Source organism: Arthrobacter sp. NPDC055138 (assembly GCF_053607305.1).
Window position 1 is genome coordinate 423,135 of record NZ_JBSGTH010000002.1, and the last position, 55,607, is coordinate 478,741.

Consider the following 55,607-nt stretch of genomic DNA (forward strand, 5'->3'; position numbering starts at 1 on the left):
TGTTGGTAACCGGGGTTCTGCCGCCGCAGCCCTTGGCCTTGGCGGCCGTGGTGGGCCAGCTGATCGGTGGCTCGATGACCGCCACGAATCTGGCCGGCCGGCGGCTGAGCCAGGAGCTGCAGGCGCGGTCGGGGGAAGTCGAAGCCGGGCTGGCCCTCGGGCTGCGGGGCCGCGCCGCCAGATCGCTGGTGGCCCGGCCGGTGGCAGCCGAAGCGCTGCTGCCGGCGTTGGATCAAACCCGCACGGTTGGCACGGTCACCTTGCCCGGAGCGTTCGTCGGCCTGGTGCTAGGGGGCGCATCGCCGCTCGACGCCGGCCTCATCCAACTGGTGGTTCTGGTATCGCTGCTCGCGGCCGAAGCAATTGCGGTTTCCGTCACGGCGTACCTGGCCGAGGGCGGCCTGCTCGGGCCGCCTCGCCACACCCGAATGAATCAGACCGGCTAGTGGCCGGCCTCCTGCCAGTTGGCGCCCACGCCCACCGAAACATCCAGCGGCACGGACAAGTCTGCGGCACCGCCCATCTGGGCCCGCACCAACTGCTCCACCTGCTCCCGCTCCCCCGGGGCCACTTCCAGCACCAGTTCATCGTGGACCTGCAGCAGCATCCGGGACTTCAGCCCTTGGCTTTCCAGCTCTTGGGCGACGCCGAGCATCGCCTTCTTGATGATGTCAGCGGCGGAACCTTGGATCGGCGCGTTAAGGGCCGCCCGCTCCGACATCTCGCGCAGCTGCCGGTTGTCGCTGGCCAGGTCCGGCAGGTACCGGCGCCGGCCTTCGATCGTCGAGGTGAACCCGTCAACTCTGGCCTGGTCCACCACGCCGCGCAGGTAGTCGCGGACGGCGCCGAACCGGGAGAAGTAGTCCTTCATCAGCGTCCGGGCCTCGTCCACCGAGATGTTCAGCTGCTTGGACAACCCAAACGAGCTCAGTCCGTACACCAGGCCGTAGGACATGGCCTTGACCTTGGCGCGCATCTCGCTGGTCACATCCTCGGGCGCGACGCCGAAAATGTGTGCGCCGACGAACCGGTGCAGGTCCTCGCCGGAGCGGAAGGCTTCGATCAGGCCCTCGTCGCCGGACAGGTGGGCCATGATCCGCATTTCGATCTGCGAGTAATCCGCGGTCAACAGCGTCTCGTAGCCCTCGCCGACGACGAACGCTTCCCGGATGCGCCGGCCTTCTTCCGAACGGACCGGAATGTTCTGCAGGTTGGGGTTGATCGAGGAGAGCCGTCCGGTGGCGGCCACGGTCTGGGCATAGGTGGTGTGGATCCTCCCATCGTCCGCCACCGTCTTGCGCAGGCCTTCCACCGTCTGCCGCAGCTTCGTGGCATCGCGGTAGGTCAGCAGCTGGACCAGGAACTCATTGCCGGTCTTCGCGAACAGATCATTAAGTGCGTCGGCGTCGGTCGAGTAACCGGTCTTGATCTTCTTGGTCTTGGGCAGGCCCAGGTCCTCGAACAGCACGGCCTGCAGCTGCTTGGGCGAGCCCAAGTTGATTTCCTTGCCGATGATGCCGAAGGCTGCCGAACTGGCGGCGTCGATGGTGACCGTGAAGTCGTCCACCAGCCGGTCCAGCGCGCCGGCGTCCATCGCAATGCCAGCCAGTTCCATCCGTGCCAGCACCAGCGACAGCGGCAGGTCCAGCCCACCCATCAGCTGGTTGGCGCCGCGCTCGACTAGCTGTCCGGCAAAGTGCTCGCTCAGCTGAAGCGCCGCGAACGCCTGCACCACCGCGGGACCGGCCTTGTCATCCTCGGTCAGGCCAAGCTCCAGCTGACCGCTGGCGGCTGCATCCGGGGCCGCCACGGACATCTTCAGGTGGTACTGGGCCAGGTCAGCCAGTTCGTAGCTGCGGCGGTCGGGCTGGATGAGATAGGCCGAAATGGCGGTGTCATCCACCACCCCCAGCAACTCGAGTCCTCTCCGCGAGAGCACCTTGTAGGCGTACTTGAAGTCGTGGACGACCTTCGGCGCGTCCAGGTCGGACAACCAGTGTGCCAGCAGCTGCTCGGCCTCGGCGTCCAGCGCGGCCAGCGGCACATAGGCCGCTCGTGCGTGGGCCACCAAAGCCAGCCCGACGGCGTCGTCCCCGCCTCCCGCGGTTTCCGCCACAAGCTGCAGGGCGACGTTCAGCTGGTTGGTCTCCGCCAGCCACTCCTTCAGCGCAGCTGCTTCCGAAATCACCTGATGAGCAGGTGCATTGACCTCGGTCTCACGCACGGCGTCTTCCTCGCCGAAGAGGTCGAAGAGCCGCTTGCGCAGCGTGTTGAACTGCAGGGCATCGAAGAGTTCCTCGATAGCGGCGCGGTCGGGGTGCTGCAGCACCATGTGTTCCAGCTCCACCGGCAGCTCCAGGTCCCGCAGCAGGTGGTTGAGCCGCCGGTTCCGCTTGACCGAGTCCACGTTGGCGCGCAGGGATTCGCCGACCTTGCCGCCAATGGAATCCAGGTTCTCCAGGATGCCGTCCACGCCGCCGTACAGGTTGATCCACTTGGCAGCGGTTTTGGGACCCACGCCCGGAACGCCGGGCAAGTTGTCGGCCGTTTCGCCGACCAGTGCGGCCAGATCGGAATAGCGCTCCGGCGGGACAAAGTATTTGGCCTCCACCGCAGCGCTGTCCATCGGCGGGATGTCGCTGATGCCCTTCTTCGGGTACAGCACGGTGACCTTTTCGGTGATCAGTTGGAAAGCATCGCGGTCGCCGGAGACCACCATGACTTCCCAACCAGCGTCTTCAGCCTGGGTGCTGAGCGTGGCGATGATGTCATCGGCTTCGTAACCGTCAAGGGTGACGGTGGGAATCTGCATCGCCTCCATCACTTTGACGATCAGGTCCACCTGGCCGTGGAATTCCTCCGGAGTCTTGTTCCGGCCGCCCTTGTACTCGGCGTACTCCTGCGTGCGGAACGTGGGGGTGTCAAGGTCGAAGGCCACCGCAACGTGGGTAGGTTCGCGCTGCTCGATCATCTTGATCAGCATGGAAGTGAAACCGTAGACCGCATTCGTATGCTGGCCGGTATCCGTGGAGAAGTTCTCCACCGGCAGCGCATAGAAGGCGCGGAACGCCATGGAATGGCCATCGATCAGCAACAGGCGGTGAGGGCCGGAAGATGCGCCCTCTACGCCGGTCAGCGGAGCCCCGCCGGTGTCCAAAGTGGCTGTCGCTGCGTCCGGTTTGTTAGATTCACTCACACCTGCCAGCCTAGTTCCCATGAGCGACAAATTCACACCCGACGGCGGTGTGCCCGAACACGTGCAGGCCTCCGCCGGGGCGACGATCGCAGAACTCGTCGATGCCGGTGTGCCGGAACACCTGCACCGCTGGCTCGTGCATACCGGCGTCGGCCCGCTGGTGGTCAAGATGGGCATCGTTTTCAGCGAAATGACCCCACAGCGCATCGTCGCCAGCATGCCGGTGGAGGGAAACACCCAGGTGGCGGGCATCCTGCACGGCGGCGCCCACGTTGTGCTGGCCGAAACGCTCGGTTCCTTCGCCGCGGCGCTGCACGCAGGACCGGGCCGCCACGCCGTCGGGATTGAAGTTGGCGCCAGCCATCACCGGTCTGTTTCATCCGGACTGGTCACTGGAACCGCGACGGCGATCCAGCTGGGCCGGTCCCTCACGGTCCATGAAGTGGTGATGACTGACGACGAGGGACGGCGCCTCTCCACGGCGCGGATCACCAATTTGATCCGCGACAACCGCTGAGGAAGCACACCGGGGAATACGCATGTGAAATTACGACATGCTTCCGCGTCAGGCCGCTTCGCCGACGATGCCACCCCACGGGCTTCGCACAACGGCCCATCCATTCTCAGCAGTGACGCCGGGACGGGAATCCTCCGAGTCATTCACTTGTCGCATGGCCGCATTCACCACAGACAGCGCCTGACGGACTGCCTGGATAGCTCGAGCAGGCGGCTCTTCCCCTTGCGGCGCTTGAAGTCCTGTAGCCGTGGTGCCGGGTAGGGATGGTGCGGTGGAGGCGTAGGTGTGGCCGGTCGAGGTGGTGGTCTCCACGGTGTGGCGGGGTCCATCGATGGGTTTGGCTGACCAGCCGTGGGCCTCTTTCGACTGGTTGCAGCGTTCGCACAGGCCCTGGCCGTTGGCCAGGGTGGTGGGACCGCCCTCGGACGAGGCGACGATGTGGTCGATGTGCCGGATCGGCGCGTCGCACCAGGGACCGGCGCAGGACGCGTCCCTGGCCATGACCATCCGCCGGATCCCGTCCGGGAACTTCCGCGCCCGCGAGTCCATGCCCAGCAACTGCCCGTCTCCCGGGGCGGTATAGAGCCGCCTAATCCAGACATCCTCCACGCCGCCGACCTTCAGGTTCCGCAGCCGTACCTGTTTGGCCTGCTCGCGGGCGGTCTTCCAGCCCGGCTCGGTCCCGGCCGGCGGAGCCTTCAGCCGGAAACCGCTGCGCGGCGGGTCGGTGCCGGGTGCGCTCTTGCCGGGCGGGCTGGTGTCTGGCGGGCCCGAGTCGGGCGGGCTGTCTCCGGTCCCCGGTTGGGATCCGGGTGGCGGGTCTTGGGGCAGGCGGATCAGGTCGCGGGCGTACTGGGCCGGGACGATGCCGTACCCGGTCAGCCGGGCCGGTTCGTTCTCGCCCTGCAGCAGCGCCCGGTCGGTCATCACCAACTGGACTTCGAGGGTGGCCGGGTCGGCAGTTGTGCGGCCGGTGACGCGTTCAAACACGGTATCGGCCATCACCTGCCCCCGCGACCGGGGGTCCCCGGCGTTGGCCTGCCGGTCCGCTTCCTGCTTGAGCGCGGCCATCACCGCGACCCCCTGCACCACCGGCAGCAGGGTCCTCACCGAGACCATCACATCCGGTTCGGGCCGGGAGGAGACATGCCGGTCCGCTTCGGCCTTCGCGGCCCGCTTCACCACCGCACGCGGGTCCAGCCGGTAGGCGGCGCGTTTGGCTTCGGCCTCCAGCCGCCGGTTCCCGAGCCCGTGCAGCCGGTCCGGGTTGCCGGCCAGCTCCTTATCCACGGCCGCCCGGTGCTCCGGGCTCAGGCAGTCGGTTTCGCTGATCAGGATCGCCGCCCGCCGCTCGTTCAGTTTCCCCGTTTCGAGGGCTTGGAGCGTGTGCGGCATCTGATGGACCAGGACTTTGGCCCGGCCCAGCAGCAACGCGCCCTGGTTCGGGGACTCCCGGCGCGCCAACCCGACCTGCTTGGCAATCCCCTCACCCTGCCGCGCGGCGGGCATGCCTTTGGCTGCCCGCTCGGCCCGGATCCGCTGATCCAGCGCGACCATCAGTCTGGCCTGCTCCGCGGCGATCGCGTCCTTGGCGTTCTCCCTGGCCGTGAGCTGGTCCACCAACTCCGCCGCCGGCGCCTCCAGATCCATCGGCGGCAACGAGACCGAGGCAGCCGGGACCGCGGCGGGTCGTTCGGGTGCTGCCGGATCAACCATCAGTGCATCTCAATCTTCAGCGCGCCCACGGGGCACGGCATCGACTACGAACGGTCGCGGAACAAGGCCCGCAGACGCCACCAGGAAACCCCCAACCTGATGGCCAACTTTTGGTACAGAACTGCTACTGAAATCAGCCTATAAGCCAGGTCGGACAGTTTCGGGTCCGAGCGGAACCGCGGTGGAAAGAGGTTGGAGAGCGGAGCCAGCCGGGGTACGCAAGCAGGTCACGCCGCTAAATCGCTACCTGTATCGAATCCCAGGAAAGGGGCGCACCCGTCATCGGCGGGTGCGCCCGTCCAACAGCCCCCGCCCGCAGGCCGCGGGATACTAAAGGTTTCACCCGAGCATCCCGCTCAGCTGAACTCCTGGCGGGCTCCGGCGTCTCTTTATCGCAGAGCTTGCTAGAGCGCGGGCGTGAGGTCGTAGTGCATCTCCACCAGATCGCCCAAGGCGCGGGTGGCACGAAGCCGCGCCGGCGCCGTCGTGCTTGGGACCGGGAGTAGTGGCTGGCCGCCGCCCAGCGCGACCGGGACCAGGGTAAGAATTAGTTCATCCAGCAGCCCGGCGGACGCGTACTGCGCGGCGAGCTGGCCGCCGCCCATCAGCCAGACGTCTTTCTCCGCGGCGTCGGCACAGATGCTCGGATGGAAGATAGCCACGTCGCCGCGCACAAACGTGATGTCCGCCCCCGCAACGCCCGGCAGTTCGTGGTGGGTGAAAACCCACGTGGGAGTCGAGCCGTAGGCCCAGGCATCCGGCCCCTCTGCCAGCAGGAATTTGTACGTCTCCGAGCCCATCACAATGGCGCCGACCCGCCGCATGAACGTCTCGATGCTGTCCTGGACGCCAGCGGCGTCGTTGAACTGCATCAGCCAGTCAAGCTTGTTCCTGCGGTCGGCAATATACCCGTCCATCGAGCTGCCGACATAGTAGATAGTCCGGGCCATGGGCCCATGCTAGCCAGCGGGAGGGACTAGTGAAAGGCGGGCACGATGAGGTAGATGCCGTAGGCCACAGCCACAGCAGCCACCGCAAAGCTCAGGTAGGCCAGTCCGCGGTAGGCCGGGCGGCGCGATTCGGTCGCATCGGAAGCTACGGCCAGCAGGCGGACGCCGAGGCCGTAGGAGCCGACCACGAGCAGTGCCGAAACGAGAGTCGCGACGGCGACAATCAGAAATGCGAACCAGTCGATGTTCATCGTGCCGCCCCTTCATCGGTGCCGTCTTGGTTGTTCGTGGTCCCGATCTTGGCGGCCCGAGCAGCTGCCGCCGTAGCTTTCGCCCGGCCCGCTTGCTTGGAGCCCGCTTGCTCGAGGCCAGTCACCTGATCGGGTCCGCCACCGACTTCGGAGCCAGCCATCGGTTCGAGGCCCGCAGCCACTGCGGCCTGTTGTTTGGCCCGCTTCTTAGCGGTGGCCTTGCGCTTCTTCTTGCGCTTGATCCTGACGATCTCGCCGGCCTGGTCAACGTCGCTGATGGCGTTGTCATGACCGATCTGGTTGCGCTTGGACATGACGTACATCACGCCGATCACCAGCGCGCCGGCAACGGCGTCGATCACCACGCCGACCACGCCCAGGTGTGCAATGAACGCGGCCAGGGCGCCGATGGCGCCGGCCGCGGGCAGGGTCAGCAGCCAGCCGATGCCGATGCGCCCGGCGGTGTCCCAGCGGACCTTCGCTCCCTTGCGGCCCAGCCCGGAGCCGATCACCGACCCGGAGGCAACCTGGGTGGTGGACAGTGCGAAGCCCAGATGGGAGGAGGCAAGGATGGCCGACGCCGTGGAGGACTCGGCAGCAAAGCCTTGGGCGGGCTTGACCTCGGTCAGGCCGGAACCCATGGTGCGGATGATGCGCCAGCCGCCGGAGTATGTACCCGCGGCGATGGCCAGGGCACAGGACAGGATGACCCAGAACTCCGGGCCGGTGCCCGCCGCCTGGAAACCGCCCGCGATCAGCACCAGGGTGATCACGCCCATGGTCTTCTGCGCGTCGTTGGTTCCGTGTGCCAGGGCCACCAGCGAAGAGGAGAAGATCTGACCGTAGCGGAAACCGCCGCGCTTGGGGCTGGAGGCGCTCTCGTCCCGTTTGGTGATCCAATAGGCCAGCTTGGTCGCTAGATACGCCACGGTTCCGGCGATCAGCGGGGCCAGGATGGCCGGCAGCAGCACCTTGGACACCACCACGCCGTAGTCCACCGCCTGGAAGCCGGCGCCCACGATGGCCGCACCGATCAGCCCGCCGAAGAGCGCATGCGAGGAACTTGACGGCAGGCCCAGCAGCCACGTGATGATGTTCCACACAATCGCACCGATCAGACCGGCAAAGATCATCAGCGGCGTGATTTGAATGCCGCCCTCGCCCTCGCGGATGAGCCCGCCCGAGACGGTCTTGGCCACTTCCGTGGAGAGGAACGCGCCCACCAGATTCAACACGGCTGCCAGTGCCACGGCGGTCTTGGGTTTGATGGCACCGGTGGCAATCGGGGTGGCCATCGCGTTCGCCGTGTCGTGGAAGCCGTTAGTGAAATCGAAGAACAGCGCCAGCACGACGACGAGCGCGACTATGAAGGTGAGGTCCACCTAGTTACCCAATCTTGTTGGAAGAATTCATCCTGAGTTCACCGGGCCGGGATTGTGAACGCAACCTCTCGGCAAACCGCCTTCCGATTGTAGAGCTCCGCCGGGTCCACGCAAACCGGGCCGGGGCCGTCGCGGCCGCCCCCGAGGGAAAGCCGGCTGGGGCGCCGCAGGAACGCTGCCTTGTTCGCCGCGCAAAGTCGCGGAGAATTCGGGCTTGCCCGCCACGAACCGCCGCAGTACAACGGTGGGATGGACGCGAAAACTGCGGCATGGATCACTGCCTACCGGCGGGCGTGGGAGACCAACGATCCGGACCAGATCGGCGCCTTGTTCGCCACCGACGCCGAATATCGGCCCGACCCGTGGACGGCGCCGTGGCGCGGCCGGGACGCCATTGTCCGGGAGTGGCTGGCTCGCAAGGACGAACCCGGAGCAGCGACGTTTGAGTGGCGCGAAGTCGCGGTGGCAGACGGCGTTTCCGTGGTGGAGGGAACAACGGTGTATCGGGAGGGACCCACGTACAGCAATCTGTGGGTGATCCGCCTCGACGGCCAAGGCCAAGCGACGCACTTCACGGAGTGGTGGATGGACCAGTCGACTCCTTCCTGACGTTATGAGGCCCAGCCCGCGCCGGTCGGGGAATCAGCCAGGACCGGCCGCCCGTGGATTAACCCGTGGATCAACCGGCGCCCCGGGCCGTAAGCTCAGGGAATGGCGAGATACTTCGACGTCCACCCAGAGAATCCGCAGGCTCGGTCGATCGGGCAGATTGTGGACCTTGTCCGGTCCGACGCCTTGATCGTGTATCCGACCGACTCCTGTTATGCGTTCGGCGCACAGTTGGGCAACCGGGACGCCCTGGACCGGATCCGGACCATCCGCCAACTCGACGGCAAGCACCACTTCACCCTTGTCTGCAAGGACTTTGCCCAGCTGGGTCAGTTCGTGCTCATCGACAACAAGGTCTTCCGCAGCATCAAGGCGGCCACGCCCGGCAGCTACACCTTCATCCTGCCGGCCACCAAGGAAGTTCCCCGCCGGTTGCTGCACCCGAAGAAAAAGACCGTCGGCGTCCGTATTCCGGCCAACAACGTGGTCCAGGCCATCCTGACGGAACTGGGCGAGCCGCTGTTGTCCAGCACGCTGCTGCTGCCGGGCGAAGACGAGCCGATGACGCAAGGCTGGGAGATCAAGGAGCGGCTGGACCATGTGGTGGACGCGGTGGTAGACGCCGGCGACTGCGGCTCCGAGCCGTCCACCGTCGTCGACTTCTCCAGCGGCACCGCCGAGGTAGTCCGGCACGGCGCCGGCGACCCGTCCCGGTTCGAGTAGGCCGCCGGTCAGTCCTTCTTGCGCGCCCGGCTGGGCTGGACCCGCGGCGGCTCGCCCGGCATCTTCGGGTAGTCCGGCGGGAACGGCATCTCCCCCAAGCCCGCGGCGAGGTCGCGTTCCCACCACTGCAACAGGACGTCGATTTTGCCCGGGTTGTCGTGCATTTTCGCCCAGGGGTCACCAGTTGACTTCAGGCGGTCCGGCACGGTGGCAATGGTGAAGTTCTTTGGGTCAGCGGTCTCCAGTTCGTCCCATTCGATCGGGCAGGAGACTGAGGCCTGCGGCAGCGCCCGCGGGCTGTAGGCACCGGCCATGGTCCGGTCGCGGTTGGCCTGGTTGAAGTCCACGAAGATCCGCTCGCCGCGCTCCTCCTTCCACCAGGAGGTGGTCACCTGCTTGGGCATCCGGCGCTCAATCTCGCGCGCGGCCGCAATGACGGCGTGGCGCACATCCAGGAATTCGTGCGTCGGTTCAATCGGGGCGAACATATGCAGCCCGCGGTTGCCGGACGTCTTGATAAACGCCTCAAGCCCGGCCTCGGCCAGCACCGACCTCAGTTCGAAGGCCACCGGGATGGCATCATCGAAGGACGTCCCCGGCTGCGGATCGAGGTCGATGCGCAGCTGGTCGGGGTTGTCGGAGTCCTCGGCCCGGGAAGGCCACGGGTGGAACACCACGGTGTTCATCTGGACCGCCCAGACGGCCGCGGCGGGCTCATCGAGCACCAGTTGCGGATGAGAGCGCGCGCTCGGATAGACCACCATCACCGAACGGACAAAGTCGGGGGCGCCCTTGGGCGGATTCTTGGAGAAGAACTGCTCGCCGTCGATCCCGTCGGAGAACCGCTGCAGGGACACCGGCCGGTCGCCGTTGGCGCTGATGAACGCCTCCCCCACTTCGGCGATGTAGCGCGCCAGATCCAGTTTGGTGATGCCCAGCTCGGGCCACATCACCCGGCTCGGACTGGAGATACGTACCTCACGCTCACCGTGCGGTCCATCGACCGTCAGCGTTGTTTGTTCGCTGGCCATGGAAACACCTAAACATACACACGTGGCTTCTGGCGAGGGCATGATGGGAGCATGCAAGTCAGCGAGTCACATGTGTCCATCGACGTCGGCCAGACCACCGTCTCCGGCGTCTATGCCCGGCCGGATGACCCGGTGGCCACGTTGGTGGTGGCCCACGGCGCCGGCGCGGCATGGAACACCCGTTCCTGTCCGGCTTCACCCGCGCACTGAACGACGATGGCGTTGCCACTTTGCGCTTCAACTTCCCCTACCGGGAGGCCGGCAAGCGGTTCCCCGACCGCCCGCCGGCCGCCATCGAGGCCTGGCGCGCGGCCATGCAGGTAGCTGCCGCGCGTTCTGAAGGCGAGCCGCTGTGGGCGGCAGGGAAATCCTTCGGCGGCCGGATGGCGTCAATGGCCGTAGCCGAGGGGATGCCCGCCGCCGGTCTGGTCTACCTGGGCTATCCGCTGCACCCGCCGGGGAAACCGGAGAAGCTCCGCGATGAGCACCTGTACGGTATGACGCTGCCGATGCTCTTCCTGCAGGGCACCCGGGACACCTTCGCGACCCGCGAACTGCTCGAATCCGTCGTCGAGCGGATTGGGTCAAACGCCGTCCTGGACTGGCAGGAAGGCTGCGACCATTCCTTCAGTGTGAAGGGCCTCAAACGTTCAGCGGACGACGTCGGTGCCTCCCTGGCCGCGCCCGTGGCGGAATTCCTCAGCTCACACAGCTGACACTCACGGCACCGCCGTCGTCAACGCACGGTCCACCGCCGTTACCGCACGGTCAGTGCTAAGGCTGGTCGACGTCGACGATGGTGTCGATGGTCCGCGGGGAGGTGATTGGATCCGCCTGACGATGGGCAACCTTCCATTCGCCGTCCTCCATCCGGAAGACCGTGGTGACCCGCAGCGATACCGGGAGCATCTCATCGGAGCCGCCGACCTTCGCGTTGGTCCTCTCGATTTCCACCATGTAGGCCACGTCTGTCCCGGCGTAGGCGGTCACCCGCTCAAACCGGTTGGGCTCGCCCTCCCTGAGCATGGAAGCCGCCCGCTCCATGACCTGCTCAATCTGGTGACGGCCCAGGGCAGGCGGGCCGAGCGGATTTGCGAGCGTCACGTCGTCCTGCCTTGAGAACAGTTCCTTCTGCAGTGCCGGGTCTCCCCGGACGAAGGCATCCAAGGCGTGATGGTAGCGATCTACGATCGGCTCCAGATCGGACCAAGACATGATTCCTCCTGAGCACCGCTTCCGGCCCACGGCAGTCGCCGCTGGTGGGGCCGTTGATACAGCCATGCTCCCACCGGCCACGCGGAGACGTCCATCAGGCCGGCACGGATGCACTCTCCGGGGATGAGGCGCCTCGTGGCCAGCGGCCGGACGCGAATCCGGGTGGTTTCCCTGGACGCACTGCGAGCGCGGCCGGTACCAGCCGCCTAGTCGCGGGCAGGTCCCGGGACTACGCTGGGCAGGCAGAGGGCGCGTTGCCGTGGTCCCGTCGCGCAGCGTATCCCTTGAGGGAGGGATCCAATGACCGAGCGCAGCAGCGGTCACACGCTGGAGTTGGAATCCGCGCTGGAAGCGCCATACGAGCGGGTCTTCCGCATGCTGACGGAACCGGCCGAACTGGTGAAATGGTGGGGCCCCGCGGGCTTCACCACGCCCGAGGCCACGCTCGACCCACGTCCAGGCGGAAGCTACCGTCTGACCATGCAGCCGCCCGACGGCGAGCCGTTCCACCTCGCCGGTGAGTTCCTCGAGGTCGATCCGCCGCGCCGCCTCGTCTACACCTTCCGGTGGGAGGAACCCACGCCCGACGACCGGGAAACCACCGTCATACTTTCCCTCGCCGCCCGGGCCGGCCAGACGTGGATCGCCCTCACCCAGGGCGAATTCGCAACCGAAGAACGGCTCGCCCTGCATCGGGCCGGCTGGACCGACGCCCTCGGGAAGCTCGCCCAGCTGGTCCGCGCCGGCGCGTAGACCATTCCGGCTCCGGCCTACCGTTGCGACTTCTCGCCCGCGGCACTTGCCGGAACCGGGTCGTGGCGCAGATAGGCGCGCCGGAAACGTCCGGTGCCGCCGGTCAGCGCCCGAAGCTCGACGGCGTAGCGGAGCAGCTCCTGTTCGGGAACTTCGGCGCTGATTTCGGTTCCCTCCCCGTCCGCTGCGTCCGATCCGGTCAGCTTGCCGCGCCGCGCGGACAGATCACTCATCACCGTTCCCACATAGTCGTCGGGGACCGTAATGGTCACGGCGGAGACCGGCTCAAGCAACTGGATGCGGGCAGCGGCGGCGGCTTCGCGCAAGGCCAGGGCGCCGGCGGATTGGAAGGCAGCGTCGGAGGAATCGACGCTGTGGGTCTTGCCGCCCACCAGCGTCACCCGGATGTCGACGACAGGGAACCCGGCGGAGACGCCCTTTTCCATTTGCGAGCGCACACCTTTTTCGACGGCGGCGACGTACTGGCCGGGGATCACTCCCCCGACGATCTTGTCCACGAATTCGAACCCGGCCCCCTGCCGGAGCGGTTCCACCTCAATGTCGCAGATGGCGAACTGGCCGTGCCCGCCGGATTGTTTGACGTAGCGTCCGTGCCCGGGAGCCGCCGCCGCGAACGTCTCCCGCAGCGGCGTGACCACGCCCACCGTCTGCACGTTGACGCCCTGCCCGCGCAGCCGGTCGAGCACCACCTCGGCGTGCGATTCGCCCATGCACCACAGGATGAGCTGGTGCGTCTCCGGATTGCGCTCCACCCGCAGCGTCGGATCCCCCGCGGTCACCTTGGCCAGGCTCTTGGCCAGCGCGGCTTCATCGTTCCGGGTGGCAGCCTCGATTGCCACTGGCAACAGCGGCTCCGGCATCTCCCACGGTTGGATCAGCATCGGGTGATCCCTCCCCGACACGGTGTCCCCGGTCTCGGCGGCGCCGATCTTTGTCAGCGCGCAGATGTCGCCGGCGATGCAATAGGACACCGACCGCAAGGTAGCGGCGACCGGAGCGTGCAGGTGCGTGACCCTCTCGTCACTGTCGTGGTCGGCATGGCCGCGGTCGGCGAGCCCATGTCCGGAGACGTGGATGGCCGAATCGTCCCGCAGTGTTCCGGAGAACACGCGCACCAGGGATACCCGACCCAGGAATGGGTCTGTGCTGGTCCGGACGATTTCGCCGGCGAGCGGTCCGTCCGGGTCACAGCGCAGCGGGGTGCTTGGCGAACCGTACAGGCCCGTCACTTGCGGCGCGGGACGTTTCAGCGGCGAGGGGAAGGCCCGCCGGAGCATGTCCAGCAACTCCGCTACGCCCAGCCCCGTTTCCGCCGAGGTGGCCAGGACCGGGTAGAACGAACCGCGGGCGACGGCAGTCTCCACGTCGGACAAGAGGACATCAAGCCCAATCTCCTCGCCGCCCAGATAGCGGTCCATCAGTGACTCGTCTTCGCTCTCCGCGATGATGCCTTCGATCAGCGCGCTGCGGGCCTCCTCGGCAGCGGCCAACTCCCCCGCGTCTGCGGGCCGGATGACCGGTTGGCGTTCCCCTTCTGCGTACTCCGACACGCTGCCGGAAAGCAGCCCGTGCAGCCCGGATACCGCAGCCCCGCTCCGGACCGGCAGGTACAGCGGTTGCACCGACTCGCCGAAGGCACGGCGGCAGTCGGCCAGCGCCGCATCGAAGTTGGCCCGCGGGTGGTCCAGTCGGCTGATTGTGACCGCCCTCGGCATTCCGACGGCGGAGCATTCCTCCCACAGCGCCATGGTCGCCGCATCGATGCGGTCGACGGCGGACACCACGAACAGCGCCGCGTCGGCGGCGCGGAGACCGGCCCGCAGTTCGCCCGTGAAGTCCGAGTAGCCCGGGGTATCGAGGAGGTTGATCTTGACGTCGTCGGACATAAAAGGGAGAACGGACAGCAGCACAGAACGCTGCTGGTGGATCTCCGACGGGTCCGAATCACTGACTGTGGTGCCCTCCAGGATCGAGCCCATCCGGTTGGTGGCGCCCGTCGCCACGAGCATGGCCTCGGCGAGCATTGTCTTGCCGGCCCCGGAATGGCCTACCAGCACCACGTTGCGGATGTGCTCGGGCCGGGAGACCGTGGCCGCGGCAGAACCCTCCGCCCGCCGCAGATCGGTGCTCCGCCCAGATCCCTTTGCCAAGCCGTTGGCGGATTTCCCCGACATGAGCGCCTCCTGGCGTCGTAGGCATCCTCGTCCCTGCACACTCGCGTGCTGTTAACAGATTCGACACCACGAAGGGGTTCAGCGGCAAGGGTTGGACCGCATCATTGTGCAAACATGCTGTGCAAACAAGGGGGTGCTTGGCGCCAAACGCGGAGGCTTTCGCGGGCGCCGGCTAGTGCAGGCCGCCGGCGCCGCCAGGCATGCCGGCCTTGATCAGCTCCATGACGGACGAGTCCGCCAGGGTGGTGACGTCCCCGATCGGCCTGTCCTGCGCCACGTCTTTGAGGAGCCGGCGCATGATCTTGCCGGAACGGGTTTTAGGCAGCTCGGCCACCACCATGATCTGCCGCGGCCGGGCGATCTTGCCGATTTCCTTGGCCACATGTTCCCGCAGCTCCTGCACCACCTCGGGTCCGCCGTCGCCCGCCTCGCTGCGCAGGATGACGAAGGCGACGATGGCCTGCCCGGTGGTCTCGTCCAGGGCGCCGACAACCGCGGCTTCGGCGACTTTCGGATGGGCGACGAGCGCCGATTCGATTTCAGTGGTCGACAGCCGGTGCCCTGCCACATTCATCACGTCGTCCACGCGGCCCAGAAGCCAGATATCGCCGTCCTCGTCCTTCTTCGCGCCGTCGCCGGCAAAGTAGAGCCCCGGGAACCGCGACCAGTACGTCTCCACGTACCTGTCGTTGTCGCCCCAGATGGTGCGCAGCATGGACGGCCATGGTTCCTTCAAGACCAGGTAGCCGCCGGAGCCGTTGCCAACCGGGGTGCCCTCGTCATTGACCACGTCGGCCACCACCCCGGGCAGGGCCTTCATGGCGGCGCCGGGTTTACCGGCGGTAACCCCCGGGAGCGGGCTGATCATGATGGCCCCGGTCTCGGTCTGCCACCACGTGTCCACCACGGGCGTCCGGTTGTGCCCGATGTTCTCCCGGTACCAAATATAGGCGGCGGGGTTGATCGGTTCGCCCACGGTCCCGATCACGCGCAGGCTGGTGAGGCTGTACTGGGCCGGTATCTCGGCGCCCCACTTCATGAACGTCCGGATGGCGGTCGGAGCGCAGTAGAGGATCGTGACCTTGTACTTGTCGATGATTTCCCACCAGCGGCCCTGGTGCGGGGTGTCCGGCGTGCCCTCATACAGCACGGACGTGGCGCCGTTGGCCAGCGGCCCGTACACGATGTAGCTGTGCCCGGTAACCCAGCCGATGTCCGCGGCCGTCCAGAAGATGTCCGACTCCGCCTTGAGGTCGAACACTGCCCAGTGGGTGTAGGCGCAGGCCGTGAGGTAGCCACCGGTGGTGTGCAGGATGCCCTTGGGCTTGCCGGTGGTGCCCGAGGTGTACATGACGTACAGCGGGTGTTCGGCGTCGAAGGCCTCGGTCACGTGATCGGTGGAAGCCAGCTCCACCGATTCGTGCCACCAGATGTCGCGGCCGGATGTCCAGTCGACCTCTTGGCCGGTGCGCCGGACCACCAGGACGTTGCGCACGTCCGGGCAATCCAGCAGGGCCTCGTCGACGGCGGACTTCAAACTGTTGGCCTTTCCGCGGCGGTAGGCGCCGTCGCAGGTGATGACAAGGCGCGCGTCACAGTCGTGGATCCGGGTCCGGAGGGCGTCCGCGGAGAACCCGCCGAACACCACGGTGTGCGGTGCTCCGATCCGCGCGCAGGCCAGCATCGCCACCACGGTCTCCGGGATCATGGGCATGTAGATGGCCACCCGGTCTCCGGACCTGACACCCAAATCGCTCAGCGTGTTCGCGGCCTGGCACACCATCTGGGTGAGCTGGGCGTAGGTGATGGTGCGTGAGTCCCCCGCTTCGCCTTCAAAGTAATAGGCGACCTTGTCTCCGCGGCCGGCAGCTACATGCCGGTCCAGACAGTTGTAGGCGGCGTTGAGTTTGCCGCCGACAAACCATTTGGCGAACGGCGGATTTGTCCAATCCAGTACCTCGCTCCAGGGGTCGGCCCAGTCAAGCCGGCCTGCCTGCCGCGCCCAAAACGCCAACCTGTCGCCGTCGGCTTCGTCATAGTCCGACGGCGTGGCGTTGGCTTGGGCGGAAAAGCCGGCGTCCGGAGGAAAGCGGCGCTGTTCGTGCAGCAGGTTTGCGAGGGTCTCATCCGATTCTGTTGGATCTGCGGCCATGGCCCCTCACCGTCGTCCCACCGGAAGCACGGTCCGTTTGAAGGTGGAGTTCGCGACCACCGCGCAGGAGCAGTACCAAGCGATGAGCGCCGTCAGGATGCCCAGCCAGCCGCCCAGCGCCGTCAGCCCGGCCGCCCCGGAGAAGGCGCCAAGGAACAGTGCGATGAAAGTCAGGGTCAGGAAGACAAAAACGGCGAAGACGCCCATACTGACCCGCCACGCGGACATGGTCATGTAGGCGGTAAAGATGGCCCACGCCAGGAGGTACAGGCCGACGGCTTTGCCGGCCTCCGCCGGCGGAAGGCTGCCTGCGCTGAACTGGCTCAAGTACCAGAAGGACAGCCAGAAGGCTCCGTAGGAGCAAAAGGCTGTTGCGCCGAAGACGTTGCGGTTGGCGAACTCCCAGATTCCCGCGGCAAACTGCGCCATACCGCCGTAAAACAGTGCCAGTCCCAGCACTACCGGTTCGTCGGCCTTGGGGATCATGCCGGCGTTGATAACACTCAGGACGAACGTGGTCATTGCGAAAGCGCCCAGGCCGAGAGCGGCCGGATCGGCAAAAAGTGGGCCGGCGCTCGCCGGTGGTGCCCCAACATTGCCTTGCGCTGGTACGGGATTTTCAGCCCTGCGACCACTTCCAGTCGGGACGGTTCCCGCCGCGGAGCTTGATTCGATACTCATGGTCCGACTCCTTGGTCAGCACCAGCACTGGTGCTTATATCAGGCTACACCTAAACATGCAAGCCCAGTGTGCGACATGTTTGTGGTGCGCCTCACATCCAAATGTGATGATCATCACCATTAGCTGATCAGTATTCGCCCTTGATCACGAAGAAGGAGCCGCGGATGACGCCTGCCAGTTTGGATTTCTGCCGCGCAAACTTGAAGCGCGATGCCAGCTCCTCTGTAACCTCCATGCCTTCGGCTAGCTTGAATCCGACGGCTCGCTTCCCGCCTGCCTCGATGCTGTACATGACGTTGATGGACAGCCCCGACTCGTAGAACACGTAGTCCATCCGCAGACCGTCGACTTCGAAGCCGGTAGCTTCGAGGGCGCGGGAGCCGATGACAATGTCGCGCTCCTCCTTGAGGATCCGACTGACCCGGTCGATCACCTCCGGAGCCTCGCTTGCAGGGATGACGGTGAAGACGTGGTCGTACTTATTGCTGTAGTAGCGTGCCTCGTTGGCGCGTAGTCCTGCCAGGGCCTCGGCGACCGGCGACGACTCCAGGCCCGCAGTAGAAACGTTCTTGAAGTCGACTACGTACGGCATGGCTCCCCCTGATGAGATGTTTGTGGACCACCGAGCGTCCTGCGGTTGATCCACGGTACAACGGCCCAGACCGTGGACCAGCAAGACATGGCGTCCATGCACGCTTACGGTGGTGTTCCCCGGCGCTCGGGTACCGAGTCGTCGGTAGATGCTGGAACCAGCATCATCATCGCGCCGATGAGGAAGCACAGGGCGCCCGCGAGAGTGCCGAGATTGGACAGCTGGGCGTTCCAAACATCGCCGCTCGACGGTATGACGAAGGCCGCGACGGCCGAGATGCCGAACGCAATTGAGCCGATCAGGTTCATCACGCCGATCTTCCACTCCCGAGGCTTGGGCCGGTTTGCGATGGCGCCTCGACCGGCATCCCGCAACGCCACAGCGCTGGAAATCAGGAAGGCAATTGAACCCAGCGCGTCGGGTCGCCAGACCCGCTGATCGATCAGCGCGGCACTGAGGTTGTCGTTGACCGCGTTGGCCGTACTCCAGTTGAACCACAGCGTACCGGCAAGCTGGACAGCGGCAGCGAGCCAGACGAGATTCCGCGGCGCCCACACCCACAACGAATGGCTCTGTGCGGCCCCTACTCCTGGGAGCGCGTCAACGGCTTCGCGGTACTGCAGGAACGCCGCCGAGGTGAAGAACAGCGATCCGAGGAAGAAGGTGACGGCGCCCGCGCGCAATCCCACGGCGTCGGCGTAGAACGGCACCGCTCCCAAGGCGAACAGGCTCGAACCAATGATGAACAACCAGGCTGTCCACCGCTCCCGTCCGGCCGCATGGTCCGCGCTCGGGACCCCAGATCTCCGCCCGCCCCTGGAGGTAGCCCGGCCGTGGACGGTGCCGGCATCGTCAGCCGCCGCGGGCGTCCCCGCGGCTGGAATCGGGAGCACATGGGTGATCACGAAAGCCACCGCCACAGCCACCACCACTTGGGGTGTCACGGCCACACCGTCCGGGCCCAGCAAGAGCGTGGCCAGCAGGGTCGATGTCAAGGGCAACCGCAGCATGGCTGCGCACATGGCTCCCATGCCCATGCCTATCCCTGCCGCGGGATCCATTCCGGGCAAGCCGGCGGCAGCAAGGCCTAGCGCCGCGCCGATGAACATTGAGGGGAACACCGGCCCGCCACGAAATGCGCTCAGCGAGAGTCCGTAGGCCAAACTTTTACAAACGATCAGCAGGACCAGCACCCCAAGCGAGTAGTCCGTGGCATGTTCAACCAGCTCAGGAAGTGCATCCTGGCCCGAGAACAGCACCTGCGTGAAGCTGTGTCCGGAGATCAGCTGGTACGCCATCGCGGTGAGCCCGATCAGCAAACCAAGCAAAGACGTCACCAACACCCGGTTCAGATGCACCACACGACGAAGGTTCAGCGCGACCCAGCGGACCAACCAGCCCAACAGTGCGCCGACCGCGCCCATGACCACCGCCCAGCCCAATGACGCCACCGTCGGCGGCACCGCGGGCGGCACCACGGGCAGCGCCAGCGAGAAGCTACCCAACCCGGTCCAGCTGTCCAGACCTACGAACACCAGCGCACCGACGCCTGAAGCGAGCAGCCCGGGCAGCGCCATCAGGCTCAGCGTCAATCCCCCGATCCCGGCTGCCTCCATGATCAGGACTGCCCCGAGTACGGGAGAGCCGAGCAGGGTACTGATCGCGGCGAAGCTGCCGGCAGACGCCATGACGGTCTGTGCCATCGGCGGGGCGTCCTTTTTCACAAGGTGCACGGCCAGCGCCCCGAGGCCGCCACCGATCGCGATCAGCGGAGCCTCCGGCCCCAGCACCGCACCGAGACTGAGGGTGGTCAGCGCCGCGAGAATGATGCCCACCAGCTCCCGGCCGCTGGGCGGACCGCCTCCCGTCGCGAATCCAAAAGCGGGCGAATGGCCGCCGGTTCCCGGCAGGTAGCGGATGGTCAAGGCCGTCATCAGCCCACACAGCACCAGCCATGGCACCGGCCACCACGCGGGCGCGGGACCCCCAATGACTTGACTCGGCAGTTCGACGAAGACGTACTGCTGGAGCGCCGTGACCAAAGCGAGAAATCCGTAGGCAATGGCCGAGATGGGAACGCCCAAGATCGCTGCCAGCACAAGCGCAGCGATATACCTCCGGGACCGGATCACTTGCAGCGGATCCAGATTGGTCGGCGGCGACGCGGCAGGCTCGCTCATGTCCGACCTGCCGGGGCACCTTGAAGCCAGGAAACGGTTTCGGGGTGCCTAGGGAAACAGTTAAGCATCGCTTCTCCTTCGGCTTGCCGTCCGTTGGACGAGGAGCCGCTGGTCAGGTCTCACACGCGATAGAGGCTGTTCAGTTGCCTGTGCGCCACGCTAGCGCCGCCAAATGGGTGGTGCCTTCACCCGATACGGGTGAAATCGAACCAAGAGGCTCCGGCGGAACTCTGGAAGGGCGGGCGGACACTGGTCACGAAGGTGCGCACCGACCAGATAGCCAAGGAGGCCGGGCGGCTACAGCAGTGGCCGTCAACAAAAATGGGCCCCCATGGGGACCCAGAAACTACTCAATGAAACCCAGAGGCCCACAAGCCTTAAGGGGAAGATACGTGCCCGAGGTGGGATTCGAACCCACACGAGTTTCCCCGCCGCATTTTGAGTGCGGTGCGTCTGCCGTTCCGCCACTCGGGCATGCACCAGTCGCAAAAGTCGATCGTCCACACTGTGAAAACCGTCATGCTGCTTGGTGCGCGAATCTACTCTACATGCAGATAGGCTATTTCACGGAACCGACGCCATGGTGAATGGCAACGAAACAGTCTAGGAGCGCCAGTGCCTGAACAAACCGAGTCTGCCCCCGCTCGCCGCGTCGTCGTTGCGGAGGACGAAACCCTGATCCGCTTGGATATCGTCGAGATCCTCCGCGGTGAGGGCTACGACGTCGTGGCTGAAGCCGACAATGGCGAGAAGGCTGTCGAACTGGCCCAGGAGCTGAAGCCGGACCTGGTCCTGATGGATGTGAAGATGCCGGTGATGGACGGGATTACGGCCGCGGAGCAGATCGTGAAGGCGCGTATTGCCCCGGTGGTGCTGCTGACCGCCTTCAGCCAGAAGGAACTGGTGGAGCGTGCCCGCGATGCGGGTGCCATGGCGTACGTGGTGAAGCCCTTTTCACCGGCGGACCTGATTCCCGCCATCGAGATCGCGCTGTCCCGCCACGACGAAATCACGGCGCTGGAATCCGAGGTGTCCGACCTGCAGGAGCAGTTCGAGACGCGCAAACTGGTGGAGCGCGCCAAGAGCCTGCTGATCACCAAGATGGGCCTGACCGAACCGGAGGCGTTCCGGTGGATCCAGAAGACGTCGATGGACCGCCGCCTAAGCATGCGGGAAGTGGCCGAGACGATCATCAACCAGGTGAACTAGCCGGGTAATCTGGGCGGCCGGGTCTCCACGCAGCCGCGAGCGGCTTTGGTCGACCACCGGGGGCCGGGTCTCCACGCGGCCGCGAGCGGCTTTGGTCGACCACCGACAAGAACGGGCTCCGGAAATTTTCCGGAGCCCGTTCTTCTATGTTGTGGCTAGGAGACCGGCCAGGGTCCGACCTTTTCGGGGCGCGGGTGCGAGTGACCGTTGAGAACTTCGCCGGCGTCGGCCAGGTCTCCCACCCGATGGACCTTGAGCGAGTTGGTGGAACCGGCCTTGCCGGGGGGCGAACCGGCGGCGATGACCACCAGGTCGTCGATCTCCACCAAACCCCGTTCGTAGAGGATCCGATCCACTTGGGCGGTCATCTGGTCGGTGTGCTCCACGAATTCGACCACGAGCGGCTGGATCCCCCACGTCAGCGAGAGCACGTTCAGCGTGGACTGCAGCGGTGTGAAGGCATACACCGGCCGGCCCGGACGCAACCGGCTCAGCCGCCGCGCGGAGTCGCCTGACTGGGTGAAGGTACAGATGTACTTGGCATCCAACTGGTCGGCAATCTGCACGGCCGCCCGGGTGATGGCACCGCCGCGGGTCTTGGGCTGGCTGCCCAACGGCGGCACGCGGTCCAGACCGTGCTGCTCGGTGGACTCGATAATCCGCGCCATCGTCTGGACCGTTTCCAGCGGGTACTTGCCCACGCTGGTTTCGCCGGAGAGCATGACAGCGTCGGCCCCGTCGAGGACGGCGTTGGCGCAGTCCGAGGCCTCGGCCCGCGTGGGCCGGGGGTTGTCGATCATCGATTCGAGCACCTGGGTGGCAACAATCACCGGCTTGGCCCAGCGGCGGGCAAGTTCAATCGCACGCTTCTGCACCAGCGGGACGTCCTCCAGCGGCAGTTCCACACCCAGGTCACCGCGGGCCACCATGATGGCATCGAACGCGTCGATGATCTCCTCGATCGCATCCACCGCTTGCGGCTTCTCGATCTTGGCGATCACCGGTACCCGCCGGCCCTCTTCGTCCATGATCTCGTGGACCCGCTGGACGTCGGCGGCGTTGCGCACGAAGGACAGCGCCACCATGTCCACGCCGGTCTTGAGGGACCAGCGCAGATCGTCCTCGTCCTTCTCGCTCAGGGCCGGGACGTTGACTGCCACGCCGGGCAGGTTGATGCCCTTGTTGTTGGACACCACGCCCGCCACCGTCACCTCGGTGACCACCTTGACGTCGTCCACTTCAATCGCCTTCAGCGCCACTTTGCCGTCGTCGATCAGCAGGGAGTCCCCCACCTTGACGTCGCCGGGCAAGCCCTTGTGCGTCGTCGAGCAGATTTCGGCGGTTCCTTCGACGTCCTCGGTGGTGATGGTGAACCGGTCCCCCACCGCCAGGTGGTGGGGGCCGTCCACGAACCTGCCCAGCCGGATCTTAGGACCCTGCAGGTCCGCGAAGATCCCCACCGGCCTGCCCAGCTCGGCGGAGGCCTTGCGGACGTTGTCGTAAGTCTGCTGATGCACGCCGTAGTCGCCGTGGCTCATGTTCATCCGGGCCACGTCCACCCCGGCCTTCAGTACGGCAAGGGTGGACTCATAGCTGGCGATGGCAGGGCCGAATGTTGCAACGATTTTTGCGCGTCTCATATCCCTACCCTAATCAGAATGCTGCGGGCGCGCAGGCAACGCCATGCTACGGCAGCACCGCGATCGCCCGGTCCTGGGGGGCAACCGGGGCGTGCAGCCGGGTGGTGCCGGTCAGCCACTCGTCGACGGCAGCGGCACAGGCGCGGCCTTCGGCGATGGCCCACACGATCAGGGACTGTCCGCGGCCAGCGTCGCCGGCCACAAAGATGCCCTCCGCATTGGTCATGTACCTGCCGTCCCGGCCCACGTTTCCGCGCTGGTCGAAGGCCGCGTCCACCTGCTCGCCCAGCTCGGATTGCTCCGGCCCGGTGAAGCCCAGCGACAACAGCACCAGGTCTGCCGGGATTTCGCGCTCGGTGCCGGGCTTGGGTACCCGCCCGCCGTCCACGTACTCGGTCTCGGCCACCTTCAAGGCAGTGACTACGCCGTTCTCGCCCACGTACTCAACGGTGGAGGCAAGATAGGTCCGTTCGCCGCCCTCCTCATGCGCGCTGGCCACTTCGAACAGCGTGGGGAACGTCGGCCACGGCTGGTGCGCAGCGCGCTCGGCCGGCGGCTGCTTGCCAATGGCCAGCGTGGTCACCGAGGCGGCCTGCTGCCGGTGCGCGGTGCCCAGGCAGTCGGCGCCGGTGTCGCCGCCGCCGAGGATCACCACGTGCTTGCCCCGGGCGTCGATCTGATCGGGAACCGATTCCCCGGCCACCACCCGGTTGGCCTGCACCAGGTAATCCATGGCGAAGTGCACGCCCGACAACTCCCGGCCGGGCAGCGGGAGGTCCCGCGGTACGGTGGCGCCGGTGGCGATCACCACGGCGTCGTACCGGCGGCGCAGCTGATCCCAGCTGATGTCCTTGCCCGCTTCGATCCCGGTCCGGAAACGTGTGCCCTCGGCGCGCATCTGGTCCAGCCGGCGGTCCAGATATTGCTTCTCCATCTTGAAGTCGGGGATGCCGTAACGCAGCAAGCCGCCGATCTTGTCGTCGCGCTCGTAGACCGCCACGGTGTGGCCGGCCCGCGTCAGCTGCTGCGCCACTGCGAGCCCTGCGGGGCCGGATCCGACGACGGCGATGGTGTGGCCGGTCAACCGCTCCGGAGCATGCGGGGTCACCCAGCCTTGCTCGAAGGCTTCCTCGATCACCGAGACTTCCACCTGCTTGATCGTCACTGCCGGCTGGTTGATGCCCAGCACGCAGGACGCCTCGCAGGGGGCCGGGCACAGCCGGCCGGTGAATTCCGGGAAGTTGTTGGTGGCGTGAAGCCGTTCAATCGCTTCCTGGCCCATGTCGCGCCAGGTCAGATCGTTCCACTCCGGGATCAGGTTGCCCAGCGGGCAGCCCTGATGACAGAACGGAATGCCACAGTCCATGCAGCGGCCCGCCTGGCTGCGGAGCACGCCCTTCTCCTGCGCCTCGTAGACTTCTTTCCAGTCCATGATGCGCACGGGGACGGGACGGCGCGGCTGGGTCTCCCGGTCACGTACTTTCAAAAATCCGCGTGGATCAGCCACCGGTTACCTCCAGGATTCGGGTCCAGACAACGTCGCCGTCGGGGTCCAGCCCCTCAGTTTCGGCGTTCGCCCGGGCTTGCAGCACCGCCGCGTAATCGCGCGGCAGCACCTTGGTGATGCGGGTCAGGGTGTCTTTGAGATCCTCAAGCAGCTGGGCAGCCAGCCGGGAACCGGTCTCCTCTGCCTGCTTCTTGAGCAGCGCGGCGATGGATTCTTCGTCCACGGCGTCCGGCCGCAGCAGTTGCAGCTCCCCGCTGTCCACGCCCTGGGTGTTCAAACGGGCGGGATCCAAATCCAGCACGTAGGCCACGCCGCCGGACATGCCCGCACCGAAGTTGCGGCCGGTCGGGCCCAGGACCAGGGCCACGCCGCCGGTCATGTACTCGCAGCCGTGGTCGCCGATTCCCTCGACGACGGCGGTGGCACCCGAGTTCCGCACAAGGAACCGCTCGCCCACCTGGCCGCGCAGGAACATTTCCCCGCTGGTGGCGCCGTATCCGATGACGTTGCCAGCGATCACGTTCTGCTCGGAGGCGAACGCGTTGGCCCGATCCGGCCGCACGATGATCCGTCCGCCGGAGAGCCCCTTGCCCACGTAGTCGTTCGAGTCGCCCAGCAGCCGCAGGGTGATCCCGGCCGGCAAGAAGGCGCCCAGCGACTGACCGGCCTGGCCGGTCAGCGTGACGTCGATGGTGTCGTCCGCCAGCGACTGAACGCCGAACCGCTTGGTCACTTCGTGGCCCAGCATGGTGCCCACAGACCGGTCCGTGTTGATGATTTCCAGGCTGATTCGGACCGGCTCGCGCCGGGTCAGCGCGTCGGTGCTCATCGCGATCAGCTGGTTGTCGAAATGCTTGTCCAGTTCATGGTTCTGCGTCGTCAGGTTGCGCAGCGGAACGTCAGCGTCGGAGCCGTAGCCGCGCAGGATCGGCGCCAGGTCAAGGCCGTCGGCCTTCCAATGGTCGACCGCTTCGCGGGTGTCCAGCAGCTCGGCATGGCCAATGGCTTCTTCCAGGCTGCGGAAGCCCAGTTCCGCCAGCAGCTCGCGCACTTCCTCCGCGATGAACTCGAAGAAGTTCACCACAAACTCGGGCTTGCCGGTGAAACGCCGGCGCAGTTCAGGGTTCTGCGTGGCAACGCCCACCGGGCAGGTATCCAGGTGGCAGACGCGCATCATGATGCAGCCGGAAACCACCAGCGGCGCGGTGGCGAAGCCGAACTCCTCGCCGCCCAGCAGGGCTGCGATCATCACGTCGCGGCCGGTCTTCAGCTGGCCGTCCACCTGCACCACCACGCGGTCGCGCAGTCCGTTGAGGATCAGCGTCTGCTGGGTCTCGGCCAGCCCCACTTCCCAGGGGGCGCCGGCATGCTTGAGCGAGTTCAGCGGACTGGCGCCGGTTCCGCCGTCGTGCCCCGAAACAAGCACGACGTCGGCCTTCGCCTTGGTCACGCCCGCAGCCACGGTGCCGATTCCGACTTCGGAGACCAGCTTCACGTGCACGCGCGCCGAAGGGTTCGAGCGCTTCAGGTCGTAGATCAGCTGCGCCAGGTCCTCGATCGAGTAGATGTCATGGTGCGGCGGCGGCGAGATCAGGCCCACCCCGGGCGTTGAGTGCCGGGTCCGGGCCACCCAGGGGTAGACCTTCTGGCTCATCAGCTGGCCGCCCTCGCCGGGCTTGGCGCCCTGGGCCATCTTGATCTGGATGTCCTTGGCGTTGGTCAGATACAGGCTGGTGACGCCGAACCGGCCGGAGGCCACCTGCTTGATCGCCGACCGGCGCTCCGGGTCGAGCAGCCGGTCCACGTCTTCGCCGCCTTCGCCGGTGTTCGACTTGGCGCCGAGCCGGTTCATGGCAATGGCCAGCGTCTCGTGTGCCTCTTGCGAGATGGAGCCGTAGCTCATCGCGCCGGTGGAGAAGCGCTTGACGATGCTGGAAACCGGCTCGACCTCGTCCAGCGGTACCGCCGGGCGGTCGCCGGACTTGAACTTCAGCAGGCCGCGCAGCGTCATCAGTTCCTTGGACTGGTCGTCCACGCCGCGGGTGTAGGCCTTGAAGACGTCGTAGCGCCGTTCCCTGGTCGAATGCTGGAGCCGGAACACGGTCTCCGGGTTGAACAGGTGCGGAGGTCCTTCCCGGCGCCACTGGTACTCGCCGCCGGTCTCCAGCGTCCGGTGCGGGTCCTCGATCCCGTCCGAGGGGTATGCCTGGGCGTGGCGTGCCGCGGCTTCGGCGGCGATCACATCGAGGCCGACGCCGCCCAGCTGGGACTGCGTTCCGGCGAAGTACTGGTCCACCAGCGACTGGGACAAGCCGATCGCTTCGAACGTCTGGGCGCCGCAGTAGGAGGAGACTGTGGAGATGCCCATCTTGGACATGATCTTCAGCACGCCCTTGCCCAGGCCCTTGATCAGGTTCTGCACGGCCTGGGCTTCGGTCACGCCCTGGAGGTGGCCGTTGCGCACCAGTTCCTCGCAGCTTTCCATCGCCAGATACGGGTTCACCGCCGAGGCGCCGAACCCGATGAGCACGGCAACGTGGTGGACCTCGCGGACGTCGCCGGCTTCCACCAGCAGCGAGATCTTGGTCCGGTTGGCGCTCTTGAGCAGGTGGTGGTGCACGGCGCTGGTCAGCAGCAGCGTCGGGATCGGTGCCCACTGGGCGTTCGAGTCCCGGTCCGAGAGCACAATGAATTTCACGCCGCGGTTGACGGCGCCGGAGACCTTTTCGCAGATTTCCTGCAGCCTGGCCGCCAGCTCGGTAGCGCCGCCGTCGGGCCGGTAGAGGCCGCGCACCTTCAGCGTGACGCGGTTGCCCTCGTCGTCTTCCATGGCGGTGATCTTGGCCAGTTCGTCGTTATTGACCACCGGGAACTTCAAGGCCACCTGGGTGGTGCGCACTTGTCCGGTGGCCAGCAGGTTGCCGTCCGGACCGATCGAGGAACGCAGCGACGTCACCAGTTCCTCGCGGATTGCGTCCAGCGGCGGGTTGGTCACCTGCGCGAACGACTGCACGAAGTAGTCGAACAGCAGCCGGGGCCGCTTGGAGAGCACCGCGATGGGGGTGTCGGTGCCCATGGCGCCGAGCGGTTCGGCTCCGGTGCGGGCCATCGGGCCCAGCAGGATCCGCAGCTCTTCGTGCGTGTAGCCGAACGTCTGCTGGCGCCGGTTCACCGATGCCGTGGTGTGCACCACGTGTTCGCGCTCGGGCAGGTCCTCCAGCCCGATCATGTTCTCTTTGAGCCATTCGCCCCACGGGTTGGCCGTCGCGACCTCGGCCTTGACCTCCTGGTCTTCGACCAGCCGTCCGGCCTCGGTGTCCACCAGGAACATCTTGCCCGGCGAGACGCGGCCTTTCTGGACCACCTTGGCCGGGTCAATGTTGACGACGCCGACCTCGGAGGCCAGCACCACCAGCCCGTCGTCGGTCACCCAGTAACGGGCAGGGCGCAGGCCGTTGCGGTCCAGCACCGCCCCGACCACCTTGCCATCGGTGAAGGACACGGCGGCGGGGCCGTCCCACGGCTCCATCAACATGGAGTGGTACTGGTAGAAAGCGCGCCGCTCCGGATCCATTGTGGCGTGGTTTTCCCACGCCTCCGGGATCATCATCATGATGGCGTGCGTGATCGGCCGGCCGGAGAGCATCAACAGTTCGGCGACTTCGTCGAAAGACGCGGAGTCGGAAGCACCCGGGGTGCAGATGGGGAAAAGCTCTTCCGGTGTATCGCCCAGCAGCGGACTCTTCAGCTGCGACTGCCGGGCGCGCATCCAGTTGCGGTTGCCCTTGACCGTGTTGATCTCGCCGTTGTGCGCGATGGTGCGGAACGGCTGGGCCAGCGGCCAGGAGGGGAAAGTATTGGTGGAGAAGCGGGAATGGACAATGCCGAGCTTGGTCTTGAACCGGGGGTCGGAGAGGTCCGGGTAGAAGGGTTCCAACTGCGCGGTGGTCAGCATGCCCTTGTAGACAATGGTCTTCGATGACAGCGACGGGAAGTACACCCCGTACTTGTTTTGGGCGCGCTTGCGCACCCGGAAAACGCGGGCGTCCAGATCGTTGCCGCCGGCATTGCCGGCGTCGAGGCCCAGGAACACCTGGACAAAATGGGGCATGCAGGACCGGGCCATAGCGCCGACCAGCTCGGAGACCACTGGCACTTCGCGCCAGCCAAGAACGGTGAGGCCTTCGGAGGCGGCCAGGGACTCCACGCCTTCCCGCGCTACCGCGGCTTCGGCGTCATCGCTGGGCAGGAAGGCGGTTCCGGCCGCGTACTGGCCCGGCTCGGGCAGTTCGAAGCCCACCACCGCCCGGAAGAATTCGTCGGGGATCTGGGTGAGCAGCCCGGCTCCATCACCGGTTCCTTCATCGGCGCCGACCGCGCCGCGGTGTTCCAGGTTGCGCAGCGCCGTCAGCGCCGCATCGACAATGTCATGCCCGGGTTCGCCCCTGAGGGTGGCGATCACGGCCAGGCCGCAGGCATCCTTTTCGTTTGCGGGATCGTACAGCCCGGTCTGCTCCGGGTAGGCGGCGAAACGACTGAACGGCGATTGCACTGTGCTGTGCTGGTGCCCGTGTCCGCCGCCGAGGATGCGTGGGGTACTCGACCCCTTGAATGGAGGAGTCATCTGAACTTCCTTCTCCTAGATGTACGTGAGAAGGGGACGGCACTGGCCCCGCCCGGTTCAGCTTGCGGACAAGCCGGCCCGTGATGCACTGGGAATAGAAGTGGCATGCTCCCCCGGAACAGCGCATTCGATGTTCAGGGATCGGAAGGGGCCGCAATGGATAAACGGTGCGGTCGATCAGCCACGACCGCCGGGGACCGCACTAGTGGTGCGCCTTGACCGGCGGATCATCCACGTCAGTGTGGTCGGCACGCTGCATTTCTGCCTCCGGGCGGTAGCCCGGGATGATGCGTGCCAGTTCGTTCCGGACTGCCGATGAGGGCCGACCGAACCGCAGAACCTGTCAGTTCTACGGTAGAGAGACGATAGCACGGCGGGCGCCATGTAACCCAGATTTTTCCGGATTTTTAACGAGGGTTTTCCAGATTGTTAACAGCGGATTTTTAGCCCAGATGTTGAGGCGACAGCACAAAGCCGCCGGAACGAAACGCGGTGCGTTTCGATCCGGCGGCTTCACGGGCCCGCTAGTCCCTTGTCCGCTTGTTCTCCGCCCCTTCGGCGCTCGACGGATTGGAGCTGTTCTGAGCGTCAGTGGCGGCGGGCTGCTGGCCCTCCGGGCCGGGCTCCGCCGCGGGCACTTCAGCGGCGTTCTCCCCCGCTCCCGGTGAGGACCCGGCGTCGCCGTCGGAGGCCGTGCCAGCGTCCCCGCGGGAGGCGGCGGCGTCGCCGCGGGAGGCGGGGACGCCGTCGTCCTCCGTGGAAGCGCCTTGGCGCACTTCGGCAGTTTCCGCAGCCGCTTCCACGCTGTCCGCCTCACCGGTCGGGGCGCGGCCGGGCAGGTACACCGAATCCGTTTCCGCGGTGCGTGGCTGCCGCGCGAGCACTATGAAGATCACCACGGCAACTACCAGCAGCAGCAGCGATGTCCACACGTTAAGGCGCTGGGTGATGCCCAGGATCGTGATCATCTCTGCATCGTCGATGCGCAGCATTTCGATCCAGATTCGGCCGAGGGTGTAGAACGCGACGTACAACCAGAACAGCATGCCGCGGCGGAACTTGAAGCGCTTGTCCAGCAGCAGCAGCAGGGCGACGCCGGCCAGGTTCCACAGCGACTCGTACAGGAAGGTGGGGTGGAACAGGGTGCCAGGGGCCGCGTCGGCCGGGAAGTTGGGGCTGTCCGCGTCGATCTGCAGACCCCAGGGCAGCGTGGTGGGGGCGCCGAAGAGCTCCTGGTTGAACCAGTTGCCCCAGCGCCCGATGGCCTGGGCCAGCAGCACGCCGGGGGCAGCGGCATCCATGAAGGCCGGCAGCTTGATGCCGGCCCTGCGGCACGCGATCCAAGCACCCAGCAGGCCGAAGGCCACGGCCCCCCAAATGCCCAGCCCGCCGCGCCAGATCTGCGGAATGAGGGCCAGATCGCCGTTCGGCCCGAAGTACGCATCGGGCGAAGAGAAGACGTGGTAGAGGCGGCCGCCGATGATGCCGAACGGGATGGCCCAGATGGCCGCGTCCCAGATGAATTCATCGGGTCCGCCGCGGGCCTTCCAGCGGCGGCTGGTGAGCCACAGCGCCGCCACAATGCCCAGCAGGATGCACAGCGCGTAGGCGTGGATCGTGAGCGGGCCGATGCTGAATCCGGACCAGCCGGGGCTGGGGATGGATGCCGGGACGGCCATTGCAATAGTCGTGCTGTACACCAGATTCGTCCTCTAGGCCGAAGTTTGAAGGTCGGAGCGTGGCCGCGGGAGAGCCGCTGACCCACCGGTCATTCTGTCAGGCGCGGGCTGTGCCTTCGCTCAGCCTCGCCGCCAGTGCGCCCAGTGCATCCACACCGGAGCGGCCGAGTTCGGCCACCAGCGCCGTGCCCACGATGGCGCCTTCGGCGTAGGCACCGATTTCCCGCACGTGTTCCGCGCTGGAGACACCCAGGCCGACGCACACCCGTTCGGCGCCGGCCTCGTGGGCGGCCTGGACCACTCGCTCCGCTGCGCTGGAGACATTCTCGCGGGCGCCCGTGACTCCCATGATTGACACCGCGTAAACGAAGCCGCGGCTGGCTTTGACCGTCATGGCCATCCGTTCCGGCGAGGACGAGGGAGCGACCAGGAACACCCGGTCCAGTCCGTACTTGTCCGAAGCCTCGGACCATTCGGCGGCCTCGTCCGGAATCAGGTCCGGGGTGATGAGCCCAGCGCCGCCGGCCTCTGCCAAGCGGCGGGAGAATTCGTCAACACCCATCCGCATGACCGGGTTCCAGTAGGTCATCACCAGCACCGCGGCGTCGCAGCGGGCGGTGATGCCGGCGACGATCTCGAACACCTGGCTGACCCGGAAGCCGTCCTTCAGCGCCTGGACCGTGGCGGCCTGGATGACCGCACCGTCCATCACCGGGTCGGAGTACGGAATGCCGATCTCAATGACATCGGTGCCGTTCTCCGCCAGCGCGACGGCGGCGTCGATGGTGGTCTGGACGTCCGGGTACCCTGCGGGCAGGTAGCCCACCAGGGCGGTCCGGCCCGCGGCCAGGGCGCGGTCGATGGCGGCCGCCGATTTGCTGGCGGTAGCGGTATTGTTCACAGCTGCTCTCCTTCGGAGCCGATTCCAGCCTCGGGTGATTCCTGCGGGAGCAGGCCGAACCACTCGGCGGCGGTGGCAACGTCCTTGTCTCCCCGGCCCGAAAGGTTCACCACAATGATGACGTCCTGCGGATTGTCCTTGCCCTCGGTCAGGCGCTGGCCCACGCGCAGCGCACCCGCCAGGGCGTGCGACGATTCGATCGCCGGGATGATGCCTTCGGTCCGGCATAGCAGCCGGAAGGCATCCATGGCTTCGGTGTCCGTGACCGGTTCGTAAGTGGCCCTGCCGATGTCCGCCAGGTAGGAGTGCTCGGGTCCGACGCCGGGGTAGTCCAGTCCGGCGGAGATCGAATGCGACTCGATCGTCTGGCCGTCCTCGTCCTGCATCAGGTAGGAGCGTGCGCCGTGCAGCACACCGGGCCGGCCCAGCGTGATGGTTGCGGCATGGCGGCCTGTTTCCACGCCGTCGCCGCCGGCCTCGAAGCCGTAGAGCGCTACCTGGCGGTCGTCCAGGAAGCCGTGGAAGATGCCGATGGCGTTGGATCCGCCGCCGATGCAGGCGCAGACGGCGTCCGGCAGGCGGCCGGTCTGATCCAGGATCTGGGCGCGGGCCTCCTCGCCGATGACCTCATGGAAGTGGCGCACCAGCGCGGGGAAGGGATGGGCCCCGGCCGCGGTGCCCAGCAGGTAGTGGGTGTTCTGCACGTTGGCTACCCAGTCGCGAAGGGCTTCGTTGATGGCGTCCTTCAGTGTCTGCGACCCGGCGGTGACCGGTACCACGGTGGCCCCAAGCAGTTCCATCCGGGCTACGTTCAGGGCCTGCCGGCGGGTGTCTTCGGCACCCATGTAGACCACACACTCCATCCCGAGCAGGGCGGCCGCGGTGGCGCTGGCCACGCCGTGCTGGCCCGCGCCGGTCTCCGCGATGATCCGGGTCTTGCCCATGCGCTGCGCCAGCAGGGCCTGGCCCAACACGTTGTTGATCTTGTGCGAGCCGGTATGGTTCAGGTCCTCGCGCTTGAGGAAGATCCGGGCGCCCCCGGCATGCTGGGAGAAGCGCTTGGCTTCGGTCAGCAGGGAGGGCCGTCCCGAGTAGTTCTTGTTCAGCTCGGCCACCTGGGCGACGAACTCGGGATCGGCTTTGGCCTTTTCGAAGGTGTCTTCCAGCTCGTCCAGTGCCGCTATCAGGGACTCGGGCATCCAGCGCCCACCGAAGGCGCCGAAGTACGGCCCGGGGGCATGGCGCAGGCTGTTTCCGGCGAGGAAAGCGTCGACTGCTTCCTGTGGGTTTCCGGACTCGGCCGGGGTGTCGGGGCTCTGCGTCATGACGGTCCTCATCTTGTGCTGGGGGCAGGCCGCGGAACCACGGATGGCCGCTGCCCGCCCCTGAAGGATTCTTACGTTGTACGGGCCGTTGCCTCAGCGGCGGGCGGCGACGGCTTCGGAGCCGGCGGCGCCGAATTCGGCGACGGTTGCTTCCGGATCGCCCATCGTGACCAGCGCCTCGCCCACCAGCACGGCGTTGGCACCCTGGCTTGCGTAGTCGCGGACATCGGCCACCGAGCGGACGCCCGATTCCGCCACGACCACGGCGTCGGCCGGGATCCTGCCCACAAGCTCCGCGAACAACGAGCGGTCAACGTCCAGCGTCTTGAGGTTGCGGACGTTCACTCCGATGATGCGCGCGCCGACGGCCACGGCCCGGTCAATCTCCTCGGCGGTGTGCGTCTCCACCAAGGCGTTCATGCCCAGCTCGTGCGTGAGGGCCAGCAAGGCCCTCAGCTCGGCATCGTCCAAGGCAGCGACGATCAGCAACACCAGATCCGCACCATGGGCGCGGGCCTCGAAGATCTGGTATTCCTCAACGTTGAAGTCCTTGCGCAGCAGCGGCAGGTCCACCACGGCGCGCACGGCGTCGAAGTCGGCCAGTGAACCGTTGAACCTTCGCTGCTCCGTCAAGACGCTGATGACGGCGGCGCCGCCGCGTTCGTAAGCAGCGCCCAATTCGGCGGGGTCGGCGATCGAGGCAAGCTCTCCCTTGGACGGGCTCTTGCGCTTGACCTCGGCGATCACCTTCAATGCGGCACGGGGGGAATCGTTGCCGCCCAAGGCAGCGTAGGCATCGCGCGCTGCGGGCGCTTCGGCGGCCAGCCGCTTGATCTCCGCGAGCGGTACCTGGGCGCGCCGGGATTCGAGGTCTTCCCGGACCCCAACGATGATGTCGTCGAGAACGGTCACGCTTAGTGTCCGCTGCCCTGGATCTTGCTGCCGTCCACGCCGTAGCCGGCCTTCTTCATGATCCAGCCGGCGATCAGGCCAAGGATCATCACGACCACGCCGGCCCAGAAAATCACGTTCGAGGCCATGGCGAAACCGATGCCGGCCACGATGGAGCCGGCGATCATGATGAACACGCAGGTCCAGGCGGCGGGGCTGTTGCCGTGGCCGATGACTTCGTCGTGGATGCTGCCTGCCGGATCCGTCTTCATTGCGGTCTCGGTGGTGGTGGCGTGGTTGGCCATGATGTTTCTCCCTCTAAACGGTTCTGCTTCTTCATTCTGCCATTGTTTAGCGGCATGGCAGGCCAGTGTGACACGCTCGCCGGCGGCCCCGCCTCCCGCCCGGAGCCGGCGCCGGCGGTTCAGTCGGTCGGATCCTCGCCGCGGCTGAGCTGGTCCCAGCTGTCGATTTCATCGACGCTGCCGGCCCGGTCGGAGGGCATGCCGTCGGCCTGGCGTTCGGCGGCCGGCACGTACTTCTTCGACGCGGCCCAGGACCGGCCGGCCAGCACCAGCCAGACAGCCGTCGCCACCAGCAGGATCCCGGACACGGCCGCGAGGTACGGAAAGACCGTGACGACGACGTCGGCCTCTCCCCCGATCTGGCCGGTTGCCTCGCCGATGGCGGCCGAGGCGGCTGCCGCGGGATTGGCGACCACGGCCAAGCTCGCCGCGGCAATGCCGATGCCTGCTGCTGCGAGCAGCACGGCGATCACGATGCGCGCAATCCGGCCGGCAATGGACGCCGCCAGGCCTGCGGCCAGCGCCACCAGGGCCAGGGCTGTCACGGCGGTGGCGGCGTCACTGCCGGCCACGCTGACGTCCGGGGTCTGTACCCTGGTTCCCGGGAGATGGGCGGTGAGCCAGGTCTGCGTCGTGGTCCCGAAGGCGGCCAGGGCGACCGCCACAGCGGCGAGCACCACCATGCCCTTGCGCTGCCACCGTGAGCCGCCGGTCTTCCGTTCCGGTTCCTGGCCCTTGGCCGGTGTGGTCTTGTCCCCGCTCATTGCTGCCCCTTCACCGGCACATGCGCCGGATTGGCCTGATGCAGCCGCGCCGCCAGCGTCACCGCCCGCAGCGGAGCCGCCGCCTTGTTAACGGTCTCGAGCGCCTCGGCCTCCGGCTGGGAATCGGCCACGATCCCGCCGCCGGACTGAACGTAGGCGGTGCCCCCGCGCAACAGCGCGGACCGGATGGCTATGGCCATGTCCATGTCCCCGGCGAAGTCCAGGTAGCCCACCACTCCCCCGTAGATGCCGCGGCGGTGTGGTTCCAGTTCATCCAGCAGCCGCAGTGCCCGCGGCTTGGGGGCGCCGGAGAGCGTCCCGGCCGGGAATGTCGCGGCCAGCACGTCGTAGGCGGTCTTGTCCGGGGACAGCCGGCCCACCACGGTGGAGACCAGGTGCATGATGTGGCTGAACTTTTCCACTTCCATGAACTGCGTGACGTCAACGCTGCCGGGTTCGCAGACCTTGGAGATGTCGTTGCGGGCCAGGTCGACCAGCATCAGGTGCTCTGCGCGTTCCTTCTTATCCGCCAACAGTTCCTCGGCCAGTTCCTTGTCATGTTCCACGCCGTGTCCGCGCGGCCGCGAGCCGGCGATCGGGTGCGTGATGACTTCGTCGCCGGTTACGGTGACCAGCGCTTCCGGGGAAGACCCCACAATCGAGTAGCCCACGCCGTCGGAGTCTTCCAGGCTGAACAGGTACATGTAGGGGCTGGGGTTGAGGTTCCTCAGCACCCGGTAGACGTCCAGCGCAGAGGCCGAGCATTCGGCCTCGAACCGGCGGGAGATCACCACCTGGAACACTTCGCCGTCGACAATTGCTTCCTTGCCGCGGTCCACGGCTGCCAAATACTTATCGCGGGCCCAGCGATGGGTCACGCTGTTCATCAGCTCATCAGTTGCCAGCGCGGAATCTTCCAGCACGGACACCTGCTGCGCCAGCGGCTCGGCCAGCTGGGCCAGCATGTGCTTGGCCCGCTTGACCGCGTCCAGCCACGCCTCGTCGACCCGCTCGTCGCGGTTGTCGAAGTTGATCGCATTCGCAATCAGCGTGACTGTGCCTTCGGCGTTGTCGTGCACGGCCAGATCGGTGACCAGGTTCATGGCGAGTTCGGGCAGGTTCAGGTCGTCCTCCGGTGGAGAAGTCAGCTTCTCCCAGTGGCGCACGGCTTCCCAACCGACAAAACCGACCAGCCCGGAGGTCAGCGGCGGCAGCGCTTCGAAGCGTTCGGTGCGCAGCGCCTCCACGGTTGCGCGCAGGGCCTCCACCGGGTTGCCCTCCCGCGGCACCCCCACCGGCGGTTCGCCCAGCCAGTGCGCCTGCCCGTCCTTGGTGGTCAGCGTGGCCCGGGAATGGGCCCCGATGAACGAATAGCGCGACCAGACGCCGCCCACCGCAGCGGATTCAAGCAGGAAGGTGCCCGGCCGCTCGCCCGCGAGTTTGCGGTAGATCGAAATCGGGGTCTGTTCATCGGCGAGCACCTTGACGGACACCGGGATCACCCGTCGATCCCGCGCCAAGGTGCGGAATTCCTCCAGGCTGGGGCTGATGACTCCGAGGTCCTGCATGCGTTATCCGTCTTTCACTTCAGTCGCTGATCAAGCTGGGGTTGGGGAAAGGTGCGGGCGGCTTCTTCAGCTGCCCAGCGCTGGTCCGTCGTCCGACGCCTGACGGTGGCCGGCAACGGCGCCGAGGTCGCGGCCGTCAAAGCAGGTGCGCGTGCCCGTGTGGCAGGCCGCCCCCACTTGATCCACCCGGACCAACAGGGCATCGCCGTCGCAGTCGAGGGCCACCGACTTGACGAACTGAACGTGCCCGGAGGTATCGCCCTTGCGCCAGTATTCCTGCCGCGAACGTGAATAAAACGTCACACGGCCGCTGGTCAACGTGCGGTGCAGCGCCTCATCGTCCATCCAGCCAAGCATCAGCACCTCGCCGGAATCGAACTGCTGGACCACCGCGGCCACCAGACCGGAGGCGTCGCGCTTAAGCCGCTGGGCGACGGCAGGATCAAGGGCCGCCGGACCGGCGGCGGGCGGCAGGGTATTCGGGGATTCAGGCTGGGAAGACATCCCTACAAGTCTAGTGCCAAGTCCCGGTGCCCCCTGCCCGCGCCAGGACGGCTTGGAGGGACAGGATTTGCCGCCCGAAACCGGCGGCTTCGTGCTAGGTTCAGGAGTGATGCATTACGTAAATCCGTCCCGTGAAGTCCTGGCCGAGACCTTGCTGGCTGCCGGGCCGGATGCGCCTACCCTGTGCGAGGGATGGAAGACTGCCGAGCTCGCCGCGCACCTCTATATCCGTGAACATCGGGTGGGTGCCGCACTCGGGCTGGCCCTTAAGCCGCTCGCCAAAGTTTCCGACGACGCCACACGGAAGACGGCTGACAAGGCGCGGGCAACGGCAGGCTACGCCAAACTGGTGGAAGCCTTCCGCGCCGGGCCACCGGCCATATCGCCGCTCAAGGTCCCGGCCGTGGACAATGTGGCCAACCTGGTCGAGTTCTTCGTCCATACCGAAGACGTGCGCCGCGCCACCGACCGCTGGGCGCCGCGCGCGCTCGACGAGGACTATTCAACCGCTCTGTGGGACGATCTGGTCAAGCGTGCCGCGCTGTTGTACCGGGGCGTGGATCTGGGCATCGTGCTGGTGCGTCCGGATGGACCGCGGCACGTGGCCAAGCGCGCGCCGGTATCGGTGGCCATCGTCGGAGAACCCAGCGAACTGCTGATGCATGCCCACGGCCGCACCAAGCACGCCCTGGTCACCTTTGAGGGCCAGCCCGATGCGCTGGCCCTGCTGGAGAGTGCCGAAATCGGCCTCTGAGACTCAGCGGACCGGATAGCCCGCGTCCCGGATGGCTCGCTTCACCTGGGCGATCGCGTCATCGGGGCCAAAGTGGAACACCGAGGCGGCCAGCACTGCGTCGGCTCCGGCGGCCACGGCCGGCGGGAAATGCTCCGGCTTGCCGGCCCCGCCGGAAGCGATCAGCGGAACTTTCACCGCGGCGCGGACGGCGCGGATCATTTCCAGGTCGAACCCGTCCTTGGTACCGTCGGCGTCGATCGAATTGAGCAGCAACTCCCCCACGCCGCGCTCGGCTGCTTCCTTCGCCCACTGCACCGCGTCGATCCCGGTACCCTTGCGGCCCCCGTGCGTGGTGACTTCGAATCCGGAAGCTACCGAGGGATTGTCGGTGCGGCGGGCGTCCAGCGAGAGCACCAGCACCTGGGAACCAAAGTGGCGGGTGATTTCGTCAATCACGTCAGGCCGGGCCACCGCGGCGGTATTGATCGCGGCTTTGTCCGCCCCGTACCGCAGCAGCTTGTCCACGTCGGCGACTTCCCGCACGCCGCCGCCCACCGTCAGCGGGATGAAGACTTCCTCCGCGGTGCGGGCCACCACGTCGAACGTCGTTTCGCGGTTCCCGGAGGAAGCGGTGACGTCCAGGAACGTGAGCTCATCGGCGCCGGCACGGTCGTACCGGTGCGCCAGCTCCACCGGGTCGCCGGCGTCGCGGAGGCCTTCGAAATTAACTCCCTTGACCACACGCCCGGCGTCGACGTCGAGGCAGGGGATAACGCGGATGGCAACAGTCATGGCTTACTCCGGAGCAATCAGATGCGGCAGGCGTGGATGGTGCTGACCAGAATGGCCCGGGCGCCGAGATCGTAGAGCTCATCCATGATCCGGTTGGTCTGGGTCCGGCGGACCATTGAACGCACGGCCACCCAGCCGGTGTCGCGCAGCGGCGAGACCGTGGGTGACTCCAGACCGGGGGTCAGCGTCGCGGCGGCATCCACTAGGTCCTTGCGGATGTCGTAGTCCATCATCACGTATTCCCGGGCCACAATGACGCCGCGGAGGCGGCGCATCAGCACGTCCAGCCCGGGCGGAGGGTTCTCGCCGGAGCGGCCGATCAGCACGGCCTCGGATTTCAGGATGGGGTCGCCGAAGATCTCCATGCCCGCGGCACGCAGGGTGTTGCCGGTTTCCACCACATCGGCGATGGCATCGGCAACACCCAGCCGGACGGAGGATTCAACCGCGCCGTCCAACCGGACCACTGAGGCTTCGATGCCGCGCTCGGACAGGTAGCCGCGCAGCAGACCGTCGTAGCTGGTGGCCAGGCGCTTACCGTTCAGCTGCTCGGCGCGGGAGAACTCCCCCACCGGGCCGGCGAAGCGGAACGTGGAGGTCCCGAAACCGAGGTTCATCAGCTCCACGGCTTCCACCTGGGCATCCAGGAATAGGTCGCGGCCGGTGATGCCGACGTCCAGGGTGCCGGACCCCACATAGACGGCGATGTCGCGGGGGCGCAGGAAAAAGAACTCAATATCGTTGTCCGGGTCGGTCATGACCAGTTCACGGGAGTCGCGGCGCTGGCGGTAACCGGCTTCCCCCAGCATGGCGGAGGCGGCCTCGGACAGGGATCCCTTGTTGGGAACAGCTACACGGAGCATGTGAAAGTCTTTCTGGAATCGGCTCGGCCGCAGCGCGGCCTTCAAGGATGGATTCGGCCTGGGTCCGGGCGGGGCGCCGACGAGGGCGGCGTCCCGCTACAGATGCTTGTAGACGTCCTCCAGCTGCAGTCCCTTGGCGATCATCAGGACCTGCAGGTGGTACAGCAGCTGGGAGATTTCCTCGGCGGCGGCTTCGTCGGATTCGTATTCGGCTGCCATCCAGACTTCGGCGGCCTCTTCGACGACCTTTTTCCCGATCCCGTGGATGCCGGAATCCAGCTCGGCTACCGTACGGGAGCCTTCCGGACGCTGCTGCGCCTTGTCGCTCAGTTCCGCAAACAGGGATTCGAAGGATTTCACGCCCTTTAGCCTACGTCAGGAGCGCGGGACGGCGACAAACCGCCGTCCCCATTGTGACGAACCCCTCCGGCGCGACGGGGATGCCACCCGGGGCGCCGGGGCTTCGCTCAAACGCCCAGGCCCCGGAGCGTAGCCGCTGTCGTTAGGGCAGCGGTGACGGCTTCGTGCCCTTTGTCCTCGCTGGAGTCCGCCAGCCCGGCACGGTCCAACCCCTGCTGCTCCGTATCGCAGGTGAGCACGCCGAAGCCCACCGGCTTGCCGGTCCGGACGCTGACATCGGTCAGGCCCTCCGTGGCGGCCTGGCACACGTACTCAAAGTGCGGCGTGCCGCCGCGGATCACGACGCCGAGCGCCACCACTGCGTCATAGTGCGGGGCCAGCCGGGCGGCCGCCACGGGCAGTTCGAAGGCGCCCGGCACACGGATCAACGCAGGGTCCTCAATTCCCGCCTCAGCGGCCGCGCGCAGCGCGCCGTCGACCAGACCGTCCATGATCTGGGTGTGCCAGCTGGCGGCGACAATGGCGAGCTTCAGCCCGCCGGTAGCCTCCTGCAGGCCGGTGATGTCGATGACTGGGGCTCCGTGTCCGCTCATGTTCTTCCTTCGTGAATGTCTAGTCGGTAGTGGATGGTGTGGCCGGGGCGCAGGCGTCAGCTCTGCTGCACCGGTGTGGTCTGCAGGACGGCCAGTCGGTGGTCCATCCGGTCCCGCTTGGTCTCCAGGTAGCGGCGGTTCTGCTCGCGGAAGGGAACTTCGGCGGTCACCATCTCCACCACCTCGATGCCCAGGGCCGCCAGCGTCACGCTCTTGGCCGGATTGTTGCTCAGCAGCCGGATGGCGCCGATGCCCATCGAGCGCAGGATGGCGGCCGCGGCCGAATAGTCGCGCGCGTCCACGGGCAGCCCCAACTGCTCATTGGCCTCCACAGTGTCGGCGCCGGCTTCCTGCAGTGCGTAGGCCCGCATTTTGTTGGCCAGTCCGATGCCGCGCCCCTCTTGGCCGCGCAGGTACAGGACGGTTCCGCCTTGCTCTCCGATCATTGCCAGGGCCTGTTCCAATTGTTCACCGCAGTCGCAGCGGTAGGACGCGAACACGTCACCGGTCAGGCACTCGGAGTGCAATCGGACCAGCGGCTCGGCCGCCGGCCGGACCGGGGAGGTGATACTCAGGTGCTCCACGCCGGTGGCTGCGTCCGTCCAGGCCTGCGCCGTGAAGTTGCCGAAGCCGGTGGGCAGCTGAACGGACGGGCCGGCCTCCACCGTTGCGGCCGGCGCCTTTTCGCGGATCTCGTCAGTGGCCACGGTGCTCCGCCTTCGAGAGTGATGTCGGCGCGGGTGCCCCGGACAGGTAGTTCGCGAGGTCCTCGATCGAGACCAGCGGGCAGTTGTGCTCGTCGGCGAAGGCCCGCAGGGCCGGCAGCCGCATCATGTCCCCCTCGTCGTGCACCAGCTCGGCGATGACCCCGACCGGCGCCCGCCCGCCCAGGCGGCACAGGTCCACGGCCGCCTCGGTGTGGCCGCGCCGCGCCAGCACGCCGCCGTCGACCGCGCGCAGGGGAAAGACATGGCCGGGCCGGGTGAGGTCCGCGGCGGTGCTGTCCGCCGCAGCGAGCACCGACGCGGTGCGCGCACGGTCCGCTGAACTGATTCCGGTGCTCACGCCGGCCGCGGCGTCGCAGGACACCGTATAGGCCGTGCCCTTCGCATCCTGGTTGACTTCAACCATCGGCGGAAGCCCCAGGTCGTCGGCGCGGGCCGCCGTGAGCGGCACGCAGATGACGCCGGATGTGTAGCGGATGGTCCAGCCCATCAGCTCGGAGGTGGCGGCGTCAGCGGCGAAGATAATGTCGCCTTCGTTTTCCCGGTCCTCGTCATCAACAACAACGACGGCGCGGCCCGCGGCGATCGCGGCGACGGCGGCCTCGATGGTGTCCAGCGCGATCCGCGGCTCCACGGCGGCGCTCATGACCGGATTCCCGGAGAAAAGGCCAGCAGCCGCTCGGCGTACTTGGCCAGGACGTCCACTTCCAGGTTCACCGTGTCGCCGGGCTGTTTGGCCCCCAGTCCGGTGTCGGCCAGCGTGGTGGGAATCAGGCCGACTTCGAAGAACTGCGTCTCCGCTTCCGCATCGCTGACCGAGGTGACCGTCAGCGAGACGCCGTCAACGGCGATGGACCCTTTCTCCGCGATGTAGCGGGCCAGCTCCTGGGGAACGGTGAAGCGCAGCCGTTCCCAGTCGCCCAGGTCTTCGCGTTCGGCCAGCGTGCCGACTCCGTCCACATGACCTTGGACCACGTGCCCGTCCAGCCGCCCTCCGGCCGGAACGCAGCGTTCCAGGTTGACGGTCTGCCCCGGCTGGAGCGATCCGGTGGTGGTGCGGGTGAGCGTCTCGCCCATCACGTCCACGCTGACCCGGCTGCCATCCAGCGCGACGGCGGTAAGGCACACGCCATTGACCGCGATCGACCCGCCGAGCCCGAGGCCGGATGCCGTCCGGGGTGCGGTGAAGGTCAGCACGGCGCTGTCGGTGGCTGGGCTCAGGTCCAGCGATTCGACCCGCCCTTGTTCGGCGATGATTCCGGTAAACATTCAGTTGCCTTTCTGGGTGCCGCGGAACGGCAAAGGTTCAAGGTGCAGGCGCAGGTCAGCGCCCAGGGTGCGGGCACTGCCGCCGGCGCTATCCCAGCGCCACCGGCCTGCCTCGGCCAGTGTGCCGATGCCGAGGTCGGCCACCGCGCGGGTGCCGGCACCGAGCATCAGCGGTGCTAGGTAGAGGACCAGTTCATCGATCAGGTCGGCGCGCAGGAAGGCCGAGGCGATGGTGGCTCCACCTTCGATCATGGCGTGGCCGATGCCACGCCCGGCCAGTTCGGCCAATACTTCCGCGGGATCATGCGTGGCCAGTTGCAGGAAAAGGCCATCGGCGCCGCGGACTGCCGCGTCTGCGGGCACCTTCCGGCGCCCCATCACCACGCGCAGCGGCTGGTCGGGAGTCTCGGCCCCGGCCCGGTCCCGGGCGGTCAGCCGCGGGTTGTCGGCGGCGATGGTTCCGTTGCCGGCGATGATCGCATCGGCACGGGAGCGGATGCCGTGGCTGTCGGCCCGGGCTTCTTCCCCGGTGATCCACTGGCTGCTGCCGTCCGCCGCAGCGATCAGCCCGTCCATTGTCTGGGCGATGTGCAGCGTGGTGAACGGCCGGCCTTCCCGCCGGGCCTGGAACCAGCGGTGGTTGAGTTCCTGGGCCTGCTGCGGCATCAGTCCGGTGCGCACGGCGACACCGGCTGCGGCCAGCCGCTGCGCTCCGCCCGCTGCCTGGTCGGTGGGGTCGGCCGCAGCGAAGACCAGCGAACCGATGCCGGCTTCCAGGATGGCGCCCGAGCACGGGCCCGTCCGGCCGCGGTGGTTGCACGGTTCCAGGGTCACCAGCATGGTGCAGTCCGCCAGCTCCGTTTCGCGTCCTGACGGGACGTTGGCCAGCGCATCCACTTCGGCGTGCGGCGTGCCCGCTCCCCGGTGGTACCCGGTACTGAGCACCTCACCGCGCGGGTCAATGATTACCGCTCCGACCAGGGGATTCGCGCCGCGCACGCCCTGCCCGGCGGCCTGCAGCGCCAGCTCCATGCCGCGTTGCTCCGCCGTCGAAAAGTGCTGGCTGATGACGGGGGCAGGCTGGCTCATGGGACACGCACCGGTTCGTCGTCGCCGCCGGCCCGTGCCGGCTGCCCGATCCGCGGATCGGGGTGCAGTGTTTGCACCTCGGGCTTGGCCAGTGCATTGGCCCGCCACCAGACGAAGAATCCAACCAGGGTGAAGCCGCCGTAGAACAGATACATGAAGGCGCTGGCGTAGTAGCCGGCGCTGAAGAGCAGCGGCACACCCACAATGTCCACCGCGACCCAGATCAGCCAGAATTCAACCCAGCCGCGGGCCATGCCGTATGTGGCCAGCAGCGAACCGACGAAGGTCCAGGCATCGGCCCACACCGGCTCATAGGAACCCAGCGCGGCGAAGATCGGGGTCAGCGCCACGGTGCCCAGAAGCAGTGCCGCCACCAGGCCCACCCGCGCCTTGGCGCCGGCCCACTGCGGGGTGATGGCGCTGCCGGTGCCGTTGCGTGCGGCGCGCCAGCGGTTCCAGCCGTACACGGCCACCGCAATGAACATGACCTGCCGCCCCGCCTGTCCCAGCAGGTTGGCTGTGCTGGCGGAGCCGAACAGCGAACCGAGGAAGACCGTCAGCAGCAGCAGGTTGCCGATGATGCCCACCGGCCAGGCCCATACTTTTCGGCGCATGCCGCCGAGGGCGCTGAGGAGTCCAAAAATGTTTCCCAGAACTTCGCGCAGCAGCAGTGAGCTGCCGGCAACGGGAATCTGAGCTTCAAAGAGCCACCGCAGAAAATCCATGCCGTTCCTTTCGAGCCGCGGCGGCTCCGGGGGAACGACAGTGCAGTAGGTCCGGGCACCCCGGGTTAAACGGCCAGTGGCCGTACCCGGTGGCCCATTGCTGCCACCTGTACGTGCTTCTCCCATCCAGACTTTAACTGTCGGTACCGGAATTCCACCGGTTCAACCGTGGCCTCTGGTTCCGGGTGGAACTTTCGGCAACGGGTCGCGGACTATCACCGCCGGTTCGGACTTACACCGACCCCGGAGCACGTTGTGTTTGCGTAACTATGCTCTCACAACTGCTGCCGGGGGTCCCGCATTCCCGTCACATCGTGTAACAGCCCTCACAGCACCTTGGCAGCGGCCCGCAGCGAGGCGATGGCCTGCTCGGGATCGGGCTGGCCGTAGACAGCGGAGCCGGCTACAAAAACGGTGGCACCGGCCTCGGCTGCGCGCACAATCGTCTCCTCTGTGACACCGCCGTCCACCTGGATGGCCACCGGCAGCCCGGAGCCAGCCACCGCGTTCGCCGCCTTGCGGATCTTGGGCAGCGTCACATCCAAAAACGCCTGGCCGCCGAAGCCTGGTTCAACCGTCATGATCAGCAGCAGGTCCATCTCGGGCAGCAGATCCAGATACGGCTCGACGGCGGTGGCCGGCTTGAGCGCCATGCCGGCCTTGGCTCCATGGATCCTCAGTTCCCTGGCCAGCCGCACCGGCGCCTTCGCCGCTTCCACATGAAAAGTCACCGATTCGATGCCGACCTCGGCATAGACCGGTGCCCACCGGTCGGGATCGGCAATCATCAGGTGCGCGTCCAACGGCAGGCTGCTGACTTCCTGGATCCGCTGCACCACCGGCAGACCCATGGTCAGGTTCGGCACGAAGTGGTTGTCCATCACATCCACATGCACCGCATCGGCGGTGCTGATGCGCTGCAGTTCGGCTTCGAGGTTGACGAAATCAGCCGAGAGGATGCTGGGGTTGATGCAGCAGTGTGCCATCGGATGCTTCCCTGCCTGTCTAGGTGTTGTTGGAGTGGGGGGAACCTGCGCGGCTTGATCCGGTGCGGATCAGTTGCTTCGGCGCAGCAGGGCCATGAACATGGCATCGGTGCCGTGGCGGTGCGGCCAGAGCTGCGTGGTGGTGCCGCCGGACCGGCCGACCGTGTCCCCGCCCGGCTGTCCCGCTTCCAGATGGCCCGGGAGGCTGACGCCGTCGAGGACGGCGGACGTGTCCAGCAGTTCCAGCCCGGGATGGCGGCGCAGCAGGTCGGCGACCACTGCCGTCGTCTCCGCCGGGTGCGGGGAGCACGTCACATAGGCGATGAGTCCGCCCGGTTTGGCGGCCGCGACGGCGGCTTCGAGCAGTTCACGCTGCAACGGACCCAACTGGGCAACGTCGGACGGCTTCCGGCGCCAGCGGGACTCCGGCCGGCGCCGGAGGGCTCCCAGGCCGGTGCAGGGCGCGTCCACCATGATCCGATCGAACTGGCCCGCATACTGGTCACCGACCTCGCGGCCGTCTCCGGTGCGGATCTCCCAGACGTCCGCCGGAACCGGGGCCAGCGCCTTGCGGACCAACTCGGCACGGTGCACGGCTACTTCGTTGGCCAACAACGTGGCACCCTGCTGGGCGGCCAGCGATGCGAGCAAGGCCGCCTTCCCGCCCGGCCCGGCGCAGAGATCAAGCCACCGCTCGCCCGGCGCTGCCGGGGCTGCTGCGGCCAACGCACGTGCCACCAATTGGGAGCCGGCATCCTGGACGCGGGTGGTTCCGGCCCGGATGCTGGCCAGCCGGCCGACGTCGCCGCCGGCGTACAGGGCAGAGCCTTCGACAAGCTCTCCGGGCTCGGCCCCGGCCTCCACCGCCTCGTCCAGCGTGCCCAGTCCGGGCAGTGCCACCAGGTTCACCACGGGCGCGGCGTTGTCCGCGGCCAGCAGGTCTTCCAATTCGTCCACGCTGCGGCCATGGGCGGCCAGCGACTGCCGCAGCGCCCGCACGATCCATTCCGGGTGGCTGTGTTCCAAAGCCGCGGCCCTGACCGGGTCCGCCTCCCCCGCCGTCAGCTCGGCGGTCCAGCCGCCGAGGTCGTGCGCGGTCACCTTGCGCAGCACGGCGTTGATGAGCGAGCCCGGCCCTGCGCCGATCACCGCGCGGGCCAGGCTGACGGTCTGGTCCAGGGCGGCATGTGCCGGCACCCGCATGGCCAGCAGCTGGTGGGCACCCAGGCGCAGTGCATCGAGGATCGCGGGGTCCAGCTGATCCAGCGGCCGGTCGACGCAGCGGGCGAGAATGGCATCGTAGGTGCCCAGGCCGCGCAAGGCGCCGTAGGCCAACTCCGTGGCGAAACCGGCGTCCCGCTTGTCCAGCCGGTGTTTGCGGATGCTCGCCGGCAGCACCAGGTTCGCATAGGCGTCGTCCCGTTCCACGGCGCGGAGCACCTCGAAAGCGGCCAGCCGGGCGGGATCTGCCGTCCTCGACCGCTGCGACGGAGCCGACTGCGAGTAGTGCCGGGTACCGCCACGGTTGCGCTCCCGCCCGGCCGCATCGCGCCGTCCGCTCCCCTGGCCTGCGCCGCCTTGCCGGCCGCGCCCGTCGTTGTTGCCGCGGCCGCCGTTCCGGCCGCCCTCGTTCCGGCCGTTCATTCGAAGTGCACATCCTCACGCTGCCCAAGCCCGCGGGCCCAGTCTGCAGCATCCATCATCTTTTTACCTGCCGGCTGGACCTTGTCCAGCTCAACCGCATGGGAGCCGGTGCCCACCAGCGCCGACGCCGATGATCCGCCGGTTAACCTGAGCACTCCGGGCGGCACATCCCAGGTCTCCGGACGCGGCCGCACCGGTCCCAGCTTGAAGCGCTGCCCGTCCAGCATGGTCCAGGCGCCAGGCTCGGGGGTCACACCGTTGATCCGACGGCGGATGGCCAGCGCCGGCTGATGCCAATCGATGTGGCCGTCCTCCAAGGACAGCTTGGGCGCCAGACTGACATCGCCGGACTGCGCCACGGCCGCGGCTTTGCCTGCGCCGACGGCAGCGAGGGTTTGGGACAGCAGCACGGCGCCGCTGCGGGACAGCCTTTCCAGCACGTCGCCGCTGGTGTCCTCCGGGCGCAGCGCCTCGGTCAGGGTGCCGTAGACCGGGCCGGTATCCAGCCCTTTTTCCAGCTGGAACGTGGAGGCGCCCGTGACATCGTCGCCGTGGATGACGGCGTGCTGCACCGGCGCTGCACCGCGCCAGGCGGGCAACAGTGAGAAGTGCAGGTTGATCCAGCCATGTTTCGGGATGCCCAGGGCTGTTTCCGGGACGAGCCCGCCGTAGGCCACGATGGCCGCCACCTCCGGAGCCGCTGCCCGGATGGCGTCCATGGTGACCTGGTCGATCCGGTTGGCCCGGATCACCGGCACGCCCAGTTCGACGGCGCGGGCCGCCACGGGCGAGGGGGTCATGATGCGTTTCCTGCCCACCGGCGCATCCTCACGGGTGAGCACCGACACGATCTCGAACCCGTCCTGGACCAACCGGTCGAGGGACGGAACCGCCACGCCCGGCGTGCCGGCGAACAGTACGCGCAAACCGCTGCCGCTTCCGGTCATGCCAGCGGCTGCCCGAAGGAACCGGTGCGCGCCGGTGCCGGCCCGCGGCTGAAGCCGGAACCGACGTTGGCGGCCCGCTGGGCCTGGGTTTCACCGGCCACTTCGTTATAGCCCGCATTGCGAATGGAACGCAGCGCGTTCTTCCGGTTCTCGCCGGTGAGGTGGTCGATGTAGAGGATCCCATCCAGGTGGTCTGTCTCGTGCTGGAAGCAGCGGGCCAGCATGCCGTCGCCCTCGTACTCCACCGGGTTGCCGTGCATGTCCTGGCCCGTCACCCGCGTCCAGCGGCGCCGGCGAACCGGATAGCCCAGCGCGGGGATGGACAGGCAGCCTTCGGCCACGTCCTCTTGAAAGTCGTCGCTGAGCTCTAGCACCGGGTTGACCACGTGGCCCCGCTGGCCACCCACGCGGAAAGTGAAAACCCGCAGGCTGACGCCAATCTGCGGTGCGGCCAGCCCTGCGCCGTCGACGTCCTCCATGGTTTCGTCCATGTCCGCCACCAGCTTGGCCAGTTCCGGTCCGAATCCGGTCACCGGTTCCGCCTTGGTCCGCAGGACGGGGTCGCCGATAATCCGGATGCTCAGGATTGCCATCTAGTTCTTGTCCTCACTGCTGCCGCGTAGGCGGCGCTGAAAGTTGTTGGGTTCCGGTCCAGTTTAGTGGGCCGGCTGGGCCGCCTGCAGGGCCGGTGCGGGCGGCGCGATCGGCAGCAGGGCGCGGCCGGCCTCCGACACCTGAAGATGCGTCTCCCAGGCACGCCGCAGCGAGCAGAACCGGTACCAGTGCCAGCGGAGCACCTCGGGGTTGGCCCGCATGGGCCGGACTTCAGTCTCGCCGATTGCCACGCCCAGCAGCAACGGATCATCGCCGTGTGCCCACGGCTCCCAGCTGCCCGCCACGCCGTCCACCAAGGACTCCTGGGCCTTCATGCCCGCCACCAACTGCATGACCACCTTGTCATTGAGCGCTTTGACCTGGCCGTTTCGGTCCGTTCCCTTGGTCTTGAAGTCGATCAGGCAGGTGCGACCGGCGATCTTGGCCACTAGGTCCAGGGTGCCGGCGTACCCCACTTCCTGATTCCAGACGGTGATCTCCGGCGCTATCGGCTCCACCGAGTAGAGCTGCCACCACTCGTCGAACCTGTCCGCGAACGCCTCTTCGCCGTTTGCCTTCAGGGCCTCCCGGGCGCCGGCGACGTCATGGTCCTTGTCCAGCGCCCGCAGCGCCACCTGTTCGCAGTACCCGTGCACCCGGTCGCCGCGCAGCGCCGCCGCGTCCCGGTAGCGGTCGGCCGCCAGCGTGGCTTCTTTCGCCAGCGTCCGCAGCCGCCCCGGATTTCCGGCCGCTTCGGCCAGTCTGGCGTCGGAGGCCAAGGAGGTGGCCGCCATGTGGGCAAACCAGCCGTCCAGGGTGGTCGGTTCCTGCGCGATCACCGTGGTGATGGAAGGGACCGACGGCGGCTCCGAGGTGGAGCGCGCGTACATCCGGCCGTTGGCGGTGGCATGCGCAAGGAGTGGTGCAGTCATAAAGAGATCTTCTCAGGTTCCACTGACGGTTCTGGTCCGCAGTCCATGGCTAAAGCTGATCTGTTGCGGCGCGAACCTTCAGCGTGCCCGGCGATGCCCAAAACAAAACATCCCGGCCGGGCTGCTGCCTGGCCGGGATGTTGCTGATGTGGTGGGCGATACTGGGTTCGAACCAGTGACCTCTTCGGTGTGAACGAAGCGCGCTACCACTGCGCCAATCGCCCCTGCATGCTGCGGATGCGCCGAACGCTTCCTGCAACGTGTAGAAATGCTAGCCCACAGGTGCGGAGAATCAAAAATCGCCGGGCGGGCGGCCGGTACGGCGGCATCCGCATCGGCCCCTCCGCAGTGAACCTAGGACGCCATGACCCCTTCGGTGGGCACCGCCGTCGTGAATTGGACGACCTGGTTGCACTGACGTTTCACTCGCCGGCGAGCCCGATTGGACGAAGCGGGAAACGTCCTATAGAGTTTTTACTCGTTGGAAATCACAACAACGCCGCGAGCGGTTGCACTAACTGGTCGCGGTCTAAGTGATGGATAACTTCTGCGGACGTAGCTCAGCTGGCTAGAGCACCACCTTGCCAAGGTGGATGTCGCGGGTTCGAATCCCGTCGTCCGCTCGCAAGTCACTGTTTGTGCCAGCGTCGCTGGTCGGTCCTAGGGCAATTGCCCATAGGCGCGGTGGGGTGGCCGAGAGGCGAGGCAGCGGCCTGCAAAGCCGTATACGCGGGTTCGAATCCCGTCCCCACCTCGTGCGGTGGCACGGCAAGCAGGCACATCTCGTGAGAGATCACGGGCGATTGGCGCAGCGGTAGCGCGCTTCCCTGACACGGAAGAGGTCACTGGTTCGATCCCAGTATCGCCCACTGAAACAGCCGGAGTGATCCGGAACTGTTTCGCGCGGACGTAGCTCAGCTGGCTAGAGCACCACCTTGCCAAGGTGGATGTCGCGGGTTCGAATCCCGTCGTCCGCTCCATTTTTCTTATTTCCTCCACCGCCCGCCTTGGGCAGACCGGGGCGATTGGCGCAGCGGTAGCGCGCTTCCCTGACACGGAAGAGGTCACTGGTTCGATCCCAGTATCGCCCACCATCGAACGGCTCCCTTCAACGGGAGCCTTTGTTGTTTAAACTATTGAGCACCCGCGGTGAAGTGCCTACGATGGAATGGCAGGGGCGAAGGGCCCCCCGTCGGAAAGGAGGTGCCAGTGTCGTTATTTGACGAGCTCAAGGGCAGGGCAGGAGCACTCAAGGACAAGGCAGCCGGTCTCGTGGGAGAAAACTCTGACACGATCAAGGGTGCCGTCGGCAACGTCGGTGAGTACATCGACACCAAGACCGACGGTAAGTATTCCAAGCAGGTAGACGGCCTGCAGGCCAAGGCATCCGGTTTTGTCGACTCGTTCGGCGGCACGGGTGGCCAGGCGCCGTCCGACGGGAACACCTCGTCCAACTAGTCCTTAGCACGCCATGGAGGGCGCCGGACCGCCGGGAGGCGGGGCCGGCGCCCTTCTCCGTTAAGCGGCGCTAAGAAACCTACGCAGCGGCTTCGCCGGCCTGCCCCTCACGGGCCAGCGCGGTCAGGCGGGACACCGCCCGGAAGTACTTTTTCATGTAGCCGCCGGACATCATTTCCGGCGTGAACAGCTGATCGAACGGCACGCCGCTGGCGATGATCGGCACGTCCTTGTCATACAGGCGGTCGGCCAGCACCACGAACCGCAAGGCCACCGCCTGTTCGGAGATGGTGTGCACGTTGTGCCAGGCCACCGCGTCCACGCCGTCGAGGAACTGGCGGTAGCGGCTGGGGTGCACGCCCTCCAAATGGTTGACGAGGTCGGAAAATTCGTCCGCGGCCACCACCTTGCCGTCGAAGTCATGCAGCCGGCGCTTCAGGTCATGGTTGCTGAGCGGTTCCGGAGCGGCCGGCAACCCGCGGTGCCGGTAGTCCTCGCCGTCCACCCGGATGACGTCGAACTGGTCGGCCAGGACCTGGATCTCGCGCTGGAAATCGACGGCGGCAAAGCGACCGTCCCCCAGCGAACCCGGCAGAGTATTGGACGTGGCGGCAAGTTTGACCCCCGCGTCGGCCAGCTCCCGCATCAGCCGCGACATCAGCACGGTGTCGCCCGGATCATCCAGTTCGAATTCGTCGATGCAGACCAGGCGGTAGCTGCTGAGGGCTTCCACGGTTTTGCGGAAGGACAGTGCGCCCACCAGGTTGGTGTACTCGACGAAGGTGCCGAAGGCCTTCGGCCCATCCACCGCGTGCCACAGCGAGGCGAGCAGGTGCGTCTTGCCGACGCCGAAGCCGCCATCCAGATAGATGCCGGCGCGGCTCTCCGGCTTGGCACCGCCAAACAGCTTCTTCAAGCCCTTCGGCTTGGGCCGGTCGACGGCGGCGGCAAAGTGCTGCAGCGCCTTGACGGCCGCGGCCTGGGAGGGCTGGGCCGGGTCCGGACGGTAGCTGGCAAAGGACACTTCGCCGAAGCGCGGCGACGGGTGCAGGCCCGCCAGCAGTTCGTCCACGGACACCTTGGGGGTCCGGCGTGAAAGCTGTTCAATCTTGGGCACGTGAAGCTTACCGCTGCTTTCCTGACATGGGTTTTGAGACGTGGCGGAGGGAATGCCGCCAGCAAAACGATACGCTACCCGCGCCAATCAGGGGCAGTTGGTGTCGACCCGGAAGCTTTTGCCGGCTCCGGTGGTTAGGCTAAACAGAAGTCCCGCGCCGTTTTGTACGGCCCCTGCACGCTACGGAAAGGTCCTGCCATGCCCATTGCCGCTGAGCAGAACGAGAAGTTCGCCGCCTACGCCAACCCCGACCGTCTGGTCTCGACGCAGTGGTTGGCGGACAATCTGGGCACGGACGGGCTGGTAGTAGTGGAGTCAGACGAAGACATCCTGCTGTATGAAACCGGACACATTCCCTCGGCCGTGAAAATCGACTGGCACACCGACCTGAATGATCCGGACACCCGCGACTACGTGGACGGGGAAGGCTTCGCCGCACTCCTCGGCTCCAAGGGAATCAGCCGCGATACCACCGTGGTGCTCTACGGCGACAAGAGCAACTGGTGGGCAGCCTACGCACTCTGGGTCTTCACGCTCTTCGGCCACGAGGACGTGCGGTTGCTGGACGGCGGCCGGGACAAGTGGATAGCGGAAGGCCGCGACATCACCACCGAGGTACCGCAGCCGGCACCGGTGGAATACCCCGTCATCGAACGTGACGACGCACCGATCCGGGCCTTCCTTCACGACGTCCTGGACCATTTCGGCAAGCCGCTGGTGGACGTCCGCTCCCCCGAGGAATACTCCGGCCAGCGCACCACGATGCCCGCCTACCCGGAGGAAGGCGCGCTGCGCGGCGGCCACATCCCGACGGCGGCGTCCGTCCCGTGGGCGCGGGCCGCGGCCGAGGATGGCACGTTCCGCACGCGTGATGAGCTTGAGGCCATCTACATGGACGAGGCGGGCCTGAAGCCGGCCGACGATGTGGTGGCGTACTGCCGGATTGGCGAACGCTCCAGCCACACTTGGTTCGTGCTCAAGCACCTGCTGGGCTTCGGCACGGTGAGGAACTACGACGGCTCGTGGACCGAATGGGGCAATGCGGTGCGGGTGCCGATCGTCAGGGGCGACCAGCCCGGCGAGCTCCCCGCCGCGGCCCGCTAAGGAATAGCCGTCCGGCGCTCAGCGTTAACGCTGGCAAACCCGATACCTTCAAGAGAGCGCAAAGTATGACCGTGTCGCCCCAGACCATCCCCGAACCGCTGGCCGAGATTATTGACGATTTCCAGGCGGTCACCGAGGCCGAACGGCTGCAGTTGCTGCTGGAATTCTCCCGCGAACTGCCGGAACTGCCAGAACGGTTCGCCGGGCATCCGGAACTGCTGGAGCAGGTGGTGGAGTGCCAGTCGCCGCTTTTCCTCACGCTGGAACTGGGCGACGACCCGGATCAGGATGTGCAGATCTACTTTTCGGCCCCGCAGGAGGCTCCGACCACCCGCGGCTTCGCCTCGGTGCTGCACGAGGGGCTCAATGGGCTTCCGGCCCAGCAGATCATGGCCGTACCGGATGACATCGCCGAGCATCTGGGCCTGACCCGGGCGATCACGCCGCTGCGGATCCGAGGAATGTCCGCCATGCTGTTCCGGATCAAGCGCCTGATCGCCGAGGCCCGGCAGCTGCGTACAGCCTCGGCCTGAGCGTGGCCAAACACAGACCATCCGCCGGAACCCCCGCCACCACGCTGCTGCAGCGGGCGGGGGTTCCGCATGTGCTGCACAGCTATACCCACGACCCCTCGGCGGCAAGTTTCGGATTGGAGGCCGCCGAGGCGCTGGGCATGGATACGGCGCGGGTGTTCAAAACGCTGATGGCCACGCTGGACGGATCGCTGGCGGTCGCCATCGTGCCGGTCAGCTCCAACCTGGACCTGAAGAAATTCGCTGCTGCCTTGGGCGGCAAGCGGGCCGCTATGGCCGATCCCCAGGTGGCGCAGCGGCGCACCGGGTATGTGCTGGGCGGCATCTCACCGCTCGGGCAGAAACAGGCCAGCCCCACGGTGTTGGATTCCACCGCGCCGGGCTTCGCCACCATCCTGGTGTCCGGCGGACGCCGCGGCCTGGACATTGAAATTGCGCCGGATGACTTGGTGGCGCTGACACAGGCCGCCGTCGCACCGATCAAGACCGGCTAGCGCGCGCCTGCAGGGCGGAGCACGCGGCTCAGGAAGGACGCGACGACGCGCTCCCAGCGTTCCGGGTCCACATTCCATTCGCGGGTATGCCCGGCCCCGCTGAAACGCTCGAAGGTCACCAGCGGGTTCTTCTCCGCCAGGGCCGCGGACGGGCCGTACGGCACAAAGTCGTCGTTCTCGCTGTGCACAATCAGCGTCGGCACGCGCAGTTCGTCGGCGCGGGCCACCCAGTTCATCATCTTCAGGTCCAGCGGAGCAGCCAGCCCGGTCAGCAGCCGGCCGGCCTTGTTCGAGATCAGCCACTGCGAGAACTGCCCCACCGCATCCGGAATCCGGTTCAGCCGTGCCTGGTGCGCCAGCACATCGGTCCAGTCAATCACCGGGGCATCCAGCACCAGCGCCCGGATCCGGCTTCGGTAGAGCGACTGGTCCGCAGCCTGGAGGCTGATCGCCCCGCCCATCGACCAGCCCACCAGGACCACATCCTGGGCGCCGTTCGCCAGCGCAAAGCGGATCGCCGCCTCCACGTCGCGCCATTCCGTCATGCCCAGCCCGTAGCGGCGGTCCGGCGCGGACGGGGCCTCGCCGTCATTCCGGTAGGAAATCAGCAGTGACGTCAGTCCCAGTTCACGAATGGCACGCACTGCGCGCACGCCCTCCGCCCGGGAGGCGCCGCGGCCGTGCACCATGATGGCCCACGTGCTGGCGTCCGACTCGGCGCGGACCAGCCAAGCCGGTGCCGTGCCGCCGTCCACCTCGATCTGCACTTCCTCGTTGGCCAGCCCGACGGCGGCCGGGTCGGGGTAGGCGGCACCGCCCCACCAGCCGCGCGTGGCTGCGGCGAGGTCGCCGGTGTACACCTGCTCCACCGTGCGCTGGACGGTGCCTTCCCGTGGCGAGTAGGACGTCACCTCCCCCACCCGCGCCACGCCGCGTCCGCCGTCGAAATAGACGCTGTAGACGCCCGGCGCGGTGGTGTCCAAGGTGGCCGGCAGGATGATTTCCTGCTCCGGCCAGGTTCCGACCACGGCCAGGATCTCCAGGTCCTGGACATGCTCGCGGACCGGAGTCAGCACCTGGCGGGCAAAGTAGGAGGCCAGGCCGGACGTCGCGCCGGCCAGGACGGATCCCGCGGTGGCTCCGGCCACTGCCCCCAGCAGCAGCCAGCGCGCCCTGGGCAGGGTTCCGGTGCCATCACCGTTGCCGGCGGAAATGTTCCCGGACCGGGGAGAACGTTCGAACACAACCATGGCTCCATTCTTGCCGGTGCCGCCGTTGACCGCTAACCGGCAGGCCGTCGGCGCGCCGGATTGTTGTGAGCCGGTGGGCTGCTGATTAGGCTGGCCCCATGACGGAAACCATCGTGGTGCTGACCGAGGAACCGCTGAACGAGGCCGACCTGCAGAACCTGGGTTGGCTGGCCGGTGAGCAGACCGTCGCCGAGCAATCCACCTTCCGGGTGCTGATTCCCGAGGACACCAAACGGAACCTGATGCTCGATTTCCTGGAGCGGCTGAGCATGCTGGAGGTGGGCACGGCGTTCCGTGAACTGGCCCAGGGCCAGCCGGATCCGGACGAGGCCCGG

The 55,607-nt window shown here is 66.8% G+C and carries 51 protein-coding genes, 7 tRNA genes, 1 pseudogene and 1 riboswitch (2 of these 60 cut by a window edge); of the genes and pseudogenes, 18 read left to right on the plus strand and 41 right to left on the minus strand.

What is annotated here, in order from left to right:
* On the plus strand, nucleotides 1-446 hold the 3' portion of the coding sequence (locus tag ACWF5H_RS07105; RefSeq protein WP_452035814.1) for an ABC transporter permease. Its footprint begins 328 nt before the window's first position; the window shows 446 of its 774 coding nt (coding positions 329-774); the start codon falls outside the window, past its left edge; its stop codon occupies nucleotides 444-446.
* Here the strand turns inward: ACWF5H_RS07105 and polA are convergent.
* Nucleotides 443-3,217, minus strand: a complete 2,775-nt coding sequence (polA, locus tag ACWF5H_RS07110; RefSeq protein ID WP_452035816.1) for a DNA polymerase I — start codon at nucleotides 3,215-3,217, stop codon at nucleotides 443-445. The genes ACWF5H_RS07105 and polA overlap by 4 nt on opposite strands.
* Here polA and ACWF5H_RS07115 point away from each other — a divergent pair.
* Nucleotides 3,216-3,713, plus strand: coding sequence for a hotdog fold thioesterase (locus ACWF5H_RS07115; protein WP_452035818.1), 498 nt, complete (start codon nucleotides 3,216-3,218; stop codon nucleotides 3,711-3,713). The two genes, polA and ACWF5H_RS07115, sit on opposite strands and share 2 nt — an antisense overlap.
* A 48-nt stretch (nucleotides 3,714-3,761) precedes the next feature.
* Here the strand turns inward: ACWF5H_RS07115 and ACWF5H_RS07120 are convergent, their stop codons facing one another.
* From ACWF5H_RS07120 to ACWF5H_RS07135, 4 genes are all read right to left on the minus strand, one after another.
* Entirely contained in the window at nucleotides 3,762-5,429 is a 1,668-nt protein-coding gene (locus tag ACWF5H_RS07120; RefSeq protein ID WP_452035820.1) for a DUF222 domain-containing protein, read from the minus strand.
* A gap of 404 nt (nucleotides 5,430-5,833) precedes the next feature.
* Nucleotides 5,834-6,379, minus strand: coding sequence for a dihydrofolate reductase family protein (locus ACWF5H_RS07125; RefSeq protein WP_452035821.1), 546 nt, complete (start codon nucleotides 6,377-6,379; stop codon nucleotides 5,834-5,836).
* 26 nt (nucleotides 6,380-6,405) lie between these two features.
* A complete protein-coding gene (locus ACWF5H_RS07130) occupies nucleotides 6,406-6,630 on the minus strand; it encodes a hypothetical protein (protein ID WP_364650046.1) in 225 nt (74 codons plus the stop codon).
* Entirely contained in the window at nucleotides 6,627-8,012 is a 1,386-nt protein-coding gene (locus ACWF5H_RS07135; protein ID WP_452035822.1) for an anion permease, read from the minus strand. The genes ACWF5H_RS07130 and ACWF5H_RS07135 overlap by 4 nt, the downstream gene beginning before the upstream one ends.
* A gap of 249 nt (nucleotides 8,013-8,261) precedes the next feature.
* On the opposite strand from ACWF5H_RS07135, the gene ACWF5H_RS07140 reads away from it, so the two are divergent.
* Complete coding sequence (locus tag ACWF5H_RS07140) at nucleotides 8,262-8,621, plus strand: nuclear transport factor 2 family protein (protein WP_452035824.1); 360 nt, start codon at nucleotides 8,262-8,264, stop codon at nucleotides 8,619-8,621.
* 102 nt (nucleotides 8,622-8,723) lie between these two features.
* Entirely contained in the window at nucleotides 8,724-9,344 is a 621-nt protein-coding gene (locus ACWF5H_RS07145) for an L-threonylcarbamoyladenylate synthase (protein WP_452035825.1), read from the plus strand.
* 8 nt (nucleotides 9,345-9,352) lie between these two features.
* On the opposite strand, the gene ligD is transcribed toward ACWF5H_RS07145, so the two are convergent.
* Nucleotides 9,353-10,375: a non-homologous end-joining DNA ligase gene (gene ligD / locus ACWF5H_RS07150; protein WP_452035826.1), complete on the minus strand. Its 1,023-nt coding sequence runs from the start codon at nucleotides 10,373-10,375 to the stop codon at nucleotides 9,353-9,355.
* A 51-nt stretch (nucleotides 10,376-10,426) separates the two neighbouring features.
* Between ligD and ACWF5H_RS07155 the strand changes: the two are divergent.
* Nucleotides 10,427-11,091, plus strand: a pseudogene (locus ACWF5H_RS07155) (alpha/beta hydrolase family protein).
* 58 nt (nucleotides 11,092-11,149) lie between these two features.
* Here ACWF5H_RS07155 and ACWF5H_RS07160 read toward each other — a convergent pair.
* Nucleotides 11,150-11,590 (minus strand): nuclear transport factor 2 family protein, encoded by a 441-nt coding sequence (locus ACWF5H_RS07160; RefSeq protein ID WP_452035827.1) that lies wholly within the window; start codon nucleotides 11,588-11,590, stop codon nucleotides 11,150-11,152.
* Nucleotides 11,591-11,890: 300 nt separating this feature from the next.
* On the opposite strand from ACWF5H_RS07160, the gene ACWF5H_RS07165 reads away from it, so the two are divergent.
* Complete coding sequence (locus tag ACWF5H_RS07165; protein WP_452035828.1) at nucleotides 11,891-12,343, plus strand: SRPBCC family protein; 453 nt, start codon at nucleotides 11,891-11,893, stop codon at nucleotides 12,341-12,343.
* Nucleotides 12,344-12,360: 17 nt separating this feature from the next.
* Here ACWF5H_RS07165 and ACWF5H_RS07170 read toward each other — a convergent pair whose 3' ends face one another.
* The 6 genes from ACWF5H_RS07170 to ACWF5H_RS07195 all read right to left on the minus strand — a co-directional run bounded on the left by ACWF5H_RS07170 (nucleotide 12,361) and on the right by ACWF5H_RS07195 (nucleotide 20,618).
* Nucleotides 12,361-14,538 carry an elongation factor G-like protein EF-G2 gene (locus ACWF5H_RS07170; protein ID WP_452035829.1) on the minus strand — a complete coding sequence of 726 codons (2,178 nt, stop codon included), beginning with the start codon at nucleotides 14,536-14,538 and terminating at the stop codon, nucleotides 12,361-12,363.
* A 172-nt stretch (nucleotides 14,539-14,710) separates the two neighbouring features.
* Nucleotides 14,711-16,690: an acetate--CoA ligase gene (acs, locus tag ACWF5H_RS07175; protein WP_452035831.1), complete on the minus strand. Its 1,980-nt coding sequence runs from the start codon at nucleotides 16,688-16,690 to the stop codon at nucleotides 14,711-14,713.
* A 6-nt stretch (nucleotides 16,691-16,696) separates the two neighbouring features.
* Entirely contained in the window at nucleotides 16,697-17,371 is a 675-nt protein-coding gene (locus ACWF5H_RS07180; protein WP_452035832.1) for an acetate uptake transporter, read from the minus strand.
* Between the two features lie 128 nt (nucleotides 17,372-17,499).
* A complete protein-coding gene (locus tag ACWF5H_RS07185) occupies nucleotides 17,500-17,964 on the minus strand; it encodes a phage tail protein (protein ID WP_452035833.1) in 465 nt (154 codons plus the stop codon).
* A 104-nt stretch (nucleotides 17,965-18,068) separates the two neighbouring features.
* Complete coding sequence (locus ACWF5H_RS07190) at nucleotides 18,069-20,144, minus strand: chloride channel protein (protein ID WP_452035834.1); 2,076 nt, start codon at nucleotides 20,142-20,144, stop codon at nucleotides 18,069-18,071.
* A 393-nt stretch (nucleotides 20,145-20,537) separates the two neighbouring features.
* Nucleotides 20,538-20,618: transfer RNA gene (locus tag ACWF5H_RS07195), tRNA-Leu, on the minus strand.
* Between the two features lie 141 nt (nucleotides 20,619-20,759).
* Between ACWF5H_RS07195 and ACWF5H_RS07200 the strand changes: the two genes are divergently transcribed.
* Nucleotides 20,760-21,353: an ANTAR domain-containing response regulator gene (locus ACWF5H_RS07200; RefSeq protein ID WP_364650009.1), complete on the plus strand. Its 594-nt coding sequence runs from the start codon at nucleotides 20,760-20,762 to the stop codon at nucleotides 21,351-21,353.
* A gap of 155 nt (nucleotides 21,354-21,508) precedes the next feature.
* Here ACWF5H_RS07200 and pyk read toward each other — a convergent pair whose 3' ends face one another.
* The 11 genes from pyk to hisI form a co-directional block, all read right to left on the minus strand.
* Nucleotides 21,509-22,993 carry a pyruvate kinase gene (gene pyk / locus ACWF5H_RS07205; RefSeq protein WP_364650006.1) on the minus strand — a complete coding sequence of 495 codons (1,485 nt, stop codon included), beginning with the start codon at nucleotides 22,991-22,993 and terminating at the stop codon, nucleotides 21,509-21,511.
* Nucleotides 22,994-23,039: 46 nt separating this feature from the next.
* Nucleotides 23,040-24,500 (minus strand): glutamate synthase subunit beta, encoded by a 1,461-nt coding sequence (locus ACWF5H_RS07210; RefSeq protein WP_452035837.1) that lies wholly within the window; start codon nucleotides 24,498-24,500, stop codon nucleotides 23,040-23,042.
* Complete coding sequence (gltB, locus tag ACWF5H_RS07215) at nucleotides 24,493-29,124, minus strand: glutamate synthase large subunit (RefSeq protein WP_452035839.1); 4,632 nt, start codon at nucleotides 29,122-29,124, stop codon at nucleotides 24,493-24,495. The genes ACWF5H_RS07210 and gltB overlap by 8 nt, the downstream gene beginning before the upstream one ends.
* Nucleotides 29,125-29,648: 524 nt before the next feature.
* Nucleotides 29,649-30,803, minus strand: coding sequence for a prolipoprotein diacylglyceryl transferase (lgt, locus tag ACWF5H_RS07220; RefSeq protein WP_452035840.1), 1,155 nt, complete (start codon nucleotides 30,801-30,803; stop codon nucleotides 29,649-29,651).
* A gap of 97 nt (nucleotides 30,804-30,900) precedes the next feature.
* Entirely contained in the window at nucleotides 30,901-31,704 is an 804-nt protein-coding gene (gene trpA, locus ACWF5H_RS07225; protein ID WP_452035841.1) for a tryptophan synthase subunit alpha, read from the minus strand.
* On the minus strand, nucleotides 31,701-33,029 hold the full coding sequence (trpB, locus tag ACWF5H_RS07230; protein ID WP_452035843.1) for a tryptophan synthase subunit beta: 1,329 nt from the start codon (nucleotides 33,027-33,029) through the stop codon (nucleotides 31,701-31,703). Before trpB ends, trpA begins: the two co-directional genes overlap by 4 nt.
* Nucleotides 33,030-33,122: 93 nt before the next feature.
* Nucleotides 33,123-33,941: an indole-3-glycerol phosphate synthase TrpC gene (gene trpC / locus ACWF5H_RS07235; RefSeq protein WP_452035845.1), complete on the minus strand. Its 819-nt coding sequence runs from the start codon at nucleotides 33,939-33,941 to the stop codon at nucleotides 33,123-33,125.
* A gap of 2 nt (nucleotides 33,942-33,943) precedes the next feature.
* Complete coding sequence (locus ACWF5H_RS07240; RefSeq protein ID WP_364649986.1) at nucleotides 33,944-34,225, minus strand: HGxxPAAW family protein; 282 nt, start codon at nucleotides 34,223-34,225, stop codon at nucleotides 33,944-33,946.
* A 119-nt stretch (nucleotides 34,226-34,344) separates the two neighbouring features.
* A complete protein-coding gene (locus ACWF5H_RS07245; protein ID WP_452035846.1) occupies nucleotides 34,345-34,989 on the minus strand; it encodes a Trp biosynthesis-associated membrane protein in 645 nt (214 codons plus the stop codon).
* Complete coding sequence (locus ACWF5H_RS07250; protein ID WP_452035848.1) at nucleotides 34,986-36,557, minus strand: anthranilate synthase component I; 1,572 nt, start codon at nucleotides 36,555-36,557, stop codon at nucleotides 34,986-34,988. The genes ACWF5H_RS07245 and ACWF5H_RS07250 overlap by 4 nt, the downstream gene beginning before the upstream one ends.
* Before the next feature lie 66 nt (nucleotides 36,558-36,623).
* Nucleotides 36,624-37,061: a phosphoribosyl-AMP cyclohydrolase gene (hisI, locus tag ACWF5H_RS07255; protein WP_452035850.1), complete on the minus strand. Its 438-nt coding sequence runs from the start codon at nucleotides 37,059-37,061 to the stop codon at nucleotides 36,624-36,626.
* Between the two features lie 109 nt (nucleotides 37,062-37,170).
* On the opposite strand from hisI, the gene ACWF5H_RS07260 reads away from it, so the two are divergent.
* Nucleotides 37,171-37,815 (plus strand): TIGR03085 family metal-binding protein, encoded by a 645-nt coding sequence (locus ACWF5H_RS07260; protein ID WP_452036067.1) that lies wholly within the window; start codon nucleotides 37,171-37,173, stop codon nucleotides 37,813-37,815.
* A 3-nt stretch (nucleotides 37,816-37,818) separates the two neighbouring features.
* Here the strand turns inward: ACWF5H_RS07260 and hisF are convergent, their stop codons facing one another.
* The 15 genes from hisF to ACWF5H_RS07335 all read right to left on the minus strand — a co-directional run bounded on the left by hisF (nucleotide 37,819) and on the right by ACWF5H_RS07335 (nucleotide 49,540).
* Nucleotides 37,819-38,589, minus strand: a complete 771-nt coding sequence (hisF, locus tag ACWF5H_RS07265) for an imidazole glycerol phosphate synthase subunit HisF (protein ID WP_452035852.1) — start codon at nucleotides 38,587-38,589, stop codon at nucleotides 37,819-37,821.
* A gap of 17 nt (nucleotides 38,590-38,606) precedes the next feature.
* The gene (gene hisG / locus ACWF5H_RS07270) at nucleotides 38,607-39,452 is read right to left on the minus strand and encodes an ATP phosphoribosyltransferase (RefSeq protein ID WP_452035854.1); all 846 of its coding nucleotides are present in this window, start codon (nucleotides 39,450-39,452) and stop codon (nucleotides 38,607-38,609) included.
* A gap of 96 nt (nucleotides 39,453-39,548) precedes the next feature.
* A complete protein-coding gene (locus ACWF5H_RS07275) occupies nucleotides 39,549-39,812 on the minus strand; it encodes a phosphoribosyl-ATP diphosphatase (protein WP_127514683.1) in 264 nt (87 codons plus the stop codon).
* Nucleotides 39,813-39,919: 107 nt separating this feature from the next.
* On the minus strand, nucleotides 39,920-40,405 hold the full coding sequence (gene ribH, locus ACWF5H_RS07280; protein WP_452035855.1) for a 6,7-dimethyl-8-ribityllumazine synthase: 486 nt from the start codon (nucleotides 40,403-40,405) through the stop codon (nucleotides 39,920-39,922).
* Nucleotides 40,406-40,461: 56 nt separating this feature from the next.
* Entirely contained in the window at nucleotides 40,462-41,112 is a 651-nt protein-coding gene (gene ribA, locus ACWF5H_RS07285) for a GTP cyclohydrolase II (RefSeq protein WP_452035857.1), read from the minus strand.
* Nucleotides 41,102-41,776 carry a 3,4-dihydroxy-2-butanone-4-phosphate synthase gene (ribB, locus tag ACWF5H_RS07290; protein WP_452035859.1) on the minus strand — a complete coding sequence of 225 codons (675 nt, stop codon included), beginning with the start codon at nucleotides 41,774-41,776 and terminating at the stop codon, nucleotides 41,102-41,104. Before ribB ends, ribA begins: the two co-directional genes overlap by 11 nt.
* Nucleotides 41,773-42,399, minus strand: coding sequence for a riboflavin synthase (locus ACWF5H_RS07295; RefSeq protein ID WP_452035860.1), 627 nt, complete (start codon nucleotides 42,397-42,399; stop codon nucleotides 41,773-41,775). Before ACWF5H_RS07295 ends, ribB begins: the two co-directional genes overlap by 4 nt.
* A complete protein-coding gene (ribD, locus tag ACWF5H_RS07300) occupies nucleotides 42,400-43,488 on the minus strand; it encodes a bifunctional diaminohydroxyphosphoribosylaminopyrimidine deaminase/5-amino-6-(5-phosphoribosylamino)uracil reductase RibD (protein ID WP_452035861.1) in 1,089 nt (362 codons plus the stop codon). It abuts the gene before it with no gap.
* Nucleotides 43,485-44,213: a nicotinamide riboside transporter PnuC gene (gene pnuC, locus ACWF5H_RS07305; RefSeq protein ID WP_364649949.1), complete on the minus strand. Its 729-nt coding sequence runs from the start codon at nucleotides 44,211-44,213 to the stop codon at nucleotides 43,485-43,487. Before pnuC ends, ribD begins: the two co-directional genes overlap by 4 nt.
* A gap of 110 nt (nucleotides 44,214-44,323) precedes the next feature.
* Nucleotides 44,324-44,468, minus strand: a riboswitch (FMN riboswitch).
* A 71-nt stretch (nucleotides 44,469-44,539) separates the two neighbouring features.
* Entirely contained in the window at nucleotides 44,540-45,199 is a 660-nt protein-coding gene (gene rpe / locus ACWF5H_RS07310) for a ribulose-phosphate 3-epimerase (protein ID WP_452035863.1), read from the minus strand.
* Between the two features lie 69 nt (nucleotides 45,200-45,268).
* Complete coding sequence (locus ACWF5H_RS07315) at nucleotides 45,269-46,843, minus strand: RsmB/NOP family class I SAM-dependent RNA methyltransferase (protein ID WP_452035865.1); 1,575 nt, start codon at nucleotides 46,841-46,843, stop codon at nucleotides 45,269-45,271.
* Nucleotides 46,840-47,769, minus strand: coding sequence for a methionyl-tRNA formyltransferase (fmt, locus tag ACWF5H_RS07320; RefSeq protein WP_452036068.1), 930 nt, complete (start codon nucleotides 47,767-47,769; stop codon nucleotides 46,840-46,842). The genes ACWF5H_RS07315 and fmt overlap by 4 nt, the downstream gene beginning before the upstream one ends.
* Before the next feature lie 17 nt (nucleotides 47,770-47,786).
* Entirely contained in the window at nucleotides 47,787-48,383 is a 597-nt protein-coding gene (gene def, locus ACWF5H_RS07325; protein WP_364649940.1) for a peptide deformylase, read from the minus strand.
* A gap of 63 nt (nucleotides 48,384-48,446) precedes the next feature.
* Entirely contained in the window at nucleotides 48,447-49,316 is an 870-nt protein-coding gene (locus ACWF5H_RS07330) for a cytochrome (protein ID WP_452035866.1), read from the minus strand.
* Nucleotides 49,317-49,465: 149 nt separating this feature from the next.
* A tRNA-Val gene (locus tag ACWF5H_RS07335) sits at nucleotides 49,466-49,540 on the minus strand.
* 325 nt (nucleotides 49,541-49,865) lie between these two features.
* Here ACWF5H_RS07335 and ACWF5H_RS07340 point away from each other — a divergent pair.
* The 6 genes from ACWF5H_RS07340 to ACWF5H_RS07365 all read left to right on the plus strand — a co-directional run bounded on the left by ACWF5H_RS07340 (nucleotide 49,866) and on the right by ACWF5H_RS07365 (nucleotide 50,774).
* Nucleotides 49,866-49,939 (plus strand) — tRNA-Gly (locus ACWF5H_RS07340).
* A 60-nt stretch (nucleotides 49,940-49,999) separates the two neighbouring features.
* Nucleotides 50,000-50,070: transfer RNA gene (locus ACWF5H_RS07345), tRNA-Cys, on the plus strand.
* A gap of 43 nt (nucleotides 50,071-50,113) precedes the next feature.
* A tRNA-Val gene (locus tag ACWF5H_RS07350) sits at nucleotides 50,114-50,185 on the plus strand.
* 34 nt (nucleotides 50,186-50,219) lie between these two features.
* Nucleotides 50,220-50,296 (plus strand) — tRNA-Gly (locus ACWF5H_RS07355).
* A 39-nt stretch (nucleotides 50,297-50,335) separates the two neighbouring features.
* Nucleotides 50,336-50,410: transfer RNA gene (locus ACWF5H_RS07360), tRNA-Val, on the plus strand.
* A 115-nt stretch (nucleotides 50,411-50,525) separates the two neighbouring features.
* Nucleotides 50,526-50,774, plus strand: coding sequence for an antitoxin (locus ACWF5H_RS07365; protein ID WP_452035867.1), 249 nt, complete (start codon nucleotides 50,526-50,528; stop codon nucleotides 50,772-50,774).
* Between the two features lie 79 nt (nucleotides 50,775-50,853).
* Here ACWF5H_RS07365 and zapE read toward each other — a convergent pair whose 3' ends face one another.
* Nucleotides 50,854-51,891, minus strand: coding sequence for a cell division protein ZapE (zapE, locus tag ACWF5H_RS07370; RefSeq protein ID WP_241913029.1), 1,038 nt, complete (start codon nucleotides 51,889-51,891; stop codon nucleotides 50,854-50,856).
* A 198-nt stretch (nucleotides 51,892-52,089) separates the two neighbouring features.
* On the opposite strand from zapE, the gene ACWF5H_RS07375 reads away from it, so the two are divergent.
* The 3 genes from ACWF5H_RS07375 to ybaK all read left to right on the plus strand — a co-directional run bounded on the left by ACWF5H_RS07375 (nucleotide 52,090) and on the right by ybaK (nucleotide 54,022).
* Nucleotides 52,090-52,995, plus strand: a complete 906-nt coding sequence (locus ACWF5H_RS07375) for a sulfurtransferase (protein WP_452035868.1) — start codon at nucleotides 52,090-52,092, stop codon at nucleotides 52,993-52,995.
* Between the two features lie 71 nt (nucleotides 52,996-53,066).
* Nucleotides 53,067-53,528 carry a SufE family protein gene (locus ACWF5H_RS07380; protein WP_452035869.1) on the plus strand — a complete coding sequence of 154 codons (462 nt, stop codon included), beginning with the start codon at nucleotides 53,067-53,069 and terminating at the stop codon, nucleotides 53,526-53,528.
* Between the two features lie 2 nt (nucleotides 53,529-53,530).
* Entirely contained in the window at nucleotides 53,531-54,022 is a 492-nt protein-coding gene (gene ybaK, locus ACWF5H_RS07385; protein WP_452035870.1) for a Cys-tRNA(Pro) deacylase, read from the plus strand.
* On the opposite strand, the gene ACWF5H_RS07390 is transcribed toward ybaK, so the two are convergent.
* Complete coding sequence (locus ACWF5H_RS07390; protein ID WP_452035872.1) at nucleotides 54,019-55,272, minus strand: alpha/beta hydrolase family protein; 1,254 nt, start codon at nucleotides 55,270-55,272, stop codon at nucleotides 54,019-54,021. The two genes, ybaK and ACWF5H_RS07390, sit on opposite strands and share 4 nt — an antisense overlap.
* 98 nt (nucleotides 55,273-55,370) lie before the next feature.
* On the opposite strand from ACWF5H_RS07390, the gene ACWF5H_RS07395 reads away from it, so the two are divergent.
* Nucleotides 55,371-55,607 carry the 5' end (the start) of a hypothetical protein gene (locus ACWF5H_RS07395; protein WP_452035874.1) on the plus strand. Its footprint extends 267 nt past the window's final position, so the window shows 237 of its 504 coding nt (coding positions 1-237); it begins with the start codon at nucleotides 55,371-55,373; the stop codon falls past the right edge of the window.

Excerpts from the sequence above, each read along its gene's own strand:
- ACWF5H_RS07115 (WP_452035818.1), top strand. The coding sequence starts at position 3,216 with ATGAGCGACAAATTCACACCCGACGGCGGTGTGCCCGAACACGTGCAG.
- polA (WP_452035816.1), bottom strand. The coding sequence starts at position 3,217 with ATGGGAACTAGGCTGGCAGGTGTGAGTGAATCTAACAAACCGGACGCA.
- ACWF5H_RS07120 (WP_452035820.1), bottom strand. The coding sequence starts at position 5,429 with ATGGTTGATCCGGCAGCACCCGAACGACCCGCCGCGGTCCCGGCTGCC.
- ACWF5H_RS07125 (WP_452035821.1), bottom strand. The coding sequence starts at position 6,379 with ATGGCCCGGACTATCTACTATGTCGGCAGCTCGATGGACGGGTATATT.
- ACWF5H_RS07130 (WP_364650046.1), bottom strand. The coding sequence starts at position 6,630 with ATGAACATCGACTGGTTCGCATTTCTGATTGTCGCCGTCGCGACTCTC.
- ACWF5H_RS07140 (WP_452035824.1), top strand. The coding sequence starts at position 8,262 with ATGGACGCGAAAACTGCGGCATGGATCACTGCCTACCGGCGGGCGTGG.
- ACWF5H_RS07145 (WP_452035825.1), top strand. The coding sequence starts at position 8,724 with ATGGCGAGATACTTCGACGTCCACCCAGAGAATCCGCAGGCTCGGTCG.
- ligD (WP_452035826.1), bottom strand. The coding sequence starts at position 10,375 with ATGGCCAGCGAACAAACAACGCTGACGGTCGATGGACCGCACGGTGAG.
- ACWF5H_RS07160 (WP_452035827.1), bottom strand. The coding sequence starts at position 11,590 with ATGTCTTGGTCCGATCTGGAGCCGATCGTAGATCGCTACCATCACGCC.
- ACWF5H_RS07165 (WP_452035828.1), top strand. The coding sequence starts at position 11,891 with ATGACCGAGCGCAGCAGCGGTCACACGCTGGAGTTGGAATCCGCGCTG.
- ACWF5H_RS07170 (WP_452035829.1), bottom strand. The coding sequence starts at position 14,538 with ATGTCGGGGAAATCCGCCAACGGCTTGGCAAAGGGATCTGGGCGGAGC.
- acs (WP_452035831.1), bottom strand. The coding sequence starts at position 16,690 with ATGGCCGCAGATCCAACAGAATCGGATGAGACCCTCGCAAACCTGCTG.
- ACWF5H_RS07180 (WP_452035832.1), bottom strand. The coding sequence starts at position 17,371 with ATGAGTATCGAATCAAGCTCCGCGGCGGGAACCGTCCCGACTGGAAGT.
- ACWF5H_RS07185 (WP_452035833.1), bottom strand. The coding sequence starts at position 17,964 with ATGCCGTACGTAGTCGACTTCAAGAACGTTTCTACTGCGGGCCTGGAG.
- ACWF5H_RS07190 (WP_452035834.1), bottom strand. The coding sequence starts at position 20,144 with ATGAGCGAGCCTGCCGCGTCGCCGCCGACCAATCTGGATCCGCTGCAA.
- pyk (WP_364650006.1), bottom strand. The coding sequence starts at position 22,993 with ATGAGACGCGCAAAAATCGTTGCAACATTCGGCCCTGCCATCGCCAGC.
- gltB (WP_452035839.1), bottom strand. The coding sequence starts at position 29,124 with ATGACTCCTCCATTCAAGGGGTCGAGTACCCCACGCATCCTCGGCGGC.
- lgt (WP_452035840.1), bottom strand. The coding sequence starts at position 30,803 with ATGGCCGTCCCGGCATCCATCCCCAGCCCCGGCTGGTCCGGATTCAGC.
- trpB (WP_452035843.1), bottom strand. The coding sequence starts at position 33,029 with ATGACGCAGAGCCCCGACACCCCGGCCGAGTCCGGAAACCCACAGGAA.
- ACWF5H_RS07240 (WP_364649986.1), bottom strand. The coding sequence starts at position 34,225 with ATGGCCAACCACGCCACCACCACCGAGACCGCAATGAAGACGGATCCG.
- ACWF5H_RS07245 (WP_452035846.1), bottom strand. The coding sequence starts at position 34,989 with ATGAGCGGGGACAAGACCACACCGGCCAAGGGCCAGGAACCGGAACGG.
- ACWF5H_RS07250 (WP_452035848.1), bottom strand. The coding sequence starts at position 36,557 with ATGCAGGACCTCGGAGTCATCAGCCCCAGCCTGGAGGAATTCCGCACC.
- hisI (WP_452035850.1), bottom strand. The coding sequence starts at position 37,061 with ATGTCTTCCCAGCCTGAATCCCCGAATACCCTGCCGCCCGCCGCCGGT.
- ACWF5H_RS07260 (WP_452036067.1), top strand. The coding sequence starts at position 37,171 with ATGCATTACGTAAATCCGTCCCGTGAAGTCCTGGCCGAGACCTTGCTG.
- hisF (WP_452035852.1), bottom strand. The coding sequence starts at position 38,589 with ATGACTGTTGCCATCCGCGTTATCCCCTGCCTCGACGTCGACGCCGGG.
- hisG (WP_452035854.1), bottom strand. The coding sequence starts at position 39,452 with ATGCTCCGTGTAGCTGTTCCCAACAAGGGATCCCTGTCCGAGGCCGCC.
- ribH (WP_452035855.1), bottom strand. The coding sequence starts at position 40,405 with ATGAGCGGACACGGAGCCCCAGTCATCGACATCACCGGCCTGCAGGAG.
- ribB (WP_452035859.1), bottom strand. The coding sequence starts at position 41,776 with ATGAGCGCCGCCGTGGAGCCGCGGATCGCGCTGGACACCATCGAGGCC.
- ACWF5H_RS07295 (WP_452035860.1), bottom strand. The coding sequence starts at position 42,399 with ATGTTTACCGGAATCATCGCCGAACAAGGGCGGGTCGAATCGCTGGAC.
- ribD (WP_452035861.1), bottom strand. The coding sequence starts at position 43,488 with ATGAGCCAGCCTGCCCCCGTCATCAGCCAGCACTTTTCGACGGCGGAG.
- pnuC (WP_364649949.1), bottom strand. The coding sequence starts at position 44,213 with ATGGATTTTCTGCGGTGGCTCTTTGAAGCTCAGATTCCCGTTGCCGGC.
- rpe (WP_452035863.1), bottom strand. The coding sequence starts at position 45,199 with ATGGCACACTGCTGCATCAACCCCAGCATCCTCTCGGCTGATTTCGTC.
- ACWF5H_RS07315 (WP_452035865.1), bottom strand. The coding sequence starts at position 46,843 with ATGAACGGCCGGAACGAGGGCGGCCGGAACGGCGGCCGCGGCAACAAC.
- def (WP_364649940.1), bottom strand. The coding sequence starts at position 48,383 with ATGGCAATCCTGAGCATCCGGATTATCGGCGACCCCGTCCTGCGGACC.
- ACWF5H_RS07330 (WP_452035866.1), bottom strand. The coding sequence starts at position 49,316 with ATGACTGCACCACTCCTTGCGCATGCCACCGCCAACGGCCGGATGTAC.
- ACWF5H_RS07375 (WP_452035868.1), top strand. The coding sequence starts at position 52,090 with ATGCCCATTGCCGCTGAGCAGAACGAGAAGTTCGCCGCCTACGCCAAC.
- ACWF5H_RS07390 (WP_452035872.1), bottom strand. The coding sequence starts at position 55,272 with ATGGTTGTGTTCGAACGTTCTCCCCGGTCCGGGAACATTTCCGCCGGC.